A 56,180-nucleotide genomic window follows, 5' to 3' on the forward strand; every position below is an offset into this window, starting at 1 on the left:
CTCCGCCCGAGGCGGCGCGCCCTTCGAAGGAAATGCTGCAACAGCGGCGCGACGAATTCATCGAGGCGCTCGCCGCCGGTCCCGCCACGATCGAGGCGCTGGAGGAGCTGACCAGGCGCGGGCAGGAGCTGCACGGCCTGCTTGCGGATGACAGCGAACTCTCGGTTCGGCTCGCAAAAGTCTATTTCGATCTCGGCACGCTTCAGCACAAGCAGAAGCAGATCTCGAAGGCCGCCGCGAGCTTTGCCTACATGCTCAAGCTGGACCCTGCGAAGCCCGAATATTTCGTGCGCCGCGCCAATTTCAACGTGACGGTCGGTCTCTACGAGAACGCGCTCGGTGACATCACCGAAGCGATCAAGCTCAAGCCGAAGAACGCGGAGTTCTACTGGATTAAGGGCATCGTCAGCATGACGGCCGCCGGCACCGACGATAAGCGCGGCTATCTCGAGGAGGCGATCAAGGCCTTCGGCACGGCGATTGCGACCAACGAGAACGAGCCGAAATATCTGGTGTCGCGAGCGAATGCCTACGCCCAGATCAAGGACGTGGCGAAGGCCCAGAACGATATGGACAGCGCGATTGCGCTCGCCCCTGACAACATCGATCTCCTGGTCCAGAAGGCCAAGATGATCGCCGAGGCTGCCTGACTCTCACGCGACCGCCGGATGCCGCAGTGTCCGGCGCGCCTTTCAACAGCGAACCCTAGCAATAGGAGTTCATCGTGCCGCTTGCCGATGTCGTAGACCCCCTGAATACGATCTTCGAGTCCTTCGGTGGACCGCTTCTGGTCGTGCTATTCTACTGGTTCAGGTTTCACACGCTGAAGGGGACCCGCTCGTTCACGACACAGCCGCTGTTTCTGTTCGGCCTCGCCGTCTTTGTCACGCCGTTCCTGGCGATCTACGCCGTTCTTCCCGGCAAGCTGTCACCGCTCGCCGCGGTGTGGGTCCTGATGTTCGCTTGGCTCATTCCAGTCGTGCCAAAGGCGTGGAGAAAACTCTGCCAGCAACTGGCTGGCATTCCCGTCAGCGCGTTCGCGCTGCGCGACGCGCTGGCCGCAGCGCCGTTTCAGGTTGGTCCGGACGACATGCCGAGCCTTCAGCGCAAACTGTCCAGGGTCGGCTACCAGATCGACGATTTCCGCGCCACGCAATCGACCGCGATCCAGTCGCGCTTTCTCAAGATCTCGGCGGTCATGCTCCATCTCGAACGCTGGGCCGCCGATCATGATGCCTTCATGGAGCGCAATTCCGATCTCTATGTCGAGCTGCTCGCGGTCTACGACACGCTCTGCTTCCGCACCGTCCGCGTGCTCAAGAGCAGTGCCGAGATCTACGGTGCGATCATGGAGGACAGCCATGTCGAGCCGGACGACTGGCAGGCGCTCGACCAGCTCTCGACCCGCCACACCGTGGTCAGCCAGCTTCAACTCGCCGCCCAGACCGCGGCGGGATGCATGCTGGAGGATCTGCGCAAGGACATGGATTCGCTGCTCAACAATCTCCTGCTGTTCGCAACGCGCGCCTCGCTCGCCGGTGAGTGGACGCTGGGGCGCAGCAGGCGGAGGCTGGGCGCGATCGGCTTCACGCTGGAGCCGTCCCCGCCCGGCATCGTGAAGTTCGTGGCGGTCGTGGCGGGCTTCGCCATTGTCTGGTGCGTGGCGTGGCTGGTCGGGTCCGGCAAGGTCGTCCACACGCCGGGCGAGCAGTATGTCGGCATGCTGCGGACGCTAGTGGTGACGCCGCTCTACCTCATCGTGAATTTCTGGCTGGTCTATTACTTTAAGCGGCAATATGCGTTTGCGAACGACACCATCTTCGGCCAGCTGCCGGTGCGATTCATCCTGACGATCGGTCTCTGGAGTGCGTTGCTCGTCTTCTTTCCGCTTCAGGCGCTGTTCGACTTTTACCAGTTTCCGCAAAGGCCCTATCTCGACGTCGTCCTGCATGAACTGCCGCTGCTGATCTTCCCCTGGGGGATCGCGGCGATGGCAGCGCTTCTGGTGCAGGATTCGACGTGGCGCAGGCGGTCCCGGATCACCCGGCGGATGCGCGATGGCCTCGTGTTCGGCGGTGGCATGACCACGATGCTGTGGGTGCTGATGGCCATCCACCAGGTCAGCCCCATGCCGGTCATGGCAGTCGTCGACAATGTTCCCGGATGGACGTTCTTGTGGTCCTTCGTGGTCCCGACCTTCGCGTTCGGTTTCATCATCGGCTACGCGTTGATCGCCTGGCTGCGCGAGGCGGCCGCGCGCGTTCCGGTCGGAAGTCCGTCTCTCGCAAGTCCCGCGCTTGCGAGCGCCTGACGACCCCCAAAAAACAAAACCCCGCCATTTGCGGCGGGGTCCAGGCTGGGAGGAGCGAGCCCGACGGGGCTCGCGACGTAAACGGATCAGGCGGGGATGCGCTCTTCGTGCTCGTGCGGCTCGCGCAGCACGTAGCCGCGGCCCCAGACGGTCTCGATGAAGTTGCGGCCTTCGGAGGCGTTGGCGAGCTTCTTGCGGAGCTTGCAGATGAAGACGTCGATGATCTTCAGCTCGGGCTCGTCCATGCCGCCATAGAGGTGGTTGAGGAACATTTCCTTGGTGAGGGTCGTACCCTTGCGGAGCGAGAGCAGCTCCAGCATCTGATATTCCTTGCCGGTCAGGTGCACGCGCTGGCCACCGACTTCGACCGTCTTGGTGTCGAGGTTGACGACGAGGTCGCCGGTCTGGATGACCGACTGGGCGTGACCCTTGGAGCGGCGCACGATCGCGTGGATGCGGGCCACCAGCTCGTCTTTATGGAAGGGTTTGGTCATGTAGTCGTCGGCGCCGACGCCGAGACCCTTGACCTTGTCCTCGATGCCGGCGAGGCCGGAGAGGATCAGGATCGGTGTCTTGATCTTGGAGACCCGAAGCTGCTTGAGCACGTCGTAGCCGGACATGTCGGGCAGGTTGAGGTCGAGAAGGATAATGTCGTAATCGTATAATTTACCGAGATCGACGCCTTCTTCTCCCAAATCGGTCGTGTAGACGTTGAAGCTCTCAGACTTCAGCATCAGCTCGATCGACTGCGCGACGGCGCTGTCATCTTCAATCAGCAAAACGCGCATGCCAGTTCCCCATAGTCGCCGCTCCTGGGCGTCAGGTCGGCCGCATTCGCGGCACTCAACAAAACGCCTTTGAACAACTGATTCGGATCCTGACGACAGATGGTTAACAAATCCTGATTCTGGAACGCAAGTCCCCCCGGTGCAATTTTTGTCGAATCGCCCTAAGGTCTTGCGCGCGAAGCAGCTTTCGTTACCCGGCTCCGTTCAAGTTCCACTTTAAGAGACGGGCCTAACCGACTCCCGCGACTCAGCCTTCTTCTGAAGGGGAGCCACGCTCAGTCACAAAGACAGTGACGCAATGATTAACGATGCGGGTAAACACGAAGTTAAGCGCCGTTCAGAAATATGGCGAAATTTAAGGGTTTCGCCTGAAAGCCCCAATCATGAAGGCGCGTCCCCTATGAAGGCCCTCTTATGAAGGCTGCTCCATGAAAGCCGTTTTATGAAAGCACTTGCCGAACAGATCGGCGATATCGACGGCGTCAATATCTATGGCCGTGTGGTCGGCGTGCGTGGGCTCATGGTCGAGGTCGCCGGCCCGATCCACGCGATGTCGGTCGGTGCGCGGCTCGTGATCGAGACTGGTGCCAACCGTTCCATCCCCTGCGAGGTGATCGGCTTCTCCGGCAACAACGCTGTCGTGATGCCGTTCGCCGGCCTCGACGGTGTGCGTCGCGGCTGCAAGGCCGTGATCGCCAATGCAGCCAATCAGGTGCGGCCGTCATCGGCCTGGCTCGGCCGCGTCGTCAACGCGCTGGGCGAACCGATCGACGGCAAGGGGCCGTTGCCGCAAGGCGCCTCGCCGATGCCGTATCGCAATTCGCCGCCGCCGGCGCATTCGCGCAAGCGCGTCGGCGCGCCGCTCGATCTCGGCGTGCGCGCGATGAACACCTTTCTCACCTGCTGCCGCGGCCAGCGCATGGGCATTTTCGCAGGTTCCGGCGTCGGCAAATCCGTGCTGCTCTCGATGCTCGCCCGCAACGTCGATGCCGCGGTCAGCGTCATCGGGCTGATCGGCGAACGCGGCCGCGAGGTTCAGGAATTCCTGCAGGACGACCTCGGCGAGGAGGGCCTGGCGCGCTCCGTCGTGGTGGTCGCGACCTCCGACGAACCGGCCCTGATGCGGCGGCAGGCCGCATATCTGACGCTCGCAGTCGCCGAATATTTTCGCGACGAGGGCCAGGACGTGCTCTGCCTGATGGACTCGGTGACGCGTTTCGCCATGGCCCAGCGCGAGATCGGGCTGTCCGCCGGCGAGCCGCCGACCGCCAAGGGCTACACGCCGACCGTCTTCACCGAGCTGCCGAAGCTTCTGGAGCGCGCCGGACCGGGGCTCGGGGAGGGCGCGATCACCGCGATCTTCACGGTGCTGGTCGACGGCGACGATCACAACGAGCCGATCGCCGACGCCGTCCGCGGCATCCTCGACGGCCACATCGTCATGCAGCGCGCGATCGCCGAGCGCGGCCGCTACCCCGCCATCAACATCCTCAAATCCGTCTCGCGCACCATGCCGAAATCGGCCGATCCGCAATTCTGGCCGACCATCCAGAAGGCGCGGGCGGTGATGGCGACCTATGCCGACATGGAGGAGCTGATCCGGCTCGGCGCCTACCGGGCCGGCTCCAGCCCGGAGGTCGACGAGGCGATCCGGCTGCACGAGCCGCTGGAGGCCTTCCTGCGCCAGCGCAAGGACGAAAATGCCTCTCTGGCCGATGGCTACCGCCAGTTGGCGCAAATCCTCGGGAATTTGGAAACGGAACGCTAACTTTGTCCCGTCATCATCCGATCACACAGAGTAGCAGAGCCGGTCTTGGCCCCAATCGGGCCTGTGGGGAGACCGGTGTCGTCCCACGTGCAGCTAAGGGACTTCTGGGGAGTACGAGTCGATGAAGTCACGTGATACCCTCATTCGCCTGAAGAAGTTTCAGGTCGACGAGAAGCGCCGCCGGGTCGCCCAGATCGAGTCCATGATCGCCGACTTCCAGCGGATGTCGACCGATCTGGATCGCGAGATCCAGACCGAGCAGGACCGCGCCGGGATCAACGATCCCGCGCATTTCGCCTATCCGACCTATGCCAAGGCCGCCATCCAGCGCCGCGAGAACCTGACCCGCTCAGCCGACGAGCTGAAGGGGCAGCTCGAGGAGGCCAAGGCCGCGCTCGGGGAGGCCTTCGAGGAACTCAAGAAGGTCGAGCTCCTGGACGAGCGCGACCAGGCCCGCGAGCGCGCCGAGGAAAACGCCCGCGAGCAGGCCGACCTCGACAGCATCGGCCTGATGCGTTCCCGCATTGGCGCCGTGGCGTAAGCGGCACCCAGCGGCCAAAAACCTTGAGAATTTGCGAGCCCGGACCCGCAAGGTCCGGGCTTTTGCGTGTGCTGTCCACAGCGTGGCGCGCCACCCCTTGGTGACGGGCTCGGCTGCGCGCTATGGTAGTGGAGTGACGGGGTCCGCGCGGGATGCGACGGGGGCTCGCGCGTTGGGGGGCTGAATGCTGACGCCAGCAGAGCTGGTCGGGCTGATCGAGGCGGTGGCGAAGCGCGACCAGGCCGCGTTCGAGCGCCTTTACGCCGCCACGCGCGCGAAACTTTATGGCGTCGTCCTCCGTATCTTGCGCCGACAGGATCTCGCAGAGGAGGTCATCCAGGAGACTTACGTCAAGATCTGGAACAGCGCCGGCCAGTTCAATCCGACGCTGTCATCGCCGATCACGTGGATGGCATCGATCGCGCGCAACCGCGCCATCGACATCGTCCGCAAGAAGACGGAGGCCTCGATCGAGGAGGAGCCGCAGGCGATGGACGTCGCCGCCGACAGTCCCGATCCTCTGGCGCGCCGGGAGATGTCCGAGGAGTTGAAGCGGCTGTTGGAATGCATTGGTCGCCTCGAGCCGGACCGTCAGCGACTCGTGCTTCTCGCCTATTACAACGGCTGGAGCCGCGAGCAATTGGCGGAGAAATTCGCAGCTCCCGTCAACACGGTGAAGACGTGGCTCCGGCGCAGCATGCTGGATATCCGGCAATGCCTCGGGCTGTGAGGGCTCGGATTTTGAAGGTTTGGACCAAGAGGGTGGCTTTGGACTGTAATTGATGGCCTACAGCGAAGACCATATCGCGCTCGCCGCGGAATATGCGCTCGGCACACTCGATGCCGACGAGCGCGCGCAGGTCGCGACCATGATGGCGGTGGACCAGGAGTTCGCCGCGGTCGTGCAGGCGTGGGAATTCCGGCTCGGCGTCCTCAACCAGATGGTCGGCACGATCGAGCCGCGGCCGATCGTGTGGGAGAACATCCGGCGCGAGATCGCGCGGACACTATCGTCGCAGGATTCGCCCGAGGCGCCGCCGGTGCTGTCGGAGGCGCCGTCGCCACCACTGCCGGAGTTCTATTCACCGGAGCCTTCATCGCTCGAGTCTTCAGGGACAGAGTCTTCAGCGACAGGGGCGCCGTCGCCAGAGCCTCCGTCGCTCGACGTGCCGCCGCCTGAATCCAATTCCGATGTCGTTCCGATTTTCCCGCCCCAATTCTTCCCGCAGACCCACGCGCCCGACCCACGCGTTGCGCCCGTGACGCAGGCGCCGGTCGTCGACGACACCAATGTGATCTATCTCGAGGGCCGGGTGAAGCGGTGGCGCACGATTGCCTCCGCCGTGGGTGCACTTGCGGCTGCATTGCTGGTGACGCTGTCGCTTCAGATCTTCTCGCCCGATGCGCTGCCGGGCGCGCTGCGGCCGGCACCGCGCATCCAGACGGTCGAGGTGAAGACGCCGGCCGCGCCGCTGTCTTCGCCCGCACAATATGTCGCGCTGCTGCAGGGCCAGAGCGGCGGCCCCGCCTTCATCCTCACCATTGACGGGGCGACCAAGAACTTCACGGTGCGCAAGGTCGGCGCGACGCCGGAGCCGGGCAAGAGCTTTGAGCTCTGGCTGATCTCCGACAAATTGCCGCGCCCGCGTTCGCTGGGCGTGATCGGCAGCGGTGACTTCACGGCACGCCCGGTGCTCGCCGGCTATGATGCCGATGTCGTCAACGGTGCAACCTATGCCGTCACGGTCGAGCAGTCGGGCGGCTCGCCCAACGGCCAGCCGACCTCGGCGCCGGTGTTTTCCGGCAAGCTGATCGAGACCGTGCCGCCGTCCCAGCCGCAAGTTCCGGCGAAGAAGTAGTGTTCCCGTAGCCCGGATGGAGCGAAGCGTAATCCGGGACCTTCGTGCCACTCCGCGAGCCCCCGGATTTCGCTTCGCTCCATCCGGGCTACACGCTGCAACCGCGTAAACCTGTCGCCACGGTCCATTCCCTCGTCGCAATCCGACAAGTCTTGCTGAATCCACCTGCGATTTGAACCTCCATGCATTTTCCGGCGTCAAATGCCCGGACTTTGCAGTCGGCACCGCCGATCGTGGTGCCGGAGAGGGGCTAGAAATCAGATGGATGCAGCCAAGCCGCCGGGCGTCTTTATTCACCAATATGCAGGCCTGCCGCAGGGGCCGGCGTTCGAGCATTGGCGCGACAGGGCCCTGGGGTCCTGTGGCCTCGAGATCGGACCGAGCCAGGGCGACAGCATCGATTGCCGGCTGCAGATCAGCGTGGTCGACAATATCGCGCTCGCCATTCCTGAAGGTTCCTCCGCACAATACTCGCGCACGCAAAGCGGTCTCGCCGACGGCAGCGACGATCTCGTGCTGATCGCCGCACATGCCGGCCTCGTCAGCGTCCGGCAGAACGGCCATACCGTCGAGCTTGCGCCGGCGCAGATGGTGCTTGCCGATATGGGCATCACCGGCAGCGTCGGTCACACCGACGAGAACCGCTTCACCACCATCCGCATGCCGCGCCGCGCGCTGCTCGACATCCATCCGCGCGGCGAGGAGAAGCTGTCCCAGGTGCTGTCGGACGGTGCGGTCGCCGAGACCATCTTCCGCTATCACGCGCTTGCTGCGCATCACGCGCCGCATCTCGACGCCGTCGGCCAGCGCCTGACCGCGCAGCACATGGTCGATCTCGTTGGCCTCCTGCTCGGCACCGACGCCGAGCACGCGGCGCTCGCGCGCGGTCGCGGCCATGCGGCGGCCCGTCTCGATCTGATGCGCGCCGACGTGATGGCCGCACTCGGCCGCAACGATCTCTGCCTGTCCGAGGTTGCCACCCGCTCAGGGCTCAGCCCGCGCCAGGCGCAGCGGCTGTTCGAGCAGGCCGGTACCACCTTCACTGAATTCGTGCTGGAGCAACGTTTGCTGCTCGCGCGAAAATTGCTCGGCGATCCCCGCGCGCGGGCGCGCAAGATCAGCGACATCGCGCATTCCTCGGGCTTCTCGGACTTGTCCTATTTCAATCGCGCCTTCCGCAAGCGTTTTAGCGCGACGCCGTCGGAACTGCGCGAGGCCTGAGCGAGTGCGCGATCGGTCCCGCTTGCTCCGTCATTGTTGCGAGCGCAGCGAAGCAATCCAGACTGTCTCCGCGGAAAGATCCTGGATTGCTTCGCTGCGCTCGCAATCACGAGGATGATGCAGTTATTCGCCTACAGCGCGTCCGGAACACGAGATGAGAGAATGACGCGACGTACCCCAGACATGAGAAAGCGCCCGTGGGGGGCGGGCGCTTTCTGTAGTCGACTTGGGGTTGGGGTCGTCTACATATCCACGTGGCGACTTTGGGGGGCTGGTAAAGAGCCGCGTGAATTCCTGAAACTCAAATCTCCTTAGCGAACGACCGATGCGTTCGAGCTGGTAATCGCAACCGGCTTGCCGGCCTTGATCACGCGGGCGGTCTGGGTCAATCCGTCGTCCGAACCGGTGCGTGCGGTGATGCCGAAGCCTGCCACCGCGATCCCTGCGACGAGGGCCACGACCACAATCTTCAGATGTGTCGAGCGATCTGCGCTGTAAATCGAGTGGTTCATGGAAGGCTCCTGCCACCATCTACCGGAAGTAGTCGCCACCCTTGTTAGGCAGGTTCACGCTTCCGGTGCCCAACAACCTAGTATTGGGGGGATTCGTTCCCAAGGGGCTATCACAAGAGCGTGACAGGACGTGAACAATCGCGATCAAAACCGAGGCTCGATCGTTCGATTTCGCAATCATTTCAAGGCTGTAATGTGCTTGCTAGGCGCCTTCTCAGCATTTGGTCGACAAGGCGCCAGGAACTCAAAAACCATTTGCCTGTGGCGAAAAAACATACGGCTTCTTAAGGCAAATCAGATGCTTCCGACCGTTTTCAGCCTCGCTCTGGGGTGGATTTCCGCCTGCGACAACACGGTGGTCTGGGCGCGGAACCGCTCGACCAGGGAGCGGACGAAGGGACGAATTGCCGCAGAGGTCACCAGCACCGGAGCCTCGCCTTCGCGGGCGGCGCGCTCGAAAGCCTCGCGCACCCCGGTCATGAACTCCGACAGCTTTGAGGGCTGCATCGCCAGGCTGCGCTCTTCGCCCTGGCCGACGATGGATTCGGCAAAGGCCTGCTCCCACCGTGCCGACAGCGCGATCAGCGGCAGATAGCCGTTGTAGGACGTATTCTGCGCGCAGATCTGTCGCGCCAGGCGGGCGCGGACATGCTCGACCATGGTCGCGGGATTGCGCGAGAAGGCGAGCGAATCGGCAATGCCTTCGAGGATGGTCGAGAGGTCGCGGATCGAGATGCGCTCGGCGAGCAGCAGCTGGAGCACGCGCTGGATGCCGGAGACCGTGACCTGTCCGGGCACGATGTCCTTGACCAGCTCGCTCTGCTCCTTCGGCAGCTCCTTGAGCAGCTTCTGCACCTCGCCATAGGAGAGCAGGTCCGACATGTTGGCCTTGAGCAGCTCTGTGAGGTGGGTCGAGAGCACGGTCGCGGCATCGACGACGGTGTAGCCCTTGAGCGAAGCCTCTTCCTTGAGGCTGGCATCGACCCAGGTCGCCGGCAGGCCGAAGGTCGGCTCGGTGGTGTGGATGCCGGGCACCTGCACCTGGCTGCCGCCGGGGTCCATGACCATGAACTGGTTCGGCCAGATCTTGCCGGTGCCGGCGTCGACCTCCTTGATCTTGATGATGTAGGTGTTGGCCTCGAGCTGGACGTTGTCGAGGATACGCACCGCGGGCATCACAAAACCCATCTCGATCGCGAGCGAGCGGCGCAGCGCCTTGATCTGCTCGGTGAGGCGGTCGGTGCCGTCGGGACCGTTGACGAGCGGCAGCAGCGCATAGCCGAGCTCGATCTTGAGGTCGTCGATCTTGAGCGCCGCCGAGATCGGCTCCTCGGCCGCCGCGGAGCCGGGGGCACCGGGTGTCCCGGCAGCGGGAGCAGCCTTTGCAACTGCTTCGGCCTTGGCCGTCGCACGGTTGCGGTTGCGGGCCTGCCAGGCCAGTGCGCCGGCGCCGGCGCCGAGCAGGAAGAAGGGGATGGTCGGAATGCCCGGCAGCGCGGCCAGCACCAGCATGACCGCGGATGACATCGCCAGCGCCTGCGGATAGCCGGAGAACTGCTTCATCAGCGCCTTGTCGGCGGCGCCGGAGACGCCGGCCTTGGAAACGAGCAGACCCGCCGCAGTCGAGACGATCAGCGCCGGTACCTGGGTGACAAGGCCGTCGCCGACGGTCAGCAGCGTGTAGCTGCGGCCAGCGTCTGCAAAGGACAAGCCCTGCTGCGCCACGCCGATGATCATGCCGCCGACGACGTTGATGAAGACGATCAGGAGGCCGGCGATGGCGTCGCCGCGGACGAACTTCGAGGCACCGTCCATGGCGCCGAAGAACCCGCTCTCGTCCTCCAGCGCCTTGCGGCGCTCCTTGGCGGCCTTCTCGTCGATCAGGCCGGCGGACAGGTCGGCGTCGATCGCCATCTGCTTGCCGGGCATGGCGTCGAGGTGGAAGCGGGCGGCGACTTCGGCGATACGGCCCGAACCCTTGGTGATGACGACGAAGTTGACGATGATCAGGATGGCGAAGACGATGATGCCGATGACGAAATTGCCGCCCATCACGAAGCTGCCGAAAGCTTCGATGACGTGACCGGCGGCATCGGTGCCCTCGTGCCCGTGCGACAGGATCAGGCGGGTCGAGGCCATGTTGAGCGACAGCCGCAGCATGGTCGAGATCAGGAGGATGGTCGGAAAGGCGGAGAATTCCAGCGGCGCCTGGATGAACAGCGAGGTCATCAGGATCAGGATCGAGAGCGTGATCGAGATCGCCAGGAACAGGTCCAGCACGATCGCCGGCAGCGGCAGGATCAGCACCACAAGGATGGTGAGGATGCCGAGCGCGAGCGCGATGTCGCCGCGCTTGAGGATGGTGACGATTTCGGAAAGGGAGGGGATGCCGGGCTTCGCGTTGCCTACGCCTTGTCCCGCGGTGACGTCGACCATGGTTGCTGCCTCCCCGCGGGACTGCCGTCCGCGCGCCCCAAACGTCTGCGCGGCGGCCGGTGGGCCGCCGTTCCGAAAGTGAGGCACCGCACTGGCGTCCACGGGGGCTCCCGTTCTACGCGGCTGACGACACTCGACTTCACCCGGCAATTCTTGCCGGGTGTATGGTTAGCAAAGGGTTAACAAGGGGGTGGGCAGAGGTCAGGCCGGGGCATTTCGGGGGCCTCGGCCGTCATTCCGGGGCGCCCGACGGGCGAGCCCCGGAATCCATGGTGCGGCGGAGTAGGTGGGGCTCGCGCTGCGCGCGCCCGGAATGACCGAGATGGCCCTACTTCGCCTTCTGCATCTTCGTCACCGTGTACCCCGATGCCGCCTCTTCGGCCTCGAACGACACCTTGTCGCCGACCTTCACCTGCTTGAGCATCGCGGGGTCCTTGACGCGGTAGACCATGGTCATGGGCTCGTCCATGCCGAGGCTCTTGGCGGGACCGTGCTTGAGCGTGATCTTCCCGGCGCTCTCGTCGATCTTCTTGACCTCGCCGCTGATGGAAGCAGCTTGCGCCAGTGCGCTCACGGACAGGCCCAGCGTCAGTGCGAGTGCGGCGGTGATCCGGATGATCGGTTTCATGGTTCTCTCCATTGTCTTCATTTCACGGTGACGTGGCCGACCATGCCGTAGTCGCGATGGTCGGGGATCAGGCAGGAAAATTCGAAGGTGCCGGCCTTGGTGAACTTCCAGACGATCTCGGCTGTCTTGTTCGGCGCAAGCCGCACCCCGTTCGGATCGTCGTGCTCCATATGCGGGTGCTTCTTCATGACCTCGGCATGCGCGAGATTCTCTTTCGTGGTGGCGAGCAGGAATTCGTGGTCCTCCTTGCCGACATTGCGCAGCACGAAGCGGATCTGCTCGCCGCGCTTGACCTCGATCTTGGAGGGTTCGTAGGACATCTCACTCAGCGAGATCTCGATGGTGCGCGCGGGCTTCCTGGGGTCGCCGGGCTCGCCGGCCGAGAAGCCGTGATGATCGTGCCCCTCGTGCGCGAGGGCGGGCGCGATCGACAGCGCGACCAGCGTCAAGGCGAGTTTGATCGTCTTCTTCATTGTCGTCTCCAGTTGGTGGTTCATCGAAACGCTCACATCTTCATCCTGTGCGCCGGCGAGGCCGGCTGCCGCGCTGGCTCTGCCGCCGGCGAAGCGACCTCGTAGGCGACGGTGCCTTGCGGGAATTGATAGGGGCCGGGATCGCGATAATCGTCGCGCGCGAGATCCTCGCGGATCTTCATCACCGTGAACATGCCGCCCATCTCGATCGGGCCGAACTGGCCCGCGCCGCTCATCATCGGCAGCGTGTTGTCAGGCGCCGGCATTTCCATGTTGCCCATCGCCATGCCGGACTGGCCCATCACCATGGCGTCGGGCGCGAGCTTGCCGACGGCCTTGGCGAGATCCTTGCGCGACACGCCGATCATATTGCGCATGTCGTGGCCCATTGCATTCATGGTGTGGTGCGATTTGTGGCAGTGAAACGCCCAGTCGCCGGGATTGTCGGCGAGGACGTCGAACACGCGCACGGCGCCGACCGGCACGTCTGTGGTCGTCTCCGGATATTGCGCGCTTTCGGGAATCCAGCCGCCGTCAGTACAGGTCACCGCAAAGCTGTGGCCATGCAGATGGATCGGGTGGTTGGTCATGCTGAGATTGCCGATGCGTACGCGCACCTTGTCGCCGAGCCTGACCGGCAGGGGATCGATGCCCGGAAACACCCGTGCATTCCAGGTCCACATGTTGAAATCGGTCATCTCGTTGACCCGCGGCAGATAGGTGCCGGGATCGATGCGATAGGTGCTCATCACGAAGACGAAGTCACGGTCGACGGGGCGGAAGTTCGGGTCGCGCGGGTGTACGACGACCATGCCCATCATGCCCATCGCCATCTGCACCATCTCGTCGGAATGCGGGTGGTACATGAAGGTCCCGCTCTTCTTCATCTCGAACTCGTAGACGAAGGTCTTGCCCGGCTCGATATGCGGCTGGGTCAGTCCGCCGACGCCGTCCATGCCGCTCGGAATGATCATGCCGTGCCAATGAACGGTGGTGTATTCGGGCAGGCGGTTGGTGACGAAGATGCGGACCTTGTCGCCTTCGACCGCCTCGATGGTCGGCCCCGGCGACTGGCCATTGTAGCCCCAGAGATTGACCTTCATGCCCTCGGCGAATTCGCGCACCACGGGCTCGGCGACGAGATGGAATTCCTTCCAGTCGCCGTTCATCCGGAACGGCAGCGTCCAGCCGTTCAGCGTGACGACGGGGCGGTAGTTGGGACCGCTGGTTGGGTGTAGCGGCGGCTGCATCACCGCCTTGTCCATATGGGCTGCTTCCGGAATCGACGCGGCCTGGACGCGGCCGCTGACGGCTGACGCGCTCACGAGCGCGGCGGTGCCCAAAAATCCTCGGCGAGAAAACATGCTGGCCTCCATGTCAGTGGCCGCCATCGGCAGGTGCTGCCGCGGCGATGTTGGTTGGATTGTCGGCGCCGGAAGCAGGCGCGCCGCCACCGTTGACGGCGGTCTGCAGGTCGGACTGGGCGAGAAAGAAGTTTTGCCTGGCGTCGATCGCGCCGCGCAGAGACGCGAGCCGCTGTCGTGCTTCGGTCAGGAGTGCGAAGATATCGACCTGCATGCTGGAGAAGCGCAGCTGCATCTCCTCGGTGATGATCTTTCGCAACGGAATGATCTCGCGCTGGTAGTGGCTCGCGATGTCGTAGGTGGAGCGATAGGCGCGGTAGGCATCGCGCGCTTCCGAGCGGACGTTTACGGCACGCTCGGTCAGGCGGTTGAAGGCGAGATTGTAGGTTTCCGCGGCCTGCCGCACGCGCACTTCGCCGCCGTCGAAGATAGGGATCTGGAACTGGACGTCGAAACCGCGCTCGCGGAACGGGGCGCCTTCCGGATCCTGAGTCCGGCGTGAGATGCCGGCGAGATCGAGCAGCGTGACGAAGCGGGTCGCCTCGGTGAGGTTCAACGACTTTGCGAGCGCCGTCAGTTCGAGTCGCGCGATCTGCAAGTCGATGCGATGGGCCACCGCATCGGCCTCGATCGAGGGCAGCGCCTGCGGCCGGCGTGGCAGCGGCGGCAACGCGTTGGGCAGACGGAAGTCGAGACCGTCGTCCCACAGCCCCATCAGCCGTGCCAGCTTTTCACGTGTGCTCGTCGCCACCTGCCGCGCGGTCGCAAGGTCAGCCGTGGTCTCGGCGTAAAACACCTGCTCGCGGGCCTGGTCGAGCTTGTTGACCGAGCCGGTCTCGCCGAGCTTGACCGCGAGCTGCGCGGTCGATTCCGCCGTCGCCTTCGCGTCGATCAGCAGGACCACCATCTCATTTCCGGCGACTGCGCGAACGTAAGCGCGCCGCACATCGGCGGCGAGCCGCAATGTGGCCAGTGCCGCGCGCAATTGCGCCTGACGAAAGCGATCGCGCGCGATCTCGGAGCGGAACGGCAGCGTGGCCAACGCCAGGATGTCGCCGACGACCTGGCGCTCGATCTCGCTGGCGCCATTGCCTGAGATGCGCGACACCGAGAATACCGGATTGGGCGGCAAGCTCTGCTCGATCAGATCGGTCTCGGCCAGCGCCAGCTCGTTATAGGCGGCCTGCAGCCCCTTGTTGTTGAGCAGCGCGACCTGCACGGCGGTCTCTGCGGTCAGCGTCCGCGACAGCAGCTGGCGAACGCGCGCGTCGACCGCACCGGCGCCCTCGGCCGTTCGCACGAAGGCGACATCTTTCTTGATGGTCTGGCTCGTCAGCTCAGAGACCGCTGTCATGCCGCTATCGGGCGAGAACGCAGCGCAGCCGGAAACGCTCAACGCGGTGAGGACGAGCAGGCCCCGCGCGAAATGCTGTGCCATGGCGCGCTCCTACTTGTCTTGCTTGGGCTGTGGCGTGACGGCGCCGTTACGCTCGCGCCATGGTGCCGGTGTCGCGGGCCGGAGGCTTGAATAGGGCGCGATCACTGAGCGATAGTCGGTGCGCGCGACCTTCGCCGAGGGATCTGCGGGATCCGCGCCGGCCATTGCTGGGGTTGCGGGCAGGCAGCCGGACAGCGCAATCGCAACCAGCAGCGGACAATTGAATCGAAAGTGACCTCCACGCACCGCAGATGCGGCGGCGGACTTCGCCCCGAGAAGCGTAAGCATGATTTATCCCTGATCTGTCTGGAGACCACAGGTTCGCGCGCGCGGATTGCGCGCCCGGCCTGACGTCGTGGAATCAGATCAGATGATGGGAGGGCGGTAGAGCAGGGGCGGCGCCGCGCTGTGCAGGCTGGCCACGATTTCGGGCGAGCATGTGGAAACCGGCTGAAGCGGCTTTGCGACAACAGGCAGATCGGCCGGCAACGCGCTGACGCATATCATCGCGCAGCACGGGCCGACCTTGCCCTTGCCGTCATGATGATGCGGGGCAGGCATGTCCTGCGCCGCAGCCTGCTGATGCGCATGCATCCCCGCGTGGTCATGCGTCACGTCGCCATGCATGTGGCTGGCTGACATCTGATGATGCACCGGCACGAGGTCGGCGAGCAGGGCTTCGTCGCCAAAGCACGGGGCTGGACCATTGCCCCAGGCGAGGCTTGCCGCCGGCGCAAGCACGCAGAACAGATAGGCCAGCGCAATAAGGCGCCCCACCCTGATCCGCATCGATCGCGTCAATCGCAACAACATTCCGACAGCATGCTCCGCGCGGCATTGTTGCACACGCAGATTGCAAACTAATGGCAAAGCGCGATTTCGCCAAGCTCTTCTTACCGCAGTGCACCGCGCATGCCCATTATCGCGGCACGATGCTTGACCGCGAGGCGATCCGCGAACATGTTCCGCGCCGTGCACGCCCCAAATCACCCAGCACACAGACCAGCCTCCTTCACCCCTGATTCCCGTCAGGCTTGGGTGCGGCTTTTGCTCGCACTCGTGATCGGCTCGATCGGCGGCGTCGGCATGTGGGCGGTCGTGGTGGTGATTCCGGTCGTGCAGGCCGAGTTCGCCGCCACACGCGGCGCGGTGTCGCTGGCCTTCACACTGATGATGTTCGGCTTCGGGCTCGGCGGCGTGATTGCCGGCAAGATCACCGACAAGTTCGGCATCGTGCCGGCCATGGCGATCAGCATCGCGTTCCTCGGCGTCGCCAATACGCTCGCGGGACTGTCGACCCAGCTCTGGCAGTTCGTGGCGGCCTATTTCCTGATCGGGCTCGGCACGTCCGCGACCTTCGCACCGCTGATGGCAGAGGCCTCGCACTGGTTCGAGCGCTATCGTGGCCTCGCCGTGACCATCGTCGCGAGTGGCAATTACGTCGCCGGCACGATATGGCCCCCGCTCATCAATGCGGGCATTGAGCGGATCGGCTGGCGCTTCACCCATGTCGGCATCGCCCTCGTCTGCGTGGTGTTGATGTCGATCCTGGTTCTGGTCCTGCGCGTGCAGATGGGCGATGACAAGGTCCGCAATCACGCCAACGCGCCGCCGCCGCGCGTCGATCTAAGACTCTCGACCAACACGCTGACGGCGCTGCTCTCGATCGCCAGCATTTCCTGCTGCGTCGCCATGGCAATGCCGCAGGTGCATATCGTCGCCTATTGCGGCGATCTCGGTTATGGCGTGGCGCGCGGCGCCGAGATGCTGTCGCTGATGATGGCTTGCGGCATCGTCAGCCGCATCGGCTCGGGCTATCTTGCGGACAAGATCGGCGGCATTCCGACTCTGCTGATCGGGGCATTGGCGCAGGGCTTTGCGCTGGTGTTTTACCTGTTCTTCGACAGCCTCACGTCGCTCTATCTGATCTCCGCGATGTTCGGCCTGTTCCAGGGCGGCATCGTGCCGAGTTACGCCATCATCGTGCGTGAGGCGATGCCGGCCAGCGAAGCGGCGACCCGCGTTGGCATCGTGATCTTCGCCTCCGTGTTCGGCATGTCCTTCGGCGGCTGGGTGTCCGGCATCATCTTCGATGCCACCGGCTCCTACGCGGCGGCGTTCACCAACGGCGTGGCGTGGAACGCCCTCAATGTCGGCATCGTGTTGACGCTGCTGATCCGCTCGCGGATGAATTCGGTCAAGATGGGTCCGGGTTTTGCGACCTAGGACGGCGCCAGATGTCAGGTTCCGCTGGATCTGGTTGATCGCTGTTGTCGTGCTGCTCGATCAGGGCACGAAAAAGCTCGTCGTCGACCTGCTGGAGCCGGAGCGTCCGCTGCTCATTCTGTCGTCCCCGGCATTGCCATCCATCGACTTCGTGCTGTCCTACAACAAGGGCGTCTCGTTCAGCTTCCTGCGATTTGCCGACGATGCGCAGCGCTGGCCGCTGGTTGGCCTGTCGCTTCTCGCCTGCGGACTGCTGGCTTGGTGGCTCCGCCGCGTGGCGCCGGGCCAGCCGATCCTGGCAACGGGACTTGCACTGATCATCGGCGGCGCGCTCGGCAATATGCTGGACCGCGCGCGGATCGGCTCGGTGATCGACTTCGTTCACCTCTCCTACCACGCCTGGTCGTTCGCCATTTTCAACATCGCCGACACGGCCATCACGTTGGGCGCCATCGCGACCGTGGTGTCTTTATGTCTGGAAGCGGATTAAACCGCCTGTCCTGCCTTCAACAGCGAGCAGCCGGTGATCTTGTAGCTTCCGTCGGCCTGCTGTTCGAGCGTGTAGAGCGCTTCCCAGGCCTCGCCGTTGGCATCGATGATGTGAACGCGCTGGGCGACGGAGCCGCCTTCGATCTTGCTCTCGCCGAACTCAAAACTCTTGTGACGATAGACCGGTGCGTAGCCCTTCTGCACCATGGACATGAAGATGTCAGGCGCGGGGAAGATTTCCCTGATCGCCGGCGCGGCCTGGGAATAGGCCGCAGCCGCATCGTCGCGCGCAAAAGCTTGTTCCTGGGCGCGGATCACGCCTTGCGCTGTCGCGATATCGTCGGCGCGTGCTGCGATGGGGCTGCACGCGGTAATAAGAACGACCAGCAAGGCGGCAATGCGCATGGCAGGCTCCGCGTTGAAATCCCGGCGATGCTAATCCTAGCACGACCTTGGCAAATACGGACGCGCTATCGCTTCGGTTTCACCGCCGGCTTCGCGCGCTTGGCGGTGCGTGACTCGGCGGTGCGTGACTTGGCCTTTGCTCCGGGCTGGACGCGCAGGCCATCGACGAACACGTCGAGCATCCGCAGCACCGAGGACTGCCAGCCAGGCTGGTCGTGCATGTAGCACATGCCGACGAGGGCCCTGAGCAGGTCATGCGGGCTGACGTCGCCGCGCATCTCGCCCGCCGCGACCGCGCGGTCGAGCAGCGAGCCGATTGCCTTGGTCAGGCGGTCCATCGAGAAGGCCGCGAGCTCCGACGAGCTCTGGAACGTCAGCGCCAGTGCCGCCGACATGCCCTTTTTCGTGGCGACGAATTCGACATTGGAACGCAGCCAGCGCCTGAGCGCATCGACCGGGTCTTTTGCGTTCTTCAATTGCTCGGCAAGTTCGCTCAATTGCTCGACTTCGCGCCGGTAGACCGCCTCGAACAGATCCTCGCGCGTCGGAAAATGCCGGTAGAGCGTGCCGATGCCGACGCCCGCACGTTTGGCCACGGCCTCCAGGCTGGCCTCCGGGCCGCCGGCGTTGAACACGACCTTGGCCGCCTCGAGCACGCGCTCGCGATTGCGCAGGGCATCGGCGCGGGGCTTGCGGATCTGGTCGGTATGGTCGTCCATGCCGGTAATGTAGATCACGAATTGGTTAGATTGAACCCTTGCAAGGCTGCACTGCGTTGTCTGCGCACGGGCTTTTGACGAATTCCAAATATTTTTCGGCGGGCCTTGTTAAGCGGAGGGAGCCTCCGTATCTTCGCGTGTGCCGGCCCGGACCCGCGTCCGGTCGGTGCGATATCGACGGCGGCCACGGCGGTGGCGCGCCGGGCGATGAGCCATGTCCATATCTGATCGGAGCCTTGTATGAACCACTCCATCAGCCTCACCGTGAACGGCACGCGGCGCGATTTCGTCCTCGACGATCCGCGCGTTACGCTGCTCGATCTCCTGCGTGAGCGCCTCCATCTCACCGGAACCAAGAAGGGATGCGACCGCGGCCAGTGCGGGGCCTGCACCATTCTCGTCGACGGCAAGCGCATCAACTCCTGCCTCGCGCTCGCCATCAGCCATGACGGCGCCGATATCCTCACCATCGAGGGTGTTGCGCGCGGTGACCAGCTTCATCCGGTCCAGGCCGCGTTCATCGCCCATGACGGATTCCAGTGCGGCTTCTGCACGCCCGGCCAGATCATGAGCGCCATCGGCATGATGCAGGAAGCCCAGGCCGGCAACGATCCCGAACGCATCCGCGAATGCATGAGCGGCAATCTCTGCCGTTGCGGCGCTTACGCCGGCATCGTCGATGCCGTGCTCGAGGCGCAGGCCGGTGCCGACGAATCCAACCAGAGGCGCTCCGCATGAAACAGTTCGATTATGTCAGGCCCGCCACGGTTGCCGAGGCCGTTGCTGCGGCCGCCCAGCCGGGCGCCACTTATCTTGCCGCCGGCACCAATCTGCTTGACTTGATGAAAGGCAATATCAGCCGCCCGGATCGACTGGTCGACGTCACGCATCTCGACGGTCTTGATCAAATCGAGGCTCTCGCTGACGGATCGTTGCGTATCGGCGCACTGGTCAGCAACGCCGATCTCGCGCATGACGCGAACTTCGCAAAGTTCTACCCGGCCGTGGCAGAAGCGCTCCTCTCCGGCGCGTCGGCGCAACTGCGTAACGCCGCGACCGTGGGCGGCAATCTGCTGCAGCGAACGCGTTGCGCATATTTCTACGACACCGCCAGCCGCTGCAACAAGCGCGAGGCCGGCAGCGGCTGCGACGCCCGCGACGGCGAGAACCGGACGCACGCCGTGCTTGGCTGGAGCGAGAACTGCATCGCCACGCATCCGTCCGATTTCTGCGTGCCGCTTGTGGCACTCGACGCCATCGTCGAGATCGAAGGCAGGGCCGGTCGTCGCGAGATCGCGCTCGACGAACTGCATCGCCTGCCGGGCAATGCGCCCGAGCGCGAGTCGGCGCTGGAACCGGGCGACCTCATCGTCGCGGTGCGTCTGCCGCCCGCGGCGCGTGGTTTTGCCGCGCATGCGCGTTATCTCAAGGTGCGCGAGCGTACGTCCTACGCGTTCGCCATCGTCTCGGCCGCGGCGGCGCTGCGGATCGAGAACGGCAAGGTCGCGGAGGCGCGGCTTGCGCTTGGCGGCGTCGCCGCAAAACCCTGGCGTGCCCGCGCCGCGGAGGATGTGCTCAGGGGCGTCGCACCAACGTCAGACGCGTTCCAGGAGGCCGCCTCGCGCGCGCTTGCCGACGCAAAACCGTCCGGCGACAACGCCTACAAGATCGAGCTCGCACGCCGCATCGTCGTGCGCGCGCTGACCCTTGCCGCTGCCGGTACGCCCGCGCGTATCCCCGCGCTGCCGGCTTCTCCCTTTGCTTCGACGTCTGGAGCCATCCATGCCTGAGCTTAATCTCACCAGCGCTCCCGCCCATCTCCGCCACGGGTCGAGCATCGGCCAGCCGCTGACCCGCCGCGACGGAGTGCTCAAGGTCAGGGGGCAGGCGACCTACGCCGCCGACAACCACCCGCCCGGCATGCTGTTTGCGGTGATGGCCGTGTCCAGCATTGCGCATGGCCGCGTGACCTCGCTCGATGTCGCGGCGGCCAAGCGTCATCCCGGCGTTATCGACGTCATGACGCCGGACCACAAGCCACAGCTCGCGATCGATCCGGAGATCAAGACCAATCCGTTCGTGTACCGGATGGAAGTGTTGCAGAGCAACGAGGTCCGCTACGCCAACCAGCCCATCGCTGTCGTGATCGCCGAGACCCTCGAGGCGGCGACGGAAGGCGCGGTACTGCTGGCACCGCGTTACGATGTGCTGCCCGCCCTCGTCGGTCTCGATGCCGGCGAGAGTTTCGTGCCGCCCGTCGTCGGCGTCGGCGGTCCCACCGAGAATCATCGCGGCGATGTCGAGGCTGGCCTTGCCGCGGCCGACAAGCAGATCGAGGCAGTCTACGAGACGCCGCCGCAATATCACAACGCGATGGAACCGCACGCGATCGTCGCTCACTGGGATGGTGACAGTGTGCAGATCGATATGCCGACCCAGGGTCTCATGCTGTCGCTCGCGCGCGTCGCCGAATTGTTCGGCATCGCGCATGACAAGATTCACATCCGCAGCCCGTTCCTCGGCGGCGGCTTTGGCTCCAAGGGGCTCATGGCCGGTCCTCCCGTGCTCGGCCTGATGGCCGCAAAGCTGGTCGGCAGACCGGTCAAGCTCGTGTTGCGCCGTGAGCAGATGTATGGCCCGGTTGGCCATCGTGCGCCGACGCGTCAGCGCTTGCGCATCGGTGCGGACGGCGAGGGGCGCCTGACCGCGCTCGACCACCACGCGCGCACCGTGTCGAGCACGTTCGACGATTTCTACGAACCGGCCGCCGATGCGTCGCACACGCTCTATGCGGCGCCCGCGATCCGCACGTCGCACGATGCCGTGCGCGTCAATACCGGCACGCCGTTGTTCATGCGCGCGCCAGGTGAGGCGACCGGCTCGATTGCGCTGGAAAGCGCGATCGACGAGATGGCCTGGGCTTGCGGCATGGATCCGCTGGACTTCCGGCTGAAGAATTACGCCGAGGTCGAGCCGATCACCGGCAAGCCGTTCTCGTCCAAAGCGCTGCGCGCCTGTTACGATCAGGGCGCGGCGCGCTTCGGTTGGGCGAAGCGCTCGCTCCAGCCGCGGCAGATGCGCGACGATTCCGGCTTGCTCGTCGGCTGGGGTATGGGCACCGCCACGTTCCCGGCGCTGATGTTTCAGGCGCAAGCGCGCGCCGCGATCCGCCGTGACGGCACCGGCGCGATGGAGATCGGCGCGCACGACATGGGGCAGGGCGCCTGGACGGCGCTGGCCCAGATCGCGGCCGATGCCGTCGGGCTCGATATCGATCGCGTCACGTTCAAGGCCGGAACGTCCGACCTGCCCGATGCCGGCATCGCCGGAGGCTCGGCGCACACGGCAACCGCTGGCGCTGCGATCCACAGCGCGGGTGCGGCCGTGATCGCAAAACTCGCCGATCTCGCCACCAATGACGAGCGCTCGCCGCTGTTCGGTGCCGGCAATGCCGGCGTGATCGCGCGCGATGGCCAACTGATCCGGCGCGACGACGAGAGCCGCAGCGAGAGCTACACCGAGATCCTCGCGCGTGCTGGTGTCGCCGAGGTCGAGGCCCGCGGCACCGGCGCGCCGAATCCGGCGGCCATGGAAGAGTATGCGATGCACGCCCATGGTGCGGTGTTTGCGGAGGTGAAGGTCGATCCCGAGCTCGGCCAGATCCGCGTCACCCGCATGGTCGGCGCCTTCGCCGCGGGGCGCATCGTCAACCCGCATCTGGTGAAGAGCCAGCTGTTCGGCGGCATGATCTGGGGTATGTCCTTTGCGCTGCATGAGGAGGCCGTCACCGACCGCCGCAGCGGGAGGATCATGAATGCCAATCTCGGTGAGTACCATATCCCGGTGAATGCCGATGTGCCGCCGCTCGACGTCATCACGGTCGAGGAGCACGATCCGCACGTCAATGCGCTCGGCATCAAGGGCGTCGGTGAGATCGGCATCACCGGCAGCGCCGGCGCGGTCGCCAATGCCGTCTGGCATGCGACCGGCGTGCGGGTACGTCGTTTCCCGATCAGGATCGAGGAGTTGTTGACGCAAGGCTGAGGCAAAGAGGGCGGGGGAGATTCTCGCTCCGACGAGCGTCAGAATGTCGGCGGCGTGCAGGCCGAGATCACTTCGCACGGCTTGCCGCCGACGCAGCGGAAGCGATGCGGGCGGCGGCTCTCGAAATAATAGGCGTCGCCTGGATTGAGAATGCGGCGCTCGTCCTCGACTGTGACTTCGAGTTTTCCTGAAATCACGATGCCGCCTTCCTCGCCGTCGTGCACGAGGTGAACGCGCCCGGTGTCGCTGCCGGGCTCGTAGCGCTCTTTCAAGATCTGCAGGCTGCGGCCGAACAGATTGTCGCCGACTTGCCGATACGAGATCGGCTTCTTGCCGACCTCGGTCAGCTCCTCCGAGCGATAGAAGATCTTGCGCCGCGTCTCCGGCTCGAGCGCAAAGAACTCGGCAAGCCCCATCGGGATGCCGTCGAGGATGCGCTTGAGCGCGCCGACCGACGGGTTCATCTGGTTGGATTCGATCAGCGAAATCGTCGAATTGGTGACGCCGGAGCGCTTGGCGAGTTCCCGCTGCGACAGCTTCTGGCGCGCCCGGATGAATCGCAGCCGTCCACCGATGTCGACGCTCATGCCCAAATCCCTGTTGCAGGTGTTGCGGATCGCGCAAATATGGACCTGCAGCCCCAGTTAAATCAATGGCTTGCAGGTCGTCAGAAAAGGACTTGTTGCGCTTTGGAAGCCGTGCCTCTGCTATATGGTCAGCAAAGGAGCGTGGCCCGTGACCCTTCATCAGATTCCGAACACTATCAAGACCGACTCGTTCTGGATGCCGTTCACGGCCAACCGTCAGTTCAAGAAGGCGCCGCGCCTGTTCTCCTCGGCCGAGGGCATGCACTACACCACCGTCGACGGCCGCAAGGTGATCGACGGCTCCGCCGGCCTCTGGTGCGTCAATGCCGGCCACGGCCGCAAGCAGATCGCGGCCGCGGTCGAGCGGCAGCTGATGACGCTGGACTTCGCGCCGACCTTTCAGATGGGCCATCCGCTGGCGTTCGACTTCGCCGAGCGTCTCGCCGAGATCGCGCCGAAGGGCCTCGATCGCATCTTCTTCACCAACTCCGGCTCTGAATCGGTCGACACCGCGTTGAAGATCGCGCTCGCCTATCATCGTGCCAACGGCCAGTCGAGCCGCACCCGCCTGATCGGCCGCGAGCGCGGCTATCATGGTGTCGGCTTCGGCGGCACGTCGGTCGGCGGCATGGTCGCCAACCGTCGCGCCTTCGCCACGCTGCTGCCGGGCGTCGATCACATCCGCCATACCCATGACCTTACCCGCAACGCCTTCGCCAAGGATCAGCCCGAGCATGGCGCCGAGCTTGCCGACGATCTCGAGCGTCTGGTGGCCTTGCATGGCGCCGAGACCATCGCCGCCGTCATCGTCGAGCCGGTGCCTGGTTCGACCGCGGTGCTGCCGCCGCCGAAGGGCTATCTGCAGCGCCTGCGCGAGATCTGCGACAAGCACGGCATCCTCCTGATCTTCGACGAGGTCATCACCGGCTTCGGCCGTCTCGGCACGCCGTTCGCCGCCAATTTCTTCGGCGTTACGCCGGACCTGATGACGACGGCCAAGGGCATCACCAACGGCACCATTCCCTGCGGCGCGGTGTTCGCCAGCCGCAAGATTCACGACGGCATGATGGTCGGCCCCGAGAACCAGATGGAGCTGTTCCACGGCTACACTTATTCCGCGCATCCGACCGCCTGCGCCGCGGGTATTGCGACGCTCGACATCTACAAGGACGAGGGCTTGCTCACGCGCGGTGCCTCGATCGCCGAATACTGGCGCGATGCGCTGCATTCGCTGAAGGGCCTGCCCAACGTCGTCGACATCCGCAATTGCGGCCTGATGGGCGCGGTCGAGCTGTCGTCGCGTGACGGCACGGTCGGTGCGCGTGGTTACGACGTCATGGTCGACTGCTTCAATCGCGGTCTGTACTTCCGCATGAGCGGCGATAGCTTCGCGCTGTCGCCGCCTCTCATCGTCGAGAAGAGCCACATCGACGACATCGTGTCGATCCTGGGCGACGCCATCAAGCGGGTGGCCTGATAATTGCTCTCGCCGTTGCGAGTTGTTTCCTTGCAGCGGCGAGCGTGATGCCGCGGGAGTTTGACCAAGCGTGAAAGTTCTGATCCTCGGCAGCGGTGTCATCGGTGTCACCTCTGCCTACTACCTCGCCCGTGCCGGCCACGAAGTGACGGTCGTCGACCGTCAACCCGAACCGGCGCTCGAGACCTCTTTTGCCAATGCCGGCGAAGTGTCGCCCGGCTATTCCTCGCCATGGGCCGGCCCCGGCGTGCCGGTGAAGGCGGTCAAGTGGCTCTTGATGAAGCACGGTCCGCTGGTGATCCGGCCGAAGCTCGATCCTGTGATGTGGGTCTGGTTGCTCAAGATGCTGCGCAATTGCACCAGCGCACGCTATGCGGTCAACAAGAGCCGGATGATCCCGATCGCGGAATACAGCCGCGATTGCCTGCGCGATCTGCGCCGCGACATCGGCATTCAATATGACGAGCGCTCGCAGGGCACGCTGCAGCTGTTCCGCTACCAGGCGCAGCTCGATGGCACCGGCGAAGATATCGCCGTGCTCAAGCAATATGGCGTTCCTTTCGAAGTGCTGAGCCGCGAGGGCTGCATCGCGGTCGAGCCGGCGCTTGCCGGCGTCAAGGAAAAGCTCGCCGGCGGGCTTCGACTGCCGCAGGACGAGACCGGCGACTGCCACATGTTCACGCAGGCGCTGGCCAAGCATGCCGAAGCGCTCGGCGTGCGCTTCCTGTTCAACACCGGCATCGACCGTATCGTCACCGATGGCACGCGCGTCAGCGGTGTCGCAACCAGCGCCGGGATGTTGCAAGCCGACGCTTACGTGCTCGCGCTCGGAAGCTGGTCGTCGCGGCTCGTTGCGCCGCTCGGCATTTCGTTGCCGGTCTATCCGGTGAAGGGCTATTCGATCACGGTGCCGATCAAGGACGCCTCCGGCGCGCCGGAATCCACCGTGATGGACGAGAGCTACAAGGTTGCGATCACGCGCCTCGGCAATCGCATCCGCGTCGGCGGCACCGCCGAGATCTCGGGCTTCTCGACCAAGCTGTACGATGCCCGCCGCGCCACGCTCGATCACTCCCTGACCGATCTGTTCCCGCGCGGCGGCGATCTCTCCAAGGCGACGTTCTGGAGCGGCCTGCGCCCGATGACGCCGGACGGCCCGCCCGTGATCGGCCCCACGCAATATGCCAATCTTCACCTCAACACCGGCCACGGCACGCTCGGCTGGACCATGTCCTGCGGTTCGGGGCGCGTGCTCGCGGATATGCTGTCGGGCAAGAAGCCGGAGGTGGATGTGAGTGCGCTGACGGTGGAGCGGTACGCGCACCGGTTTGGGTAATTGGCTTCAGCGCGTTGATTTACGGTCAGCGAGAAACCTGGTGACGGGTCCCTCGTTGCCGTACATCGCCTTCCAAAGATCGGTGCCCGAGGCCCAAGCTCGTATCCAATGTGCGAAGCTGGGAGCCTCGTCGAAGAAGGCATCTCTCCAATCGGAGCCGTCATAGACATTGGGATCGAATATGCGCATCCGGAAATTTTCATCTGCACAATCCACGCAGGATAGGATCGCGCATCCCCAATGGCAGACAGGCAAAAGTCCCGAAGGCCATTTCCAATTCGCCTCGTCGGCACAGTCGCCCTGGAATTGCTCGTAAATGGCGGGGCCGGTTTTGCCGGTATCGTCCGGCGCCCCGTTGGTGAATCCGATTAGACCGTATCCCGGCCCGAAACCACCGTTGCCAATCTCCGCGTAAATCCGTTTCATGAGGGGCGGAAACGAGAATCCGAGGCGCTGTTCGTCGGATGCGACATCAACAGGGTTGCTACGTGTCAATCTCGGGCGTGAAGCTTCGCCAAGATCAGTGAGTTTAGTTCTTAATCGCTGGTGGATGGCCGCAATAATAAAGTCGTCCATCGGAGCTTCTTTCAGACTGACGCGGTTGAGATATCTCAGCACACCAAAGCGATGCGCGCTACCCCGCCCCCGTCACGCAATTCACCCACAGCACCACGGCCTTCGCATCCTGCGCCGGGTTAGAAAACCGGTGCGGCCGGCGGCTCGCAAAGCGAAAGCTGTCGCCCGTCTTCAGCGACCACGTCTCGTTGTCCACCGTCAGCATCATCTCGCCTTCGAGCACCAGGCCAGCCTCTTCGCCGTCATGGGTGTAGAGCTCGTCGCCCGTCGAGCCGCCGGGCTCCAGATGCACGAGGAACAGATTGAGCTTGTTGTCGGCACTCGCAGGGCTCAGCAATTGCTTCGACACGCCGGTGCGCCAGAGTTTCAGTTCCGGCCGCTGCAGCCCGCGCGTGACGACCTGATCGGATGCGCCGTCGGCGCTCGGGCTTGCGCCGAACAACGCAGCGATGCCGACGCCGAGCACGTCGGCGAGCGTGGCCAGCACGCGCAGTGACGGCGACGACAGGCCGCGCTCGATCTGGCTGAGGAAGCCGATCGACAGATCTGTGCGCGCAGCGACCGTCTCGAGCGAGAATTGCCTGACGCGGCGGAGGTCGCGGATGCGACGGCCGACCGCGACGTCCATGGCAGGCTCCGTCGGCTTCGCGATGGCCTTTGCCTTTTTCACCGGCTTCGCGGCGGCCGGTTTGCGCATTCTTTTGCCACCACTCACGTCAAACCGCTTCCTTCATGTGCATGAAAACCGCTTGCGTCATCCGCGAAAGTGTGACCAAATTTTCATATTGGTGAAAATAGGCCGAAACGGCTCGGTCCGCAACGTCTGCGATCACGACGTGCGAGCGCCGCCATTGGCCGGACCCAAAGGGGGATGCGATGAAGCGTTTTGGTCTGGCCGCGGTCGCGGCGTTCGCAATTGCAGCGGTGACGCCGGCATCGGCGCAGCAGGTGCTGAAGGTCGGCTCGACGCCGACGGGCATCCCCTTCACCTTCCTCGACACCAAGACCAACACGATCCAGGGCATCATGGTCGATCTCGTCACTGAGATCGGCAAGGATGCCGGCTTCAACGTGCAGATCGAACCCATGCAGTTCTCGGCACTGATCCCGTCACTGACCTCGAGCAAGATCGACATCATCGCGGCTGCGATGTTCATCACGGCGCCGCGCAAGGAGGTCGTCGACTTCTCTGACCCGATCTACACCTATGGCGAAGGCCTGGTCGTGCCGAAGGCCGACACCAAGGCCTATGCCACGCAGGACGATCTGAAGGGTGAGACGGTCGGCGCCCAGGTCGGCACCGCCTTCGTCGATGCGCTGAAGAAGTCCGGCCTGTTCGCCGAGGTCAAGGCCTACGACACCATCCCCGACATCCTGCGCGACGTGAACACCGGCCGCCTCAAGGCCGGCTACGCCGACTATCCGATCCTGGCCTATAATCTGAAGCAGGGCGGCTTCCCCGAGGTGCGGCTCGTCGACGGCTACAAGCCCGTCACCGTCGGCTCGGTCGGCATCGGCGTCCGCAAGGGCGAGGCCGCGCTGCTCGCCAAGATCAATGCCTCGCTTGCGAAGCTGAAAGCCAACGGCACCATCGACAAGATCCTCGACAAATGGGGCCTGAAGGCACAGGGCTGATAGAGGCTGATCGAAAGCTTTCCGATGAAAGGCTTCTGGCACGACGCCGTCGAGTTCTTCCCGATCCTGATGAGCGGCGTCGCGCTGACGATCGTCGTCACCATCGGCTCGCTGCTGCTCTCGACGGTGCTCGGCCTGATCTGGGCGATGATGCGGGTCTCCGGCATCAAGGCGCTGTCGATGCTCAGCGCCAGCCTGATCAACGTGATCCGCGGCATCCCGATCATCGTGCTGTTGTTCTATCTCTACTTCGTGATGCCCGATCTCGGAGTCACACTCTCCGCGTTGCAGGCCGCGATCCTCGGGCTCGGCATCGCCTATTCGGCCTATCAGGCCGAAAACTTCCGCGCCGGCATCGAGGCCATCGACAAGGGCCAGATCGAAGCGGCGCAGTCGATCGGCATGGGCTGGTGGCTGACCATGCGCCGCGTGATACTGCCGCAGGCCGTGCGCATCGTGCTGCCGCCCTACGGCAACGTCATGATCATGATGCTGAAGGATTCCTCGCAGGCGTCCACCATCACGGTCGCCGAGCTCGCTCTTCAGGGCAAGCTCATCGCGTCCTCGACCTTCAAGAACACCAACGTGTTCACGATGGTGGCGCTGATGTATCTCACCATGAGCATCCCGCTGATCCTGCTGGTCCGTCACTTCGAGAAGCGGGCGGGCAAGAAATGATCGAGCTCAACGACGTCCACAAGAGTTTTGGCCAGAACGAGGTGCTCAAGGGCATCACGGCGTCCGTGCAGAAGGGCGAAGTGGTCTGCATCATCGGGCCTTCGGGTTCGGGCAAGTCGACCATCCTGCGCTGTATCAACGGGCTCGAAAGCTACGACCGCGGCGAGATCAACGTCGAAGGCCTGAAGGTCGACCGCGATGCGGCCTCGATCGTGAAAGTCCGCACCCAGGTCTCGATGGTATTCCAGCGGTTCAACTTGTTTCCGCATCGGACGGTGCTCGAGAACGTTGTCGAAGGGCCGCTCTTTGTGAAGAAGGAGCCGCGTGCCCAGGTGCTAGAGCGCGGCCGCGCGCTGCTTGCCCAAGTGGGCCTCGCGGAAAAAGCCGACGCGCATCCGCCCCAGCTTTCCGGCGGCCAGCAGCAGCGCGTCGCGATCGCGCGTGCGCTCGCCATGCAACCCAAGGCGATCCTGTTCGACGAGCCGACCTCGGCGCTCGATCCGGAACTCGTCGGCGATGTCCTCGGCGTGATGCGCAAGCTGGCTGACGACGGCATGACCATGGTCGTCGTCACCCACGAGATGGGCTTTGCCCGCGACGTGGCCGACCGCGTGCTGTTCATCGACGGCGGAATCATCGTCGAGCAGGGGCCTGCCAAAACGCTGCTCAACCAACCCCAGCATCCGCGTACGCAGGACTTTTTGCGCCGTGTCCTGCATCCGCTCTGACCGGACTCTCATAATGACGCGCCTGCCTCTGCCGCCCTCGCTCTACGCCGACACCGCCGTTGCCCCAGTGGCCACGCCGCCGCTCGATACCGACAGGAGCGTTTCCGTCGCGATCGTCGGCGGCGGCTATACGGGGCTTTCCACGGCGCTGCATCTGGCGGAGCAGGGCGTCGAGGCGCTGGTGCTGGAGGCGCAGGAGCCGGGCTGGGGCGCGTCGGGCAACAATGGCGGACACACCAATCCCGGCTTGAAGCACGATCCCGATCAGATCGAGGCCGATTTCGGCGCTGAGCTCGGCCGCCGCATGATCGAGTTCTCCTACGGCACGACCAGTTTCACACACGACCTGATCCGCCGCTACCAGATCCCCTGCGAAGCGCGGCAGAACGGCACGCTGCGCGCGGCCTACAACGAGGCCAGCGCCGCCGCGATCGAAAAGACCGCGCAGCAATGTATACGACGCGGCATGCCGGTGTCGTATTTGAACCGCGAGCAGCTGCGCGAAATGACCGGCACGGATCGCTACATCGGCGCCATGCTCGACACCCGTGGCGGCGACCTGCATCCGCTCAGCTACGCACGAGGCCTCGCGCGCGCGGCAATCTCCGCAGGCGCGAAAGTCCATGGCGAGACGCCGGCGCTATCGCTCCGTCGCGACGGCAGTCGCTGGCGCATCGAGACGCCGCGCACCGTCGTGCATGCCGACAAGGTGTTGCTCGCCACCAACGGTTTCACCGACGACCTCTGGCCGTCGCTCCGCCGCACCATCGTGCCGGTGTTCTCCTCGATCGCTGCCACCGCGTCGCTCTCCGACGAGGTCGCTCACTCGATCATGCCGACGCGTCCGGTGCTCTACGAGAGTGGCCACATCACCGTCTATTACCGCATCGATCAGCAGAACCGCCTGCTGATGGGCGGCCGCGGCCCGATGCGCTGGATCAATTCGCCGAACGACGTCGCGTATCTCATTCGCTACGCGGAGCGGCTGTGGCCACAGCTCAAGGGCGTGGCCTGGACCCATGGCTGGAACAGCCGCCTCGCCATCACCAAGGACCATTATCCGCATGTGCATGAGCCTGCGGAGAACATCCTGATCTCGCTCGGCTGCAACGGCCGCGGCGTCGCGCTCTCGACCGCGATGGGGGCGCAGCTCGCACGCCGGTTGATCGGCGGAGCCAAGGCCGAGATCGACATGCCCGTCACCGGCATCAAGCCGATCGCGATGCATGCGTTCTGGCCGATCGGCGTGACAACGGCCGTGATTGCGGGCCGCGTGCGCGACCGGCTCGGGATTTGAAGAAGGCGCCGCTTCATCAGGAAGCGGCGCCTTGGATGATTTGCAGATGAATGTCAGCAGCGGCCCTGCTTCCACAGGCCGGGCGGGCACCCGTGACCGCGCCAGCCGACCTTGCGGCCATGCGACCATCCGGGCGGCGTGCCGTGGTGATGATGGCCCATCGCGTGGCCATGACCGTGACCGTGCCCATGACCGCCCTTGGCCAGCGCCGGATTGGTAAGCGTAAGGCCGGCTGCAACGATCAGCGATGCGGCGAGCGCGAGTTTCTTCATCATGTCCTCCACGGGGGTCAGTGCACTTGTCCGTTCAACGAACGGACGGCGCGCAGCTAAGTTCCCGGCAAATGTGGAGGAGTCGTGACGCTCGCGGAGATGCACGAGCACGCTTTGACTCAACGCGTGCTAGCGCAGCGATGCATCTGTCCACACGTCGTTGTCGCCAACTCGCGTTCTTGTCTGACAGAGGCTCAGCCCTCCGCCACCGCGTCGGCCCAGGGCTGGAAGATCTCGGCCGCGCCGGAATTGATCTCGCCGTCGCGCATCACCACGCTCGGGCAAGCGAACTTTTGCGGCAAGGTCTGCACCGGCGCTTCCTTGTAGTCGAAGCGCGCGGCAAGCGCCTTGCGTGCATCGGCCGGCAGCCGTGTGTCGCCGAGCACGATCGCGCCTTCGCTGCAATCGATGCGGGGCTGATGGATGGCGGCATCGAGGTCCATGCTGAAATCCATCGCAAAGGACACGAGCTGCATCACCGACGGCAGGATGCGACGGCCACCGGAGGCGCCGACCGCGAGGCGCTTGCCGTCCCTGGTCTCGGCTATGACAGGCGTATAGTTGCAGAGGCAGCGCTTGCCGGGCGCGAGCGAGTTGGTGGTGCCGGGTGTCGGGTCGAACCACATGATGCCGTTATTCATGGGAATGCCGGTGTGCGGCGTCACATATTTCGAGCCGAACGATGAGAGCAGCGTCTGCGTCACCGCGGCGATGTTGCCGTCTCGGTCGACCACGGAGAAATGCGTGGTGCAGGCCGGCGCCAGATATTCGGCGCCGAGCGAGCGCTTGCCGTCGGCATCGCCCATATCCTTGAGCCGCTCGCGGAAGGCCGCCTGCAAGGCGAGCGCATATTCGACATAGGCGGCCGCATCCGGCGCGCTCGCCGGCTTCAGGCCCTGCTGCAACAGGCGCAGCGCATGCGCCATGGTCGGCCCGGCTGTGAGTTCCGGCGTCGCAAAAACCTTGCCGTCGCGATAGGGGATCGCCAGCGGCTCGCGCAAGTGGCTGCGGAATGCGGCGAGATCCTCGACCGACAGCGAGCCGCCGTCCGCCTTGACGTCGGATGCGATGCTCCTGGCCAGATCGCCCTGATAGAAGTCGCGCGGACCGGCTTCGGCGAGGTGCGAGAGTGTCGCCTTCAAAGTTTCCTGCGGCAGCCGTGTCTCGGCTTCGATGCTCCAGGGCGGGCTCGGGGGCAGGCCGTCCCTCAGAAATGCAGCCGCGCTCGCGGGGTAGCGCCGCAGATCCGCCGCCGAACCGGCGATCGTCTGTGTGGTCCACCAGTCCACCAGCAGGCCCTCGCCGGCGAGCGCCACCGCCGGAGCAACGAGGTCTTTCCACGACATCCTGGCGTGTCGACGGTGCGCCTCCTCCATGCCGGCGACGACACCTGGCACGGCGATCGCGCCGGGACCGTGAACGTTGCGATCGTCCTTCACCCGCGGCCACGGAAACAGGTCGGAAGCGACCCGGTCTCCGGTGATGGGGTAATCGGCTGCACGGATGCTCTGCGGCGCGCTCATGCCGTAGTCGATCACCTCGTAACGATTTTCCTTGGCGCGGTAGAGCACCATCACGCCGCCGCCACCGATGCCGCTGTTCCAGGGCTCCAGAACATTCAGCGCAAAGGTGGTCGCCACGACCGCGTCGACGCAATCGCCGCCCGCTGCCAGCACCTGCGCTCCCACCTCGGCCGCTCGCCGCGATTGCGAAGCGACGATGCCCCCCTTGGATTTCACGGCGGGTTTGCGGACGGTTTGATTGAGGCTGAACTGGTGAGGCATTCGTCTTGAGCTCTGGCTTGGCTTCGTTGCGCTGACGTTGGAGCTCCGCAATTGGCGGAGCGCGCGAAGAATGGCACATTGCCGGCAACGAGAACATCGAAAGGGAGACGGGACATGGCAGGTGTGAAACAGGCGCGGGATGGTACCGTCGGGATCTTGACGCTCGACGAGCCGGCAAGCCTGAACGCGATGACGCCGGACCTGCTCGGCGCGCTTGCCGCTGGGGTTGCCCAGATGACCCGGGACGAAGGCGTCCGCGCCTTGATCCTCACCGGTGAGGGGCGCGGCTTTTGCTCAGGGCAGAATTTGAAGGCAGCCGGAGCGCTGGGCGAGGACCTCGCGGCCGGCGTGATGCGCTTTTACTGGCCGGCCTTCAAGGCGTTGCGCGAATGCCGCGTGCCTGTCGTCGTTGCCGTCAACGGCGTCGCGGCCGGGGGCGGCTTCAGTCTGGCGATGGCCGGCGACATGATTGTTGCGGCGCGGTCAGCTAATTTTATTCAAGTCTTTAGCCGCATCGCGCTGGTGCCTGACCTCGGCTCGACCTGGCTGCTGCCGCGGTTGGTCGGCCGGCAGCGCGCGCTCGAACTGATGCTCTTGAACGAACCGCTCACGGCCGAGCGCGCGCAGGAGATCGGCCTGGTGCGGCAGGTCGTCGACGACGAGAAGCTGATGGAGCAGGCGTTGACGCTGGCGCGCCGTCTGGCCGATGGCCCGACCCGCGCGCTGGTCGCGACGCGCGCCCTGGTCGAGGAGAGCGAGTACACCAGCTACGAGGCGCAGTTCCGCCGCGAGATCGAGCTCCAAGCCACGATCCGCACAAGCGCCGATGCCATCGAAGGCCGCAAGGCCTTCGTCGAGAAGCGCAAGGCGAAATTTACGGGGAAGTAGGGGAGATGGAGCGGGCTACGCTCACAGCCCGCGGTTCAGCCGGCTGGCCTGATACTTGGCGTGCCATTTCGGGCCAGGGCCGCGCATGTAGTGGAGCTCGGGGCGATAGGGGTTGCCTGCGATCCGCACCAGCTTCTGCCATTTGGTGGTGACGAAGGCAAAGGGCTGGCGGAACAGGGTCAAGGACGCGAACAGCATAGCATCACCTCAATGCGGCTTGCCGAGCATGGCGGTGAAAGGGAGCTCGAAGATCTCCTCGCCGTCGTCGTCGCTGATATGGATCACCCAATCACGCCAATCCTCGGCGCCCGGCGTCTGGATCATCGAGCGCATGATCTGGGCAGCGCGGTCGCGCGCCTCGGTCAGGTTGGCGACTGCCGTGCCGTAGTGATCGATCAGCGTGCCTTCGGCATTCGAGCAGTGGAAATACATCTGAAGCATACACGCCTCCTCTGGAAAGCGATTTGGGCGGCATATCGATACCACCCGAAAGATACGAAAAATATTCGGGCCAAGCCCGGTAAGGGAATCTACGGAGATTGGTCGGCACCACGCGCCTTGCGGGTTTGATCACAGGCGGGTGATGTTCAACTGGACGGCGCCTGGCGAGCATGGAACAACCTGCGACGAAAGTCCCGGGGGGCCGCCGTGAATCATCTCACATTTCAGGTTGGACGCCGAAGCTTGCGCGTAGGTATCGTCGCCTTCGCGGCGGTCCTGCTCGGCTTTGGCTCACTGGCCGCGTCCGATCCCGTGAGGAAAAGCGGCTACGCGGTGGGATCGGAGACCTGCGGCAGTGACGATCTCGCCTTTCCCAAGGTCCAGATCGACATGAAGGCCGGCTTTTGCGCGGGCCTCGTCGCCAGCGAGGAGGACCATCTGAAATTTCCGCGGTCGATCATCCAGGTGCCCGGCCATGACTTGTTCGTGGTCGCCGACATGGGCGGCTGGGGCCATGCCGACGGCCGGCTGCTGCTGCTCGACCCCCATGCCGCCAGCGGCCAGCGGTTCAAGGAGCTCCTGACCGGGGTCGAATATCCGTTCGGCCTCGTGATCGGCCCGGACAAGAAGCTCTACGCTTCGACCGCCGAGACCATCTTCCGCTTCGATCCGCTCGCGGACAACCCGCGCGGCACGGTCGAGACCATCATCCGTCATATGCCGGGCCGCCGCATCACGCTGCCCGACGGCACCAGGCTCGACGAGAGCGCGCACCCGCTCAAGCAGTTCGTGTTCGATCGCAACGGGCGGCTGTTCGTCAATGTCGGCGCCCACAGCGACGACTGCATCACGCCGGCGCCGATCACGAGACCTTGCGCGGCAGCTGAAGGGCCTTCCGCCATGGCTGCGATCTGGCTGTTCACGCCGCCTGCAAGCGGCGTCTTCCCGGCGTTGAAGCCGAACGATCCCGATCCGCCGCACACGGTTTACGCGCGGGGCTTGCGCAATTCGATGGCGCTGGCGCTGCATCCGAACTTTCCCGACGCCGGCTACGCCTTCCTGCAAGGCGAGAACGGCCGCGATCTGCCCGATATCTTCAAGCCGAACGAGGAGATCAATGCGATCGAGCAGGGCAGGCACTATGGCTGGCCCTATTGTTTTGATCTGTCGACGCCGAGTCCCGAGTTCAGGCTCGTGCTGCAATCCGGCGTTTACAAGTCCCTTTGCACCGCGAACGCGCTCTACAAGGCACCGTTCTCGCTGCTGCCGCCGCACGGTGCGCCGCTCGCGATGCTGTATTATCACGGCGCCAAGTTTCCGGAGCTCGAAGGCAAGCTGCTGGTCGGCCTGCATGGTTATCGCCCGACCGGCGGCCGCGTCCTCATCTATGACGTCGACGACCACGGTTTCCCGAAGCCCGCGCCGGCGCCCGTGCGCTACCACGTGAGTTGTGCGGCCGATCCGACCCACAATTTTCAGACCGACGCCGGCGATGTTGGCGCCGCGCCGTTCGAGGAGTTGATCGCCGGCTGGCACCGCGTCAACGGTGCGCGGCCGCAAGGCGCGCCGGTCGGCATGACGGTCGCAGAGGACGGTGCGATCTGGCTGGTCGAGGACAAGAACCAGACGATCATCCGCATCGATCGCGCCGCGGGCGATCCACCGCCGCCGCTGCCCTGCGACACGCGCAGCCAGGCGCTGATCGACCAGATCGCCGCCCTCGTCGCCAGGGATGCGCAAAACAAGATCCGGCTGACCACGCTGCGCAAAAACTTCGTCGAAAAGCATTGCGTCGGCTGCCATTCCGATTTCGGTCTGAAGGCGGGGCAGTCGGATGCCGACAAGGACGCGACCGTGCTCCGTTTCATGCTGTCGCAGGATGGCTGGATCTATCCGGGCGATCCGGAATCCGGCAAGCTGCGCACGCGGCTGCGCGGCATTGGCGCGGAGAAGCTGATGCCGCCGGGCGGCGAGAGCCTGCCGAAGACCGAACCCGGTTATGCGGCGCTGCTTAACACCGTTGATCTGTTCGTTGCGAAGATGGTTCCGGGCACGCCGATGCGCATCAAGCTCGGCCTGCCGCAACGCAAGTTTTATGGCAAGGCGAACAAGGAATGCGGCGAAATACCGGCCGCCAAGGTCGTTGTCGTGACACAAAGGAACGCTGTAGACAAACCCGGCTTCAGCCGCTTCTTCCGGCCGGCCGATCCTTATTTGAATGGCGAGTGCAGCGACGACGATGGCTATTTCATCCGGCAGGAATTTCTGGTGCCTGTGCAGTAGCATCCTGCTCGTCGTCGCCACGCCGCTCGCCGCAGCGGAGACGAAGCTGTTCGAAAGCGTGCAGGTGACGCCGGCCAGCGAATATACGTTCGGCATCGAAGGGCCTGCCGCCGATCTCGATGGCAACCTCTTCGTCGTCAATTTCGGCAAGCCCGGCACCATCGGCCGATTGCCCGCGGGCGGTGCGGTTTCGGAGGCCTTCACGACGCTCCCCGAGGGCAGCGTCGGCAACGCCATCCGCTTCGATCGTAATGGCACGATGTTCATCGCCGACTACAAGAAGCACAACATTTTTGCGATCGCGAAAGGCGCAACAGAGCCTAGTGTCTGGTTTCACTCCGACGAGATGAACCAGCCCAACGACATCACCATCGCCCGCGACGGCACGATCTATGCGAGCGATCCGAACTGGAAGGGCCGGGAAGGCCACGTCTGGCGCATTGCGAAAGCCGCCGATGGCACGGTGCTGGGACAAATCATGTCGGCGCCGCGTGCGATGGGCACCACCAACGGCATCGATCTCAGCCCCGACGGCAACACGCTCTATGTCGGTGAGTCCAACAACGGGCAAGTCTGGTCGTACGCCATCCGCGGCAACGAGCTTACCGACGCGAAGCTCGTCAAGGCGTTCCAGCCCGACACCATCGACGGCCTGCGCACCGATGTCACCGGCCGCCTCTACGTCGCGCGCATTCTCAAGGGGACGATCGCGTTGATGAAGCCCAATGGCGCGGTCGAGCGCGAGATCGCGCTGAAGGGCAAGGAGCCGACCAACCTTGCCTTCGGCGGCAGCGACGGCAAGACCGTCTTCGTCACCCAGCGCCAGGGCGGCTTCATCGAATCCTTCCGCACTGATCAGCAGGGTCGCGAGCACTGTCTCCAGCGCGGGCGCTGCTAGGCTCGTCAAAGGTGTTCTGCTCTTGACGCAGGGCGGCGGCGCGAAGGCGGCATTCTTCTTGCTTGCATCTGGCCGCCGCAGAGATCTAGACATCTTCGGGCACCGATGAAGCATGCGACCACGGAGTGTTGAGTGAAAGCCGTCCATACCGAACTGCACCGCAGTCACGATCCTCAATTCTTCCTGGTTCGCGGCGTCGTCAAGCGCACCACCGAGCAGCCCGAGCGCGCCGACCGCCTGCTGAAGGGGCTGAAGGACGGCAAGCATCAACTGGTTGAGCCGACGACATTCGGCCAGGGCCCACGTGCACGCATTCACAGCCCGGAATATCTGTCGTTCCTGAGCGAAGCCTGGGACGCCTGGACGGCGCTTGGCGATTCCGGTCCGGAGATGATCGGCAACATTCATCCCGTGCGCCATGCCGCGACCTATCCGACGCACATCGTCGGCAAGCTCGGCTGGCACACCGCCGATACTGCCGCACCGATCGGCCCGGGCACCTGGGCCGCGGCCTGCGCCGCGACAGACGTCGCGGTCACGGCCGCGCAGATGGTGATGGACGGCGAGGACGCGACCTACGCGCTGTGCCGTCCGCCTGGTCATCACGCCTATCGCGACATGGCCGGCGGCTTCTGCTTCCTCAACAACAGCGCGATTGCCGCGGCGCATCTGCGGCTCAAGCATGAGCGCGTCGTCATCCTCGACGTCGACGTTCATCACGGCAACGGCACGCAAGGCATCTTCTACGCGCGACCGGACGTCTACACGGTCTCGATCCACGCCGATCCGGTCGCGTATTATCCCTATGTATGGGGCTATGCGCATGAGCGCGGCGAAGGTCCAGGCCTCGGCACCAATCTCAACATCCCGCTGGCGATCGGCACCGGCGATGACGGCTACATCCAGGCGATGGATATCGCGCGCAGGGCGATCGAATCCTTCGCGCCCGGTGTGCTCGTGATCGCGCTCGGCTTGGACGCCTCCGAGCACGATCCGTTGAAGGGCCTCGCCGTCACCACGCCGGGCTTCCGCCGCATCGGCCAGGCCATCGCGAAAATGGGCCTGCCGACGGTCTTCGTGCAGGAGGGAGGCTATCTCTCGGATATCCTGGGCGCCAACCTGACGTCAGTGCTGGCAGGATTCGAAGAGGCGCGGTGAGATATCTACCTCTCCCCGCTTGCGGGGAGAGGTCGGATCGCTCTTGCGATCCGGGTGAGGGGGTACAGGTCTATCGACAGTCTCGCGTGGGGAGAGAGGCCCCTCACCCCGACCCTCTCCCCGTAAGAACGGGGCGAGGGAGAACCGGCACCTTCAAAACATCCCGCTCGCCTTCAGCGCCTTGCAGACGTGCTGCATCTCGGTCTCGTCCGCGACCATGTCGAGCATGACCGTGGTCAGGCCCTTCGCCGCAAATTCCTTCAGCTTCGCGCCGATCTCGGCATAGCTGCCGACGAGGTAGGGGCAGTCGGCCTGGAAGGTGAGATACGGCAGCAGCCAATAGCCATTGTCCTGGAGCTCTCCGCTCTGGCCTTCATACAGGCGCCGCTTCCAGACGGAATCGGAGTTCTCCACCGTGAGCGCGAGCAGCTCGCGGTCATCAGGGTTGTCGCGGAAGCGGGCCTTCGCCGCCTGCCGCGCCTCCTCGCGGTGCTCGCGCGCGAAGATGCCGAAATTCATTCCGGGGGCGTTGAGACCGCGATCGAGGTCGGGCGGCAGCATCTGCATCTTGATGCATCCGGTCTCCGCTGCGACGCGCTGCGCCGCCTCCGACTGGCCTGCGATCAGGAATTCCGGCATCAGCTCGGCCGGCAGGCGCGGCAGGAGTTGCAGATTGCTGACGCGATAGAACCGGCCCTCGAGATTGACAGGGCGCGGGCTCGCGAGCAGCTGGCGCATCAGCGCAACGAACTCGCCGAGCCGGACATAGCGGTCGGCATGCGACTGCTCATCGCCCAGCCCCTGCAAATCGCTGATCGCGGTTCCCGTGATCATGTTGAGATAGATTTTGCGGCCGTAGAGCTGCGCAAAGGACGACACGAACTTCGCCGCCGTGAACGGGTGCATGTAGACCGGATTGACGGCAATCAGCGGCGAAGATCGCGTCGTCGCCGCCAGGATGTGCTGGGCCATCGCCCAGGGCTCGACGAAGACGTCGTTGCCTTCGAACAGCAGAATGCCTTCGAAGCCGTTGCGGTCGGCGAACTCCGCAACCCGCATCAGCTCGCCGACATATTTTTGGGGATCGCGGTTGCGCGAAATCGCGGGAAAGAGGCGCAGCCGCGCCGGCATCATTCCGCCGCTTCCTGGAGCGGCCAGGCGTTGCGGGTGATGCGAAGGCCGCCGGCCGCGCGCGAGCCGTCGGCGATCGCCAGGCGATGCGACGGCGAGGGCGAGCACAGCGAGAAGCGCCAGCCCGCGGGATCGTCGGAGATATCGGGCTTGAAGCGGATCTCGATCGCCTCGCGCGACACCTGCATCGCGAACGCGTCGAGCGGCAGGTTGAGCCCAAAACCCCTGGCTTTCAGATAGGCTTCCTTCAGCGTCCAATAGTCGAAGAAGCGCTCGATCGCGGCCGGCTCCGGCAGTCCGCGCAGCGTCTCGACTTCCTCCGGCGCAAAGAAGCGAAGCGCGGTGGAAAGTGGTGCGACGCGGCGCGACACGGTCTCGACGTCGACGCCGACGGTCTCGTGCTTCGACACGACGCAGGCCACGCAGCCGTCGGCATGGGACAGGTTGAAATGCAGTGCCGTCGACGTCGCAGGCGCCGCGATAAAGGGCCGTCCGTAGCGGCCGGTCGAAAACGACCAGTCGGTCGGTTCGACCTCGGGGGCCGCGTGCGAGAGCGCCATGCGCAACATCGCGTGCGCGAAGATATATTGCCGCTGATGCCGCTCGAACATGAAGCGGTCGGCGCGTATCCGTTCGTCGACCGAGAGCAGTCGCCGGCACGCCTCGACCGCGCCCGGCGTGTCGATGCTCTCGATCAGTCCGACAAACAGTTCAATTTCGTCGTCTGCCATCAATTGGGCCCATAGCGTCAGGCGGAGGCCAAATCCGGCCCTGACCGAAGAATCAACCGAACAGGAAGTAACTGAGCAGACCGCTTCTAGCGGCCCACCCAGGCAAATTCTTGTCGATTGCTGGCCGGTTTACAGGCGCAAGCTTGTGCGAGACCCCAACTCGACGAGCGAGCGGCCAAAATTTGGAAATGAAATTCAAGATTCGTGCGGCGTCCCGGCCGACGAGTCTTACTTTTTCTTCTTGGCCTTCTTGCCAAGCATCGAAAGGCTGGCGTCGACGTCCTTCAGCGCGGACTGGAGCTTCTTCTTCTCATCGGAGAGAAGCCTTTGCAGGGCCTTCCGGTCCTTGTCGCTCAGCGAGGTACCCTTGGTAAATTTGATGAAACCCATAATGACACTCCCCCGGTTGAAAATAATCGTCCAAATCAAAAACGCGGGAATAATCTTGCGCGGCAAGTGCCAAAGAATCAAGATGCAACTTGATCATTCACAGCTTCGGCGAGCGAACCCACGTTCGGCGTGGGCTAACAGCCGGTCATGCCGCCCGGCGGGCGAGCAACCTGTCGAGCGGCGTGTTGGGCTGGGTCATGGCCGCCGCCAGCAGCGCGACGAGATCCTCCATCCACGCGCCGACCATGGCGCCGTCGAGCAGCTCGCCCTTGTAGTTGCACGAGCCTGTGATCCCGGTCGGGCGCTCCTTGAGCATCAGCGAGAGCCAGGTCTGGTCGACCGGCAGCACCGGCTGGCCCTCGCGCGCGACATTTCCGATCGATCGCACCGCGACATCGGGCAGGTCGAGCGGCTGGCGCAGCGGATTTTGCAGAGTGAAATAGACCTGGAGCAGCGAAGCCGGGTCGATGCCCTCCTGCTCAAGATGGTCGGCCAGAATGTTGAACGGCAGCTCCTGCCGGGCATGCGCCTCGAGCACGCTTTGGCGCACACGGCCCAAGGCCTGCGTGAACGACAGATCCGGCGTGATTCGGCTGCGGACGATCACCGTGTTCTCGAACGGACCCACGATCCCCTCGGTGTCCGGCTGGGCGCGATTGGCCATGGCGGTCGCGACCGAGATGTCCATGCGTCCGGTCCGCGCCAGCAGCAGGGCCTTGAGGCCGGTGAGCAGGCACATGAATAGAGTGGCGTTGTGCTGGCGCGCATAGGCGGTGAGCCGGGCAACCAGGTCGCGCTCCAGGCTGAGCGGATGATGGCCGGTCGACGCGCCCGGCCGTGCTTCGCCGTCAAACAGGGGCGCTGAACCGCGCAAAGTTTCGGTCCAGTCGGCGGCCTGGCGGCGGGCCGCCTCGGTGCCGCACCACCAGCGCTGCCAGCGTGCGACGTCGGAGAACGCCGGCGGCATTTTTGGCAAGGGCGCCGACGGATGGCCTGCTAGCGCGGCGTAGCGGTTGGACAGTTCCTCGAACAGCACGCCGATCGACCAGCCATCGGCAATGGCATGATGCAGCGTCAGCAGCAGGATGTGGTCCTCGGCGTGCAGCCGCAGCAGCCGTGCCCGTAGCAGCGGGGCGCGGGCGGCGTCGACCGGGGTATAGGTCTCCTGCGAGATCAGGAGCTCGATCTTCCTGAGCTCGAGCGCCTTGCGGCGCTTGTTGTTGTGAGGCCGCCCGTCGCCGATGGTCTCGACGGTCAGGACCGGACCGAGCGCGGCGGGTGCGATGATGCGGCTGGCCGGCTCCTTGCCGTTCCAGCCGAACGCCGTGCGCAGCGATTCGTGGCGGCGCGCGATATCGTCGATGGCCTGTGCCAGCGTACGCGGATCGATCGGGCCTTCGAGGTGGAAAGCGAAGGGCAGGTTGAACAGCGGCAGATCGGGCAGGTTCTGCTCGATTCGCATCATCTGATCCTGCGCGATCGACAGCGTGGGCGGCCCGTTGTCGGCCAGGCGTGGCAACCCGGCTGCGGGCTTTTGCGGTTTCGTGGCCACGGCCTCGTCGACCCGTCGGGCGAGCTCCTCGATCGTCGGCGCCTCGAAGATGGTCTTGATCGGAAGCGACACCCCGAGCGCACGGGCCACGCGCGCCATTGCCTGGCCGGCCAGCAGCGAATGGCCGCCGAGGTCGAAGAAATTGTCGGTGACGCCGAGGCTCTCGACCTTCAGCAGATCGATCCAGATATCGGACAGCACCTTTTCGGTGAAGCGGCGGGCCGGCACGGCGGCTTCCGCCTCCGCGCTCTCCTGCTGCGCGGGCGCCAGCAGGGCGGAGCGATCGAGCTTGCCATGGGCATTGAGCGGAACCTGATCCAGGAACAGGAAGGCCGACGGGATCGCATGAACAGGCAGCCGGCTCTTGAGGAAGTCGCGCAGCTCGCTGGCGCTGATCTGGCTGCCGGCCTTGGCAACGACATGGGCGATCAGTCTGACATCGCCACTAGCATCGCGGCGCGGCTCGACGATGCCGGCGCGGAGGCTTGCGTGGTCGCCAAGCGCAGCCTCGATCTCCTTGAGCTCGATGCGATAGCCGCGGACCTTGACCTGAAGGTCGGCGCGGCCGAGGCATTCGATCGTCCCGTCGGCGCGGCGGCGCGCGAGGTCGCCGGTGCGGTACAGCCGCGCGCCTTGCTGGCGCGCGAACGGATCGGGGATGAAGCGCTGCCGGCTTTGCGCGGGATCGTTGACATAGCCGCGGCCGACGCCGGCGCCACCGATGCAGAGTTCGCCGACCACGCCGATCGGCTGCGGCTCCAGATTCGGATCGAGCACATAGAGCTGGGTGTTGGGTAGCGGTGTGCCGACCGGGACATTGCTCGTCGTCGTGTCTGGCGCCCTGGTCAGCCGGTGCAGGGAGACGTCGTCAGAACATTCCGAGGCGCCGTAGGCGTTGATCAGCGGCACTTTCGGGCAGCGGGCAAACCAGGCGCGGCAGAGCTCGATCGGCAGCGGCTCGCCGGTCGAGATCAAGAGCCGCAGCCTCGCAAAGGCGCGCAGCATCGGCGCCTCGTCGAGGCGTTCGAGGATCACGCGAAGCAGCGAGGGGACGATCTCAAGCACCGTGATGCCCTCGCGTTCGATCTCCCGCGCCAGCAGCATCGGGTCCTGCACGACCGAATTGCCGCAGACATGGACGCGTGCGCCGACCATCGGAGCGGCGAGGAATTGCCAGACCGAGATCACAAAGCTCTGCGGTGCGGTCTGCGCGATCACGTCCTTGCTCGTGAGGCCGAGCTCGGCGATGAGCGAGGCCAGATGGTTCGACAGCCCGCGCTGCTCGATCATGACCCCCTTCGGCGCGCCGGAAGAGCCAGACGTATAGATGAGGTAGGCAAGGCTCGCGCTTGCTCGCCGCGCCGCACGGGCGGGCTTGGTCGATTCCAGCGCGATTGCGTCCTCGAACTCGGCGACCTGGACGCGCGCGACCAGCGGCTCGAGCAGCGCGTCGACCATGGCGGATTGAGCGCGCCCTGTCAGCAGCACGTTGGCGCAGCTTGATCCGAGGATGGTTGAGAGTCTCGCCGGTGGCTGCTCGGGATCGAGGTTGAGGAAGGCCGCGCCCGCGCGTTGCACCGCGATCATCGCCGCGAGCAGGTCGGGCCCGCGATCGGCAAGCAGCGCGACCACAGTCTCCGCACCGACCCCTTCGCGCGTGAGCCAGCGCGCAATCGCCTGGCTGCGGCGCGCCAGTTCACGATAGCTCAGGGACAGACGTCCGTCGGATATCGCCACGGCGTTCGGCGTCTTCTTCGCCTGCCGCTCGAAGCGTTCGCAGAGATTGCCCCGCGTGGTGAAATTGGCCGGCCGGCCTTTCGTCGGCAGCAGCCGGCGTTCGGCGTCGGTGAGCAGCGGCAGACGCGAGATGCGATGCTCGGGATTGGCGATGGCGGCCTTGAGCAGAATCTTGAACTGATGCGCCATGCCCTCGATCGTCACCGCGTCGAACAGATCGGTGGCGTATTCGAAGAAGCCGGTGAAGCGGCCTTCGGCCTCGACCAGCTCGAGCGTGATGTCGAAGCGCGCGACTTCCGGGTCGATCTCCAGTCGCCGCGTCGACAGGCCGGGGAAGCGCGCGGCCTCGATCGATGCATTCTGGAGGATGAACATGATCCGGAACAGCGGATTGCCGTCCGTCCTTCGCGCGATCTGCAACGCGCGCAGGACCTCCTCGATCGGAAGGTCCTGGTTGCGATAGGCATCGAGCGTGACCTGGCGCACCCGCCGCAGCACCTCGCCGAAGGTCGGGTCGCCCCCGAAATCGTTGCGCAGGATCAGCGTGTTCGCAAACAGTCCGATCAGCCGCTCACTCTCGATCTGGTTACGGTTTGCGATCAGCGAGCCCGTCGCGACATCCTCGTGCCCGGTATGGCGGAACAGCAGGCACTGGAACACCGCGAGCAGTGTCATGAACGGCGTCACGCCGTGGTCCTGGCTCAGCGCGCGAATGTCGGCCGAAAGGGTTTTTGAGAATTCGAAATAGTGACGGGCGCCGTGACCGCTCCAGATCTCCGGCCGCGGACGGTCGGTCCGCAGCGGCAGCGTGGTGATGCCGTCGAGCTGCGCCCGCCAATAGTCGAGCTGCTCCTTCGCCACTGGTGTCCGCGCCCAGCTCTGCTGCCAGCGCGCAAAGTCGCGATATTGGAGGCCGGGCGAGGGCGGCATCGGCGCGCTCGCCTTGCGCGCGGCGGAGTATCCGGCGGCGAGCGCCTCCCAGAACAGCCGCTGTGACCAGCCATCGGTGACGAGGTGATGGGCGTTGACCACCAGCGCATGGCTGGACTTGTCGAACGAAAGCAGCGTGACCTTCAGCGGTGGCTCGCGGCCGAGATCGAACGGATATTGCGCGAGCTTGAGCGCCTCGCGCCTGACGACCGCAGCTCGGCGGTGCGGAGGGCAGGGTCTTAGCTTGATCCGCTCAAACCGCGTCGGTGCCTCAAGCGCGCGCTGCACAGGTTCGCCCTCGCGCTCGACGAAGACCGAGCGCAGCGCCTCATGGCGCGCGCAGATCGCAGCGAGGCTCGCCTGCAGCGCAGTGACCTCGATCTCGCCCTTGAGCAGCGCGACCTCGACCACATTATAATTGTAGCGCGTCGGATCGAGCCGCGAGAGCACATACATCCGCTGCTGCTGGAACGACAGCGGCGCGTCCCCTGCGGAAGCCTCCGGGCGCCATGCCGGCAGCGTCGGATCGCGATGGGCTGTGGTCTCGAGCCGGGCCGCAAGAGCACCGACCGTGGCGCAATCAAAAATGTCCTCAAACGAGAAGTCGACGTTGAAGCGCTCGCGCAGGCGCGAACGCATCTGCGTGACCGCGAGCGAGTCCGCGCCGAGTGCAAAGACGTCCTGATCGACGCCTACTCTCGGAAGCTCCAAAAGATTGGCCCAGATCTCCGCGAGCTGGGTCTCCAGCGCATTGCGCGGCAGCTGCGTCTCGTCGTCATCATGGGACGCTGAAATCAGCTCGGTCAGCGCGTTGCGCTTGACCTTGCCGCTGGCACCTTTTGGCAGCGCCGTCACACTGCGGATCAGGCTCGGCACCTTGTAGGCGGCGAGACGTTTACGCGCAAACTGGCGCAGTTGGTCGGAAGTCGCCTCGGAGTTTTCCCGCAGCACCACGACTGCGGCGACGTTCTCGCCGAGTTTTGCGTGGGGAATGGCGAAGACACCGGCTTCCAGCACTGCCGGGTGGGCCAGCAGCACCTCTTCCACCTCCAGCGGGGACACCTTCTGGCCGCCGCGATTGATCACGTCCTTGATGCGGCCAACGATGAAGAGATAGCCGTCGGTATCGAGATAGCCGAGATCGCCGGTCCGGAACCAGCCGTCGCGAAACGCGGCCTGCGTCGCCGCCTCGTCATTATAATAGCCGCGGCTCATGTTCGGTCCGCGCAGCATGATCTCGCCACGCTCGCCGCTTGCAAGCAAGCGGCCGGTCTCGTCCATGATGACGATCTCGGGACCTGCGGCGCGGCCGACCGATCCGATCTTGCGCAACTCGAACGGATTGGCGGCAATCTGCGAGGCCGCTTCCGTCATGCCGTAGGTTTCCAGCACGGGCACGCCGAACATCGTCTCCAGCCCGTTGAGGATCGCGGGCGCAAGCGAGGACGAGGCCGAGCGGATCACGCGCAGCGATGACGCGCGGGCGCGCTCCGGGTTGGCTTCCGCGGCCGTCAGCAGCGCGCGATGAATGGTCGGCACCGCCGTGTACCAGGTCGGCCGCAGATCCCGCATCCAGCCGAAGAAGGACGGTGCGTCGAAACCGCCGGTCGCGATCACGCTGGAGCCCGCTGCGAGCGCAGTCAGGAGACCGGAGATCAGGCCATGGGCGTGAAACAGCGGCAGGGCATTCAGCAGGCGATCGTGCGATCTGAGCGACAGCACGCGGCCGGCATTTTGTGCGGAGAGACATACATTGCGATGTGTCAGCGGGACCATTTTCGGCCGCGCCGCCGTGCCCGATGTCAGGAGGATGAAGGCATCATCCTCGGCATTCGCGGCGCCGCTTGTGCTCGCCGGACCGACCGTCGGGCCGATGAACTCACAGCCGCCGAGATCCGTCTCAGGCCCCGGAACGAAGTCGATCACCGCGACGTCGAGCGCCCTGGCGACGTCACGACTTGGTGAGTTCATATCGGCCCGGGTGACCAGCGCCGTCAGCTTCAATTCGCTGAAATAGCGTTGCAGTTCATCCGCCGTCAGGTCCGGGTTGACCGGGACGCAGGCACAGCTTGATGCGACCGCGATGAGAGCCAGCGCGCTGTCGGCACCGCGCGGCAGTGCAACAGCTATGCGGTCGCCAGGTGCAATGCCGAGCCCGCGCAGCGTTTGGACGAGATGCGCGATCCTCGCGCCGAGCGCGCCATAAGTCAGCGGCGGCCGGCCGGGGGCGAGCAGGGCGGGCGCCGCCGGCGTCGTTCGCGCGTGGAAGGCGAGAAGGCTGCCGATATGGACAAACGTATGCGTTTCGGCGCCCACATCTGCCGATCCCTCTCCCGTCCCGGATGCAATCTCCGACAACGCCATTCCCTTTTGATCTGATTGGGCTATTCTTCCCAAGAGTTAGGGAACGCGTCCAGTCTGAGGTGAAGTTTTGGGCCCAAAATCTGTGGTTGAGGGACCTTAAGCCCTTCGGCGGGGAGAGTGTCGGGGCGGGATCACCATGCTGGAGAAAGAGCCGGGGACGGAAGTCGGGTTGAAGCGCTGGCTCGAAGGCATCGGTCTCGGCCACTACACCGATCTCTTCGCGCAACACCGCCTCGATCTCGATGTCATGGGAGACCTGACCGAGGCTGATCTTGCCGAGCTCGGATTGCCGCTCGGCGATCGCAAGCGGCTGCAGCGGGCGACCGCGTCGCTGTTCCAGGCCGAGACGACGGAGGCGCCGGCCGCGCTGGCGCGCCCGCCCACCCGCACCGAGGTCGGTGCCGAGCGGCGTCAGCTCACCACCATGTTCTGCGACATGGTCGATTCCACCGCGCTCTCCGCCCAGTTCGATCCGGAAGACGTGCGCGACATGATCGCGAGCTTCCGCGAGACCTGCGTGCGCGTGGTCAAGCATTACGAGGGCTTTGCCGCCCGCTTCGTCGGCGACGGCATTCTGGTCTATTTCGGCTATCCGACCGCGCATGAGGACGACGCCGAGCGCTCGGTGCGTGCCGGGCTCGAGATCGTGCGGGTGCTCTCGACGGCGCGCGCGATCGAGCCGCGCGGCGCGCTCAGCCACGCGCCCGCCGTCCGCATCGGGATCGCGACCGGCCTCGTCGTGGTCGGCGACCTGATTGGCCAGGGCACCGAAGAGCGTGATTCCGCGGTCGGCGAAACCGTCAATCTGGCCGCACGTCTACAGGCGCTGGCGCCGCCCAACGGCGTGGTGATCTCCTCCTCGACGCAGTCGTTGCTGAAGGGGAAGTTCGATTACCGCAATCTCGGCGCCCACGCGCTGAAGGGCATCTCGGAGAAAACCCAGGCCTGGCATGTCGTGCGCGCCACGCGGGTGGAGACCCGCTTTGCGGCCGCCATGGGCACGCGCCTGACCCCGCTCGTTAACCGCGAGGAGGAGATCGCGCTGCTGATGGGGCGCTGGCAGCAGGTCAAGGAGGACGACGGCCAGGTCGTCGTCAATTTCGGAGAGCCCGGCATCGGCAAGTCGCGCATCATCCAGGAGGTTTTTGAGCGGATCGCAGGCGACCGGCACGGACAGGTGTCGTTCCAGTGCTCGCCCTACTACACCTCCACGGCCTTCTATCCGTTCGTCGAGCAGCTCAAATTCTCTCTCGGCCTCGATCGCGAGGATGTGTCCGCGCTGTCGCTGGCGAGCCTCGAGAATGCGATTGTCGCCGCCCACGGTGATATCGAGCAGGTGGCGCCGCTGTTTGCCGCGCTGCTGTCGATCCCGATCGGCGAGCGCTATCCGCCGCTCGATTTGTCGCCGCAGCAGCAGAAGGACGCGACGGTCGCGGCACTGGTGAGCCACTTCCTGGGCCTCGCGTGCGAGATGCCGCTGGTGATCGCCTTTGAAGATCTGCACTGGATCGACCCGACCTCGCGCGAGGTGGTCGATCTCCTGGTCGACCGGGTGCAGAACCGGCCGATCCTTGCGATCATCACCGCGCGCTCCGAATTCCAGCCGAGCTGGAACGCGCATTCGCATATCACCACACTGGTGCTGAACCGGCTGAGCCGGCCGTTGCGCACGACGCTGGTCGAGCGGGTCGCCGGGCGCGAGCTGCCCAAGGAGGTCATCGAGGAGATCATCGTCAAGACCGACGGCGTGCCGCTGTTCCTGGAGGAACTGACCAAGACGGTTCTCGAATCCAACCTGCTGACCGAGCGGCATGGCCGCTACGTGCTGTCGGGCCCGTGGCGGCAACTCGCGATCCCGGCGACGTTGACGGACTCGCTGATGGCGCGTCTGGACCGGATGGGTCCGTTCAAGCGGATCGCGCAGATCGGCGCCACCATCGGCCGCGAGTTCTCCTACGAGACCCTGCATGCGGTCGCCAACACGCCGGCGGAGCAGATCGAGGCGGCGCTGACGCACCTTGAGGAGGCGGGCCTGATTATGCGGCGCGGCCATCCGCCCGACGCGCTCTACTCCTTCAAGCACGTGATGATCCAGAATGCGGCGCATGCAAGCCTGTTGCACAGCGAGCGACGCAAGCTGCATTCGAGCATCGTGCAGGTGCTCGCCGAGATGTATCCGGAGAAGACCGAGCGCGAGCCGGAGCTGCTCGCCCACCATCTGACGGAGTCCGGCCAGTGCGAGGGCGCGGCGAGCTTCTGGCTCAAAGCCGGCAAGCAGGCGGCCAAGAGCGGCGCCAATCTCGAGGCGATCGGCCATCTGCGCCGGGGCTTGAGCGTCGTGCAGGCCAATGCCCGTATGCAGGGCGCCGACGAGATGGAGCTCGAGCTGCGGATCGCGCTCGGCAACGCGCTGATCGCCGCCAAGGGCTACGCGGTGCAGGAGGTCGAGGAAAACTACATCCGCGCGCTCGAGCTCGGCCAGCAGCTCGATGACGACGAAAAGGCCTTTGCCGCGACGCGCGGGCTATGGGTCTGTCATTTCATCCGCGCCGATCTCACCCGCGCGCATGATCTCAGCGTTGAGCTTTTGAAGTTCGCCAAGCGCGAGCGGCTCAAGGAGCGGGCGGAACCGGCGCAGCAGACCGGCTATCTGATCGAGGCGCACCGCTCGATCGCGATGACCATGCTCTATCGCGGGCGCTTCGCCGCCGCGCAGCATCATCTGCACCGCTGCATCAATCTCTACAGCCCCGATTTGCACTCCGACCTGATGGAGCGGCACGGCACCGATCCCGGCGTCGTCTCGCTGTCCTATCTCGGCTATCTCCTCTGGTTCCTCGGCCGGCCCGACGCGGCGCGCCAGCACAGCGAGCAGGCGATCCTGCATGCGGAGAAGATCCGCCATCCTTTCTCGCTCGCTTTCGCATTGGTGTTCGGCGCCTATCTCTGCCAGCATCTACGCGATATCGAGGGCACGCGCGACCACGCCAACCGCGCCATGATCATCGCCACCGAGCACAATTTCCTCCACTGGAAGCAACAGGCCGCGATCCTGCGCGGCTGGGCGCTGGCGCAGCTCGGCGAGGCCGACGAAGGCATCAGCCAGATGCGGCTCGGCCTCGACGAATACGAGGCGATGGATTCCTGGCTCGCCGGCTGCTGGTTCCGCTGCCTGCTCGCGGAGGCCTATGCCAAGGTCGGCATGCGCGACGCCGCCTTGCGCGCGCTGGACGGTGCGCTTGCGACCGCACGACGGACCGGCGATCACTCCTACCTCGCCGAGGTCTATCGATTGCAGGGTGAGATCACCTTGTCGGACGGCAATCCGGCTTCGGTGCAGGAGGCCGAAGACTTGTTCGAGCTGTCGCTGGAGACGGCGCGCAAGCAGGGCGCCTTGTCCTGGGAGCTCAGAACTGCCGTCAGCCTCGCACGGCTGTCGCACCAAGCAGGCAAGCGTGAACACGCCAGTTTGTTGCTCCTGCCGATCGTCGGCAAGTTCAACGAAGGATTCCTGACGCCGGACCTGAAGCTGGCCATGCAGCTCGTGCACGAGATCGGTGGCGACACACCCGTCCGTCAGCAGGCCGATCCGGCGAAATGAGCGATCTGTCCGCCGCGCGTGCGCGCTACGTCGAGCTGATTGCGAGGCGCGAGCGGATATCCTCACCGCGACTGCTCTCAGCGCTAGCGACGATTCCGCGTGAAGATTTTCTGGCGAGGGGGCCCTGGCGCATCAAGAGCGAGGCGGCCCGCAGCTATCGCCTGACGCCCGACGCCGACCCGGTCCATCTCTACGACAATGTGCTGGTTGCGATCGATGCACGCCGCAAGCTCGACACCGGACTGCCGAGCCTGTGGGCGCATTTCATCGATCTGCTCGGCGTCGGGGACAAGGACCGCGTGGTCCAGATCGGTTGTGGGCTCGGCTATTTCTCGGCGATCCTGTCGGAGATCGTAGGCCCGAAGGGCAGGGTGCATGCGATCGAGTGCGACGAGCGGCTCGCGGTGCGTGCCGCCGCCCATCTTCGCGCCTATCGGAATGTCGAGATTATCAACGGCGACGGCTGCCGCGATATCAGCGAGCCGGCCGACGTCATCATCGTGCATGCCGGCTTCTCGCATCCGCATCCGCTCTGGCTTCAATCACTCCGCCCGCGCGGCCGCCTGCTGGTGCCATTGACGCAGCGGGACCGGGAAGGTGCGGCGCTCAAGATCATGCGCAAGGGCAAGGGATTCGAGGCCGAGGCGGTGCAGCAGATCCGGATCTTTCCCGGCCAGGGCCGCGGGCTGACGGCGCTTGACGACCGCGTCGCCGACTGGTGGCAGCGGGCCTCGTCGCTGGCGCCGCTGCGCTTTCGCGGGATCGCGCAGGGGCTGCCGGCGGATTAAGCTGACCGGGCAAAGTGGTAACTATTGGGAAGTTGCACTCTGTTTTGTTCCCGGCGGGTTGTCTATATTTGCGGCTTGGTCTGGATGAACAGATGGGTGACTCATTGAACGAGGGAGTGGTCGGTGACACCGCGAAGCTGATGATGCATCGGCTGATTGCGCGGAGACTTCGTCACGACCCATCTTTGGTGGAAAAGGCCAAGGCGGCTCACACGCGGCAGGCTGACCAATTCACCGACTGGCCTTTCGTGCGCGAGTGGCAGGAACTGCTTGCCCTTCCAACTGGGGAACTTGCGTCGAAACTGATCAGTCGCGATCGCGAGATGGTGAGGCTGCGCAACTCGTCCCCGTTCTACCTCGTCGAAGACGTTCATTTCGGCGACTATGACGCAAGAATCCGATTGAGGAGAGCTGCCAGACGTGTCGTCGAGCGCGGCCTGGGCACTCGCGCGGCTTCCTGGCGGGGGCCTTGATGTCGGGGGCCGGCGCGCTGCGTACCTTGGAGGATCTGCTCAGGGTCGTCAGGGCTCTTGCTTACGAATTCGAAACCGACACTGTGTTTGTCGTGGGCAGTCAGGCGATTCTGGCTTCTATGCCGGACGCCCCTGAGGCCGCCAGAGAGTCGCCGGAAATCGACGCGTTTCCAGCGAATGCGAGAATCTGGGAATTGACCGAAGCGAAGCGCACGCGCGACGGTGTGCAGCCCATCGCGTCGGAACATATCGACGGCCTCTTTGGATCGGAAAGCCAATTTCATCGCACGCATGGCTTCTACATCGATGGCGTCGACGAGACGACAGCAAAGCTTCCCAAAGGCTGGCAGGGCCGGGCAGTCAGTGTGCAAACCGAAGTCGCGGGACGGATTGTGACCGGGGTGGCACCTGCGCCAGAGGACCTCGTTGTGTCCAAACTTGCCCGGCTGGATGAGAGAGACAAGCGGTTCGTAAGCGCGATCCATACGAAGCGTCCGATGGACCTGGCCCTTGTCGAGCGAAGGATCCGCGAAACCGACCTTGATCCCGCTGTCGCGGAGAGGGCGATTGCGTACGTCAAAAGCTTGAAGCCCGAAGGTTAATCTTCTTCATCCGCTGTTTCACTTTACCTTGATTCGGAATGTGAGTTTTCCATCCCTCCCAGCGAGGCTATGACTGCGGACTAATGGCCATTTGAGCACGCATCATGCATTCCGTTGCCCTGCTGACCGCCAGTTATGCCAAGGATATCGAGCGCTTCTCGCTGCTCAGCGAGAGCATCGACACCTGGCTGACGGGTTACACGCGGCATTATGTTCTCGTTAACGATGAGGACGTGCCGCTGTTCGAACGGTTTGCGTCCGACAAGCGCGTCATCGTTCCGGCCTCGCGTTACCTGCCGAAATGGCTCTGGGCGCTGCCGCCGGCGCTCCAGTTCATCAGCAATCGCCGTGTCTGGTTGTCGCTGCTGTCGTCGCCAGTGCACGGCTGGCACATCCAGCAGATCCTGAAGATCGCGGGCGTGCTCAATGCGCCCGAGCAGCGCGTCTGCATTCTCGACTCGGACAATCTGTTCTTCCGCGAGTTCGACGTCGGCCAATATGCCGGCGCGGAGAAGACGCCGCTGTTCGTCACGCCCAAGGGGATCGACGCCGACCATCCCCTGCATGTGCTTTGGCTCCGCACCGTCGATCAGCTTCTCGGTGTCAAGGAACGTTCGTTCCCGGCAGACGACTATGTCGGCAACGCGCTGGTCTGGGACAAGGACGCCGCGCGCGCGATGACCGACGCCATCAAATCGGCGACGGGCCTGAGCTGGGCCTTGGCGCTGTGCCGGAAGAAGAAATTCTCCGAGTACTTGCTGTATGGAAACTTCGTCGCGAGCTCGCCGAAACATCTGGCGGCACACCGGGTGACGGAAGACAGCATCGCCGTCTCGCACTGGGACGATACCCGCCTCGATCGCGCGGCGATCGAAGCGATGATGGCCGCCGCATCGCCCGAGCAGGTCGCGCTCTGCATCCAGTCCTATTCGTCGACCTCGATCGACGACATCCGCGACGTCTTCCGTCTGAATTCGCGCGACCACCTCGGTCCCAGCCTGTCTCCCGACCACATGGGAGACACGACCGCTTTCGAGACACCCAAAACGCGTTAGACCCGACGCGCTAGACTGGCCCTCACACGTCCTTCGTGAACTTGCTGATGACGTCCATGAACGGCTTCGGCTTGAACTCGCCGTCGAGCGGTAGCGGACGGTTCGGCTGCTTGTCCTTGCGGGCGAAGGTGCCGTTGATCCAGCTGTAACGATCGGAAATGCCCCAGGTCAGGATCGAGCGCACCGGTCCGCTGGTCGCGATCGCCGTCAGCAGATCGTCGACACGCTTGGCAACGATGGCGTCGCGCTCCGAAGGACTTCCCGTCAGCTTCTGATCGTCGACGTCGAGCTCGGTGACATACACCTCGAGGCCCCACGCACGGAGCTCGGTAACGAACTCGGCGAGCCCATGGGTGTCGATCTCGAGCTCGGCATGCAGATGCGATTGCAGCCCGACCGCGTGCAGCGGCACGCCCTGGTCGAGCAGACTCATGATGAGGTTGCGGTAGGCGGCGCGCTTGGCGATGAACGAGTCCTTCGCCGACTCGATATCGTATTCGTTGATCGCGAGCTTGACGTACGGATCGGCTGCGGTCGCGGTGCGGAAGGCGAGCGGAATCCAGCGGTCGCCGAGATGCTGGGTCCAGAACGTGTCGCGCCGGTCGGTGACGCCTTTGGGATTGTCGGGGATGGGCTCGTTGACGACATCCCACGAGGTCAGCTTGTCCTTGTAATAGGACACGACGGTGTTGATGTGATCGACGTAGGCGCGCTCGACGCCTTTAGAATCCTTGATCTGCTTGGTCCAGTCCGGAATGTCGTGATACCAGGCGAGCGCGTGGCCGCGCATGGTCAGGTCGTTCTTTTGCGCGAAATCATAGATGGCGTCGGCGCGCTCGAAGGCGAAAGTGTGCGCGTCCGGCCGCAACATCGGCCATTTCAGTTCGAGCACCGGCACCACCTGGGTGCAATAGGTGCTGATCGCCTCGCCGAGCCGCGGATCAGCCTGCAGGTCCCAGAGCGTGGCGGCGGCGCCATAGCCCGGACGGCGCTGCGCAAGTTTCGACGCCGGAAGTGCTGACGCCGATGCGCCTGCTGCGAGCGTCGCGGCGCTGCCGAGGAGGAATTCGCGTCTGTCGAGCTTCGTCACCGTGGCGGCCGTCCTTTCGGAACCAACGCGCCAATGTACCAAGCGGCGCATTGCGACGCCGCGGTTTCCTGTTGTTGGGTTAATTGTCGCGAACAGTCTTGTCAGCGCGCCTGACGCTGCATCGCCGCTTCAGCGATCCCGTAGTAGTGAAGCGCGCCCTTTTCGAGCGTCAGATTGTCCATCACATAATCGCGAGGTGCGAAGTCGCCCGCGCTGACTTGCGACCAGAAGTTGCTCCAGCCGGAGACGAAGTCGTTCGCGTCGATGAACGTGCGACCGCAACGCGCGTCGAAATAGGGCACCGAGGACACGCCGCCTTCGTATCTCACCTTGTCCGGAAAGTACTCCGGATCCTGCCACGGCCCGCCGCGATTCCACGCGAACACGGGCACGCCGCACGCGAGCGCCTGCTGGCAGGCGATGCCCTGGCTCTCGTGCTCGCAGAGGAAGACCATGCTGCGGCTACGCGCCAGCGC

At 64.6% G+C, this 56,180-nt stretch carries 51 protein-coding genes (2 of these 51 cut by a window edge); 27 read left to right on the forward strand and 24 right to left on the reverse strand.

All coding sequences use genetic code 11. The features are described from left to right. Both ACLFLU_RS09800 and ACLFLU_RS09805 read left to right on the forward strand, forming a co-directional pair. A protein-coding gene (locus tag ACLFLU_RS09800; RefSeq protein WP_426411987.1) for a CHAT domain-containing tetratricopeptide repeat protein crosses the window boundary here: on the forward strand, positions 1–650 show its 3' end. 1,168 nt of this gene lie to the left of the window's left edge; only the last 650 of its 1,818 coding nucleotides appear in the window; its start codon lies beyond the left edge, outside the window; it ends in the stop codon at positions 648–650. 74 nt (positions 651–724) lie between these two features. Then, the gene (locus tag ACLFLU_RS09805) at positions 725–2,311 is read left to right on the forward strand and encodes a hypothetical protein (RefSeq protein WP_426411988.1); all 1,587 of its coding nucleotides are present in this window, start codon (positions 725–727) and stop codon (positions 2,309–2,311) included. A gap of 86 nt (positions 2,312–2,397) precedes the next feature. Here the strand turns inward: ACLFLU_RS09805 and ctrA are convergent, their stop codons facing one another. After that, entirely contained in the window at positions 2,398–3,099 is a 702-nt protein-coding gene (gene ctrA / locus ACLFLU_RS09810) for a response regulator transcription factor CtrA (RefSeq protein WP_008138878.1), read from the reverse strand. A 442-nt stretch (positions 3,100–3,541) separates the two neighbouring features. Here ctrA and fliI point away from each other — a divergent pair, with 442 nt between their 5' ends. The 5 genes from fliI (at position 3,542) to ACLFLU_RS09835 (ending at position 8,488) form a co-directional block, all read left to right on the forward strand. Further along, positions 3,542–4,867, forward strand: coding sequence for a flagellar protein export ATPase FliI (gene fliI / locus ACLFLU_RS09815; protein WP_426411989.1), 1,326 nt, complete (start codon positions 3,542–3,544; stop codon positions 4,865–4,867). Between the two features lie 121 nt (positions 4,868–4,988). Continuing rightward, positions 4,989–5,408, forward strand: a complete 420-nt coding sequence (fliJ, locus tag ACLFLU_RS09820; protein ID WP_128953708.1) for a flagellar export protein FliJ — start codon at positions 4,989–4,991, stop codon at positions 5,406–5,408. Positions 5,409–5,592: 184 nt separating this feature from the next. Beyond that, the gene (locus ACLFLU_RS09825; RefSeq protein ID WP_426411990.1) at positions 5,593–6,138 is read left to right on the forward strand and encodes a sigma-70 family RNA polymerase sigma factor; all 546 of its coding nucleotides are present in this window, start codon (positions 5,593–5,595) and stop codon (positions 6,136–6,138) included. Between the two features lie 52 nt (positions 6,139–6,190). Then, a complete protein-coding gene (locus tag ACLFLU_RS09830; protein ID WP_426411991.1) occupies positions 6,191–7,267 on the forward strand; it encodes an anti-sigma factor in 1,077 nt (358 codons plus the stop codon). A gap of 261 nt (positions 7,268–7,528) precedes the next feature. Beyond that, the gene (locus tag ACLFLU_RS09835) at positions 7,529–8,488 is read left to right on the forward strand and encodes an AraC family transcriptional regulator (RefSeq protein ID WP_426411992.1); all 960 of its coding nucleotides are present in this window, start codon (positions 7,529–7,531) and stop codon (positions 8,486–8,488) included. Between the two features lie 311 nt (positions 8,489–8,799). Here the strand turns inward: ACLFLU_RS09835 and ACLFLU_RS09840 are convergent, their stop codons facing one another. From ACLFLU_RS09840 to ACLFLU_RS09875, 8 genes are all read right to left on the reverse strand, one after another. Next, positions 8,800–9,000: a hypothetical protein gene (locus ACLFLU_RS09840; RefSeq protein WP_148753290.1), complete on the reverse strand. Its 201-nt coding sequence runs from the start codon at positions 8,998–9,000 to the stop codon at positions 8,800–8,802. 294 nt (positions 9,001–9,294) lie between these two features. Continuing rightward, positions 9,295–11,436: a flagellar biosynthesis protein FlhA gene (gene flhA, locus ACLFLU_RS09845; RefSeq protein ID WP_426411993.1), complete on the reverse strand. Its 2,142-nt coding sequence runs from the start codon at positions 11,434–11,436 to the stop codon at positions 9,295–9,297. A 328-nt stretch (positions 11,437–11,764) separates the two neighbouring features. Next, on the reverse strand, positions 11,765–12,064 hold the full coding sequence (locus ACLFLU_RS09850; RefSeq protein WP_426411994.1) for a copper-binding protein: 300 nt from the start codon (positions 12,062–12,064) through the stop codon (positions 11,765–11,767). A 17-nt stretch (positions 12,065–12,081) separates the two neighbouring features. Then, a complete protein-coding gene (locus ACLFLU_RS09855) occupies positions 12,082–12,537 on the reverse strand; it encodes a cupredoxin domain-containing protein (protein WP_426411995.1) in 456 nt (151 codons plus the stop codon). 32 nt (positions 12,538–12,569) lie between these two features. Next, on the reverse strand, positions 12,570–13,901 hold the full coding sequence (locus ACLFLU_RS09860; protein ID WP_426411996.1) for a copper oxidase: 1,332 nt from the start codon (positions 13,899–13,901) through the stop codon (positions 12,570–12,572). Between the two features lie 13 nt (positions 13,902–13,914). Then, positions 13,915–15,339 (reverse strand): TolC family protein, encoded by a 1,425-nt coding sequence (locus tag ACLFLU_RS09865; RefSeq protein WP_426411997.1) that lies wholly within the window; start codon positions 15,337–15,339, stop codon positions 13,915–13,917. A 9-nt stretch (positions 15,340–15,348) separates the two neighbouring features. Next, positions 15,349–15,627 carry a hypothetical protein gene (locus ACLFLU_RS09870; protein ID WP_426411998.1) on the reverse strand — a complete coding sequence of 93 codons (279 nt, stop codon included), beginning with the start codon at positions 15,625–15,627 and terminating at the stop codon, positions 15,349–15,351. Between the two features lie 78 nt (positions 15,628–15,705). After that, positions 15,706–16,128, reverse strand: coding sequence for a hypothetical protein (locus ACLFLU_RS09875; RefSeq protein WP_426411999.1), 423 nt, complete (start codon positions 16,126–16,128; stop codon positions 15,706–15,708). A gap of 171 nt (positions 16,129–16,299) precedes the next feature. Between ACLFLU_RS09875 and ACLFLU_RS09880 the strand changes: the two genes are divergently transcribed. After that, complete coding sequence (locus ACLFLU_RS09880; protein WP_426412000.1) at positions 16,300–17,565, forward strand: MFS transporter; 1,266 nt, start codon at positions 16,300–16,302, stop codon at positions 17,563–17,565. 34 nt (positions 17,566–17,599) lie between these two features. Further along, a complete protein-coding gene (gene lspA / locus ACLFLU_RS09885) occupies positions 17,600–18,055 on the forward strand; it encodes a signal peptidase II (RefSeq protein ID WP_426412001.1) in 456 nt (151 codons plus the stop codon). Here lspA and ACLFLU_RS09890 read toward each other — a convergent pair. Together ACLFLU_RS09890 and ACLFLU_RS09895 are read right to left on the reverse strand one after the other, a co-directional pair. Then, positions 18,052–18,459 (reverse strand): DUF4864 domain-containing protein, encoded by a 408-nt coding sequence (locus ACLFLU_RS09890; protein ID WP_426412002.1) that lies wholly within the window; start codon positions 18,457–18,459, stop codon positions 18,052–18,054. The two genes, lspA and ACLFLU_RS09890, sit on opposite strands and share 4 nt — an antisense overlap. A gap of 65 nt (positions 18,460–18,524) precedes the next feature. After that, the gene (locus ACLFLU_RS09895) at positions 18,525–19,178 is read right to left on the reverse strand and encodes a TetR/AcrR family transcriptional regulator (RefSeq protein WP_426413958.1); all 654 of its coding nucleotides are present in this window, start codon (positions 19,176–19,178) and stop codon (positions 18,525–18,527) included. Between the two features lie 240 nt (positions 19,179–19,418). On the opposite strand from ACLFLU_RS09895, the gene ACLFLU_RS09900 reads away from it, so the two are divergent. From ACLFLU_RS09900 to ACLFLU_RS09910, 3 genes are read left to right on the forward strand one after another with little or no spacing between them, the layout of a single operon-like run. Further along, entirely contained in the window at positions 19,419–19,916 is a 498-nt protein-coding gene (locus ACLFLU_RS09900) for a (2Fe-2S)-binding protein (RefSeq protein WP_426412003.1), read from the forward strand. After that, entirely contained in the window at positions 19,913–20,968 is a 1,056-nt protein-coding gene (locus ACLFLU_RS09905) for an FAD binding domain-containing protein (RefSeq protein WP_426412004.1), read from the forward strand. Before ACLFLU_RS09900 ends, ACLFLU_RS09905 begins: the two co-directional genes overlap by 4 nt. After that, positions 20,961–23,222 (forward strand): xanthine dehydrogenase family protein molybdopterin-binding subunit, encoded by a 2,262-nt coding sequence (locus ACLFLU_RS09910; RefSeq protein WP_426412005.1) that lies wholly within the window; start codon positions 20,961–20,963, stop codon positions 23,220–23,222. Before ACLFLU_RS09905 ends, ACLFLU_RS09910 begins: the two co-directional genes overlap by 8 nt. 38 nt (positions 23,223–23,260) lie before the next feature. Here ACLFLU_RS09910 and ACLFLU_RS09915 read toward each other — a convergent pair whose 3' ends face one another. After that, a complete protein-coding gene (locus ACLFLU_RS09915) occupies positions 23,261–23,809 on the reverse strand; it encodes a cupin domain-containing protein (protein ID WP_426412006.1) in 549 nt (182 codons plus the stop codon). 124 nt (positions 23,810–23,933) lie between these two features. Between ACLFLU_RS09915 and ACLFLU_RS09920 the strand changes: the two genes are divergently transcribed. Both ACLFLU_RS09920 and ACLFLU_RS09925 read left to right on the forward strand, forming a co-directional pair. After that, complete coding sequence (locus ACLFLU_RS09920) at positions 23,934–25,286, forward strand: aspartate aminotransferase family protein (RefSeq protein ID WP_426412007.1); 1,353 nt, start codon at positions 23,934–23,936, stop codon at positions 25,284–25,286. 70 nt (positions 25,287–25,356) lie between these two features. Beyond that, entirely contained in the window at positions 25,357–26,622 is a 1,266-nt protein-coding gene (locus ACLFLU_RS09925) for a D-amino acid dehydrogenase (protein ID WP_426412008.1), read from the forward strand. 6 nt (positions 26,623–26,628) lie between these two features. Here the strand turns inward: ACLFLU_RS09925 and ACLFLU_RS09930 are convergent, their stop codons facing one another. Next, the gene (locus ACLFLU_RS09930) at positions 26,629–27,198 is read right to left on the reverse strand and encodes an SMI1/KNR4 family protein (protein WP_426412009.1); all 570 of its coding nucleotides are present in this window, start codon (positions 27,196–27,198) and stop codon (positions 26,629–26,631) included. A gap of 58 nt (positions 27,199–27,256) precedes the next feature. Continuing rightward, the gene (locus tag ACLFLU_RS09935; RefSeq protein WP_426412010.1) at positions 27,257–27,895 is read right to left on the reverse strand and encodes a helix-turn-helix domain-containing protein; all 639 of its coding nucleotides are present in this window, start codon (positions 27,893–27,895) and stop codon (positions 27,257–27,259) included. A 179-nt stretch (positions 27,896–28,074) separates the two neighbouring features. Here ACLFLU_RS09935 and ACLFLU_RS09940 point away from each other — a divergent pair, with 179 nt between their 5' ends. The 4 genes from ACLFLU_RS09940 to ACLFLU_RS09955 are packed head-to-tail and all read left to right on the forward strand — an operon-like array spanning position 28,075 to position 31,536. After that, on the forward strand, positions 28,075–28,833 hold the full coding sequence (locus ACLFLU_RS09940; RefSeq protein ID WP_426412011.1) for an ABC transporter substrate-binding protein: 759 nt from the start codon (positions 28,075–28,077) through the stop codon (positions 28,831–28,833). Positions 28,834–28,857: 24 nt separating this feature from the next. After that, a complete protein-coding gene (locus ACLFLU_RS09945; protein ID WP_426412012.1) occupies positions 28,858–29,511 on the forward strand; it encodes an amino acid ABC transporter permease in 654 nt (217 codons plus the stop codon). Continuing rightward, positions 29,508–30,239, forward strand: coding sequence for an amino acid ABC transporter ATP-binding protein (locus ACLFLU_RS09950; protein ID WP_426412013.1), 732 nt, complete (start codon positions 29,508–29,510; stop codon positions 30,237–30,239). The genes ACLFLU_RS09945 and ACLFLU_RS09950 overlap by 4 nt, the downstream gene beginning before the upstream one ends. 13 nt (positions 30,240–30,252) lie before the next feature. Continuing rightward, the gene (locus ACLFLU_RS09955; protein WP_426412014.1) at positions 30,253–31,536 is read left to right on the forward strand and encodes an NAD(P)/FAD-dependent oxidoreductase; all 1,284 of its coding nucleotides are present in this window, start codon (positions 30,253–30,255) and stop codon (positions 31,534–31,536) included. A gap of 53 nt (positions 31,537–31,589) precedes the next feature. On the opposite strand, the gene ACLFLU_RS09960 is transcribed toward ACLFLU_RS09955, so the two are convergent. Next, entirely contained in the window at positions 31,590–31,808 is a 219-nt protein-coding gene (locus tag ACLFLU_RS09960; protein ID WP_426412015.1) for a hypothetical protein, read from the reverse strand. Between the two features lie 194 nt (positions 31,809–32,002). Continuing rightward, on the reverse strand, positions 32,003–33,592 hold the full coding sequence (locus ACLFLU_RS09965; protein ID WP_426412016.1) for a gamma-glutamyltransferase family protein: 1,590 nt from the start codon (positions 33,590–33,592) through the stop codon (positions 32,003–32,005). 114 nt (positions 33,593–33,706) lie between these two features. On the opposite strand from ACLFLU_RS09965, the gene ACLFLU_RS09970 reads away from it, so the two are divergent. Further along, a complete protein-coding gene (locus ACLFLU_RS09970) occupies positions 33,707–34,480 on the forward strand; it encodes an enoyl-CoA hydratase-related protein (RefSeq protein WP_426412017.1) in 774 nt (257 codons plus the stop codon). A 21-nt stretch (positions 34,481–34,501) separates the two neighbouring features. Here the strand turns inward: ACLFLU_RS09970 and ACLFLU_RS09975 are convergent, their stop codons facing one another. Both ACLFLU_RS09975 and ACLFLU_RS09980 read right to left on the reverse strand, forming a co-directional pair. Further along, a complete protein-coding gene (locus ACLFLU_RS09975) occupies positions 34,502–34,678 on the reverse strand; it encodes a hypothetical protein (RefSeq protein ID WP_426412018.1) in 177 nt (58 codons plus the stop codon). Positions 34,679–34,687: 9 nt separating this feature from the next. Beyond that, positions 34,688–34,921 carry a DUF6894 family protein gene (locus tag ACLFLU_RS09980; protein ID WP_426412019.1) on the reverse strand — a complete coding sequence of 78 codons (234 nt, stop codon included), beginning with the start codon at positions 34,919–34,921 and terminating at the stop codon, positions 34,688–34,690. A 207-nt stretch (positions 34,922–35,128) separates the two neighbouring features. Here ACLFLU_RS09980 and ACLFLU_RS09985 point away from each other — a divergent pair, with 207 nt between their 5' ends. From ACLFLU_RS09985 to ACLFLU_RS09995, 3 genes are all read left to right on the forward strand, one after another. Further along, positions 35,129–37,204, forward strand: a complete 2,076-nt coding sequence (locus ACLFLU_RS09985; protein WP_426412020.1) for a PQQ-dependent sugar dehydrogenase — start codon at positions 35,129–35,131, stop codon at positions 37,202–37,204. Continuing rightward, positions 37,161–38,102 (forward strand): SMP-30/gluconolactonase/LRE family protein, encoded by a 942-nt coding sequence (locus ACLFLU_RS09990; RefSeq protein ID WP_426412021.1) that lies wholly within the window; start codon positions 37,161–37,163, stop codon positions 38,100–38,102. The genes ACLFLU_RS09985 and ACLFLU_RS09990 overlap by 44 nt, the downstream gene beginning before the upstream one ends. Before the next feature lie 132 nt (positions 38,103–38,234). Next, on the forward strand, positions 38,235–39,260 hold the full coding sequence (locus ACLFLU_RS09995) for a histone deacetylase family protein (RefSeq protein ID WP_426412022.1): 1,026 nt from the start codon (positions 38,235–38,237) through the stop codon (positions 39,258–39,260). 153 nt (positions 39,261–39,413) lie between these two features. Here ACLFLU_RS09995 and ACLFLU_RS10000 read toward each other — a convergent pair whose 3' ends face one another. From ACLFLU_RS10000 to ACLFLU_RS10015, 4 genes are all read right to left on the reverse strand, one after another. Beyond that, positions 39,414–40,394, reverse strand: coding sequence for an LLM class flavin-dependent oxidoreductase (locus tag ACLFLU_RS10000; RefSeq protein ID WP_426412023.1), 981 nt, complete (start codon positions 40,392–40,394; stop codon positions 39,414–39,416). Continuing rightward, on the reverse strand, positions 40,391–41,122 hold the full coding sequence (locus tag ACLFLU_RS10005; RefSeq protein WP_426412024.1) for a 4'-phosphopantetheinyl transferase family protein: 732 nt from the start codon (positions 41,120–41,122) through the stop codon (positions 40,391–40,393). Before ACLFLU_RS10005 ends, ACLFLU_RS10000 begins: the two co-directional genes overlap by 4 nt. A gap of 228 nt (positions 41,123–41,350) precedes the next feature. After that, positions 41,351–41,512: a hypothetical protein gene (locus ACLFLU_RS10010; protein WP_426412025.1), complete on the reverse strand. Its 162-nt coding sequence runs from the start codon at positions 41,510–41,512 to the stop codon at positions 41,351–41,353. Positions 41,513–41,657: 145 nt separating this feature from the next. Then, entirely contained in the window at positions 41,658–48,095 is a 6,438-nt protein-coding gene (locus ACLFLU_RS10015; RefSeq protein WP_426412026.1) for an amino acid adenylation domain-containing protein, read from the reverse strand. Between the two features lie 136 nt (positions 48,096–48,231). Here ACLFLU_RS10015 and ACLFLU_RS10020 point away from each other — a divergent pair, with 136 nt between their 5' ends. The 5 genes from ACLFLU_RS10020 (at position 48,232) to ACLFLU_RS10040 (ending at position 54,614) form a co-directional block, all read left to right on the forward strand. Beyond that, entirely contained in the window at positions 48,232–51,696 is a 3,465-nt protein-coding gene (locus tag ACLFLU_RS10020; protein WP_426412027.1) for an ATP-binding protein, read from the forward strand. After that, complete coding sequence (locus ACLFLU_RS10025; RefSeq protein WP_426412028.1) at positions 51,693–52,484, forward strand: protein-L-isoaspartate O-methyltransferase family protein; 792 nt, start codon at positions 51,693–51,695, stop codon at positions 52,482–52,484. The genes ACLFLU_RS10020 and ACLFLU_RS10025 overlap by 4 nt, the downstream gene beginning before the upstream one ends. Before the next feature lie 92 nt (positions 52,485–52,576). After that, on the forward strand, positions 52,577–52,957 hold the full coding sequence (locus ACLFLU_RS10030; protein WP_426412029.1) for a hypothetical protein: 381 nt from the start codon (positions 52,577–52,579) through the stop codon (positions 52,955–52,957). Beyond that, positions 52,957–53,559 carry a DUF6036 family nucleotidyltransferase gene (locus tag ACLFLU_RS10035; RefSeq protein ID WP_426412030.1) on the forward strand — a complete coding sequence of 201 codons (603 nt, stop codon included), beginning with the start codon at positions 52,957–52,959 and terminating at the stop codon, positions 53,557–53,559. The genes ACLFLU_RS10030 and ACLFLU_RS10035 overlap by 1 nt, the downstream gene beginning before the upstream one ends. A 104-nt stretch (positions 53,560–53,663) precedes the next feature. Beyond that, complete coding sequence (locus ACLFLU_RS10040) at positions 53,664–54,614, forward strand: DUF6492 family protein (RefSeq protein ID WP_426412031.1); 951 nt, start codon at positions 53,664–53,666, stop codon at positions 54,612–54,614. Between the two features lie 22 nt (positions 54,615–54,636). On the opposite strand, the gene ACLFLU_RS10045 is transcribed toward ACLFLU_RS10040, so the two are convergent. Then, entirely contained in the window at positions 54,637–55,704 is a 1,068-nt protein-coding gene (locus ACLFLU_RS10045; protein WP_426412032.1) for an endo-1,4-beta-xylanase, read from the reverse strand. Positions 55,705–55,805: 101 nt separating this feature from the next. Continuing rightward, positions 55,806–56,180, reverse strand: partial view of a glycosyltransferase gene (locus ACLFLU_RS10050; protein WP_426412033.1) — the final stretch only. It continues 714 nt past the right edge of the window; 375 of the gene's 1,089 nt are visible here — the last part of the coding sequence; its start codon lies beyond the right edge, outside the window; the stop codon is at positions 55,806–55,808.

The sequence above is a fragment of the Bradyrhizobium ganzhouense genome, from assembly GCF_049949285.1.
Taxonomy (GTDB): Bacteria; Pseudomonadota; Alphaproteobacteria; order Rhizobiales; family Xanthobacteraceae; genus Bradyrhizobium; species Bradyrhizobium ganzhouense.

What these genes read in the sequence shown, in the direction of transcription:
- ACLFLU_RS09835 (WP_426411992.1), top strand. Translation starts at nt 7,529, where the DNA reads ATGGATGCAGCCAAGCCGCCGGGCGTCTTTATTCACCAATATGCAGGC.
- ACLFLU_RS10010 (WP_426412025.1), bottom strand. Translation starts at nt 41,512, where the DNA reads ATGGGTTTCATCAAATTTACCAAGGGTACCTCGCTGAGCGACAAGGAC.
- ACLFLU_RS09990 (WP_426412021.1), top strand. Translation starts at nt 37,161, where the DNA reads ATGGCTATTTCATCCGGCAGGAATTTCTGGTGCCTGTGCAGTAGCATC.
- ACLFLU_RS09860 (WP_426411996.1), bottom strand. Translation starts at nt 13,901, where the DNA reads ATGTTTTCTCGCCGAGGATTTTTGGGCACCGCCGCGCTCGTGAGCGCG.
- ACLFLU_RS09980 (WP_426412019.1), bottom strand. Translation starts at nt 34,921, where the DNA reads ATGCTTCAGATGTATTTCCACTGCTCGAATGCCGAAGGCACGCTGATC.
- ACLFLU_RS09935 (WP_426412010.1), bottom strand. Translation starts at nt 27,895, where the DNA reads ATGCGCAAACCGGCCGCCGCGAAGCCGGTGAAAAAGGCAAAGGCCATC.
- fliI (WP_426411989.1), top strand. Translation starts at nt 3,542, where the DNA reads ATGAAAGCACTTGCCGAACAGATCGGCGATATCGACGGCGTCAATATC.
- ACLFLU_RS10035 (WP_426412030.1), top strand. Translation starts at nt 52,957, where the DNA reads ATGTCGGGGGCCGGCGCGCTGCGTACCTTGGAGGATCTGCTCAGGGTC.
- fliJ (WP_128953708.1), top strand. Translation starts at nt 4,989, where the DNA reads ATGAAGTCACGTGATACCCTCATTCGCCTGAAGAAGTTTCAGGTCGAC.
- ACLFLU_RS09855 (WP_426411995.1), bottom strand. Translation starts at nt 12,537, where the DNA reads ATGAAGAAGACGATCAAACTCGCCTTGACGCTGGTCGCGCTGTCGATC.
- ACLFLU_RS09850 (WP_426411994.1), bottom strand. Translation starts at nt 12,064, where the DNA reads ATGAAACCGATCATCCGGATCACCGCCGCACTCGCACTGACGCTGGGC.
- ACLFLU_RS09905 (WP_426412004.1), top strand. Translation starts at nt 19,913, where the DNA reads ATGAAACAGTTCGATTATGTCAGGCCCGCCACGGTTGCCGAGGCCGTT.
- ACLFLU_RS09960 (WP_426412015.1), bottom strand. Translation starts at nt 31,808, where the DNA reads ATGAAGAAACTCGCGCTCGCCGCATCGCTGATCGTTGCAGCCGGCCTT.
- ACLFLU_RS09895 (WP_426413958.1), bottom strand. Translation starts at nt 19,178, where the DNA reads ATGGACGACCATACCGACCAGATCCGCAAGCCCCGCGCCGATGCCCTG.
- ACLFLU_RS10025 (WP_426412028.1), top strand. Translation starts at nt 51,693, where the DNA reads ATGAGCGATCTGTCCGCCGCGCGTGCGCGCTACGTCGAGCTGATTGCG.
- ACLFLU_RS09870 (WP_426411998.1), bottom strand. Translation starts at nt 15,627, where the DNA reads ATGCTTACGCTTCTCGGGGCGAAGTCCGCCGCCGCATCTGCGGTGCGT.
- ACLFLU_RS09945 (WP_426412012.1), top strand. Translation starts at nt 28,858, where the DNA reads ATGAAAGGCTTCTGGCACGACGCCGTCGAGTTCTTCCCGATCCTGATG.
- ACLFLU_RS09900 (WP_426412003.1), top strand. Translation starts at nt 19,419, where the DNA reads ATGAACCACTCCATCAGCCTCACCGTGAACGGCACGCGGCGCGATTTC.
- ACLFLU_RS09830 (WP_426411991.1), top strand. Translation starts at nt 6,191, where the DNA reads ATGGCCTACAGCGAAGACCATATCGCGCTCGCCGCGGAATATGCGCTC.
- ACLFLU_RS09875 (WP_426411999.1), bottom strand. Translation starts at nt 16,128, where the DNA reads ATGCGGATCAGGGTGGGGCGCCTTATTGCGCTGGCCTATCTGTTCTGC.
- ACLFLU_RS10040 (WP_426412031.1), top strand. Translation starts at nt 53,664, where the DNA reads ATGCATTCCGTTGCCCTGCTGACCGCCAGTTATGCCAAGGATATCGAG.
- ACLFLU_RS10000 (WP_426412023.1), bottom strand. Translation starts at nt 40,394, where the DNA reads ATGATGCCGGCGCGGCTGCGCCTCTTTCCCGCGATTTCGCGCAACCGC.
- ACLFLU_RS10020 (WP_426412027.1), top strand. Translation starts at nt 48,232, where the DNA reads ATGCTGGAGAAAGAGCCGGGGACGGAAGTCGGGTTGAAGCGCTGGCTC.
- ACLFLU_RS09865 (WP_426411997.1), bottom strand. Translation starts at nt 15,339, where the DNA reads ATGGCACAGCATTTCGCGCGGGGCCTGCTCGTCCTCACCGCGTTGAGC.
- ACLFLU_RS09920 (WP_426412007.1), top strand. Translation starts at nt 23,934, where the DNA reads ATGGTCAGCAAAGGAGCGTGGCCCGTGACCCTTCATCAGATTCCGAAC.
- ACLFLU_RS09825 (WP_426411990.1), top strand. Translation starts at nt 5,593, where the DNA reads ATGCTGACGCCAGCAGAGCTGGTCGGGCTGATCGAGGCGGTGGCGAAG.
- ACLFLU_RS09840 (WP_148753290.1), bottom strand. Translation starts at nt 9,000, where the DNA reads ATGAACCACTCGATTTACAGCGCAGATCGCTCGACACATCTGAAGATT.
- ACLFLU_RS09940 (WP_426412011.1), top strand. Translation starts at nt 28,075, where the DNA reads ATGAAGCGTTTTGGTCTGGCCGCGGTCGCGGCGTTCGCAATTGCAGCG.
- ACLFLU_RS09930 (WP_426412009.1), bottom strand. Translation starts at nt 27,198, where the DNA reads ATGGACGACTTTATTATTGCGGCCATCCACCAGCGATTAAGAACTAAA.
- ACLFLU_RS09880 (WP_426412000.1), top strand. Translation starts at nt 16,300, where the DNA reads ATGTTCCGCGCCGTGCACGCCCCAAATCACCCAGCACACAGACCAGCC.
- ACLFLU_RS09955 (WP_426412014.1), top strand. Translation starts at nt 30,253, where the DNA reads ATGACGCGCCTGCCTCTGCCGCCCTCGCTCTACGCCGACACCGCCGTT.
- ctrA (WP_008138878.1), bottom strand. Translation starts at nt 3,099, where the DNA reads ATGCGCGTTTTGCTGATTGAAGATGACAGCGCCGTCGCGCAGTCGATC.
- ACLFLU_RS09915 (WP_426412006.1), bottom strand. Translation starts at nt 23,809, where the DNA reads ATGAGCGTCGACATCGGTGGACGGCTGCGATTCATCCGGGCGCGCCAG.
- flhA (WP_426411993.1), bottom strand. Translation starts at nt 11,436, where the DNA reads ATGGTCGACGTCACCGCGGGACAAGGCGTAGGCAACGCGAAGCCCGGC.
- ACLFLU_RS10015 (WP_426412026.1), bottom strand. Translation starts at nt 48,095, where the DNA reads ATGGCGTTGTCGGAGATTGCATCCGGGACGGGAGAGGGATCGGCAGAT.
- ACLFLU_RS10005 (WP_426412024.1), bottom strand. Translation starts at nt 41,122, where the DNA reads ATGGCAGACGACGAAATTGAACTGTTTGTCGGACTGATCGAGAGCATC.
- ACLFLU_RS09965 (WP_426412016.1), bottom strand. Translation starts at nt 33,592, where the DNA reads ATGCCTCACCAGTTCAGCCTCAATCAAACCGTCCGCAAACCCGCCGTG.
- ACLFLU_RS09970 (WP_426412017.1), top strand. Translation starts at nt 33,707, where the DNA reads ATGGCAGGTGTGAAACAGGCGCGGGATGGTACCGTCGGGATCTTGACG.
- ACLFLU_RS09950 (WP_426412013.1), top strand. Translation starts at nt 29,508, where the DNA reads ATGATCGAGCTCAACGACGTCCACAAGAGTTTTGGCCAGAACGAGGTG.
- ACLFLU_RS09975 (WP_426412018.1), bottom strand. Translation starts at nt 34,678, where the DNA reads ATGCTGTTCGCGTCCTTGACCCTGTTCCGCCAGCCCTTTGCCTTCGTC.
- ACLFLU_RS09910 (WP_426412005.1), top strand. Translation starts at nt 20,961, where the DNA reads ATGCCTGAGCTTAATCTCACCAGCGCTCCCGCCCATCTCCGCCACGGG.
- ACLFLU_RS10030 (WP_426412029.1), top strand. Translation starts at nt 52,577, where the DNA reads ATGGGTGACTCATTGAACGAGGGAGTGGTCGGTGACACCGCGAAGCTG.
- ACLFLU_RS09890 (WP_426412002.1), bottom strand. Translation starts at nt 18,459, where the DNA reads ATGCGCATTGCCGCCTTGCTGGTCGTTCTTATTACCGCGTGCAGCCCC.